This window comes from Duganella aceris, assembly GCF_011090165.1.
GTDB lineage: Bacteria > Pseudomonadota > Gammaproteobacteria > Burkholderiales > Burkholderiaceae_D > Rugamonas > Rugamonas aceris.
On sequence record NZ_JAADJT010000015.1, the window covers coordinates 57,672 to 114,379 of the forward strand.

Genomic DNA, 56,708 nt, shown 5'->3' on the forward strand with positions numbered 1-56,708 from the left:
ATGCCACGCCCGGCATCGTGGTCACCATCACCAAGTCGCCGTTCAACATCGCCTACGCCTACAAGGGCAAGCCGCTGCTCGCGGAGAAGCACGGCTACCTGCGCATGAAGGACGACGTCGCCAGCGGCAGCAAGGATATCAACAAAGGCGAGCCGCGCGAACTGGAGGCCATCGAGTTCGCGCTGGACAAGGACGAAGCCCTGTACGGCGCCGGCTCGCGCGCGGTCGGCATGAATCGGCGCGGCCACCGCTTCACCTTGTACAACAAGGCGCACTACGGCTACGGCGACCAGTCGGAGCAGATGGGCTATGCGATGCCGCTGGCGCTGTCGTCGAAGATGTACGCCATCCATTTCGACAATGCGCAAACCGGCTATCTGGACTTCGACAGCAAGAAGGACAACCGCCTGACCTACGAAACCATCGGCGGCCGCAAGACCTATCAGGTCATCGCCGGCGATACGTGGGAGGACGTGATCGGCAACTACACCAGCCTGACCGGCAAACAGCCGCTGCCGCCGCGCTGGGCCTTCGGCAATTTCGCGATGCGCTTCGGCTACCGCGACGAGAAGATGGCGCGCGCGACGGTCGACAAGTTCATCGCCGACGACATCCCGCTCGACGCCATCGTCTTCGACCTGTTCTGGTTCGGCAAGGAGGTCAAGGGCACCATGGGCAATCTGGCGTGGGACCGCGACAGCTTCCCCAACCCGGAAGGCATGATCGCCGACTTCCGCCGGAAAGGCGTGCAGACCGTCGTCATCACCGAACCGTTCGTGGTCGATACCTCGAAGCGCTGGCAGGAGGCGGTCGACAAGAAGGTGCTGGGCACCGGCGCCGACGGCAAGCCGCTGGCCTACGACTTCTTCTTCGGCCACACCGGCTTGATCGACATCTTCGGCAAGCCGGGCAAGGACTGGTTCTGGGATATCTACAAAGGCCTGCACGCGCAGGGCGTGGCCGGCGTCTGGGGCGACCTGGGCGAACCGGAAGTGCATCCGACCGAGATGCGCCACGCGAACGGCGCCAGCGCCGACCAGGTTCACAACATCTATGGCCATCAGTGGGCCGGCCTGGTGGCCGACGGCTACCAGCGCGACTTCCCGACCGAGCGGCCGTTCATCCTGATGCGTTCCGGTTTTTCGGGCACGCAGCGCTTCGGCATCATTCCGTGGTCCGGCGATGTCGATCGCAGCTGGAGCGGTTTGCAATCGCAGCCCGAGATCGCGCTGCAGATGGGCATGCAGGGCGCGGGCTATATGCACTCGGACCTGGGCGGCTTCGCCAACCCGGTGCTGGACAATGAGCTGTACACGCGCTGGCTGCAGTACGGCGTGTTCCAGCCGGTGTTCCGGCCGCACGCGCAGGAGGAAGTGCCGGCGGAACCGGTCTACCGCGAGGACGCCACTAAGGCGCTGGCGCGCGACGCCATCCGTCTGCGCTATCGCATGCTGCCGTATAACTACACGCTGGGCTTCGACAACAACCAGAAGGGTTTGCCGCTGATGCGCCCGATGCTGTACGAGGAGCCGGGCAACGCCAAGGTGCGCGCGATGTCGTCGACCTACTTGTGGGGCAAGGACTTCCTGGTCACGCCGGTGCTCAAGCAAGGCGCAGCCACGGCCGAGGTCTACTTCCCGGCGCGCAGCGCGTGGTTCGATTTCTACAGCGGCGAGAAGATGACCGGCGGCGCGACCCGCACCGTGAAGCTGGCCGCCGACCACGTGCCGGTCTACGTGCGCGCCGGCGCCTTCATCCCGATGGCGAAGGTGGTGCAGACCACGCGCGATTATTCGACCAAGCACATCGAGCTGCACTACTACCACGACGCCTCGGTGCGCGCCGGCGCCGGCAAGCTGTATGACGACGACGGCCTGACCGCGCAAGCCTACGAACAAGGCAAGTACGAGCTGCTGCACTTCGCCAGCAAGCAGCAAAAAGGCGCGCTGTCGTTGCGCATCGAGTCCGAAGTCGGCAAGCAGTACCAACGTCCCGAACGCGCCATCGCACTACACGTGCACAACGTCGCCGCCAAACCCGGCGCCGTGCGCATCGACGGCAAGGTCGCCGTCTACGCCTGGGACGCCGAAAGCAAGCTGCTGACGGTCGACCTGCCCGCCACCGACCTGGCCTCGCGGAGTGTCGACATCTCCCTGTAAGCCCCCGCCCCCGCCCGCCGCGGCGGGGGAATTGCCGCCGCTATACACAGCTACCCTTTTTAAAACGAGCTCTAAAAGCTCTAAACGCTCTAGATTGAACTATTCCGCTCTATTTGGTCTAAATCATATGCACAGAAAGAGAAAAACAGCCCATTTTTTTCTCTTTTTAGACGTTTTAGAATCCGCGCCACAAAAAAACTGGCCAAATTAGAGCGAACTAGAGCGGACTAGAGCGAAATAGAGCAAATAGACGTTTTAGAGAGGGAGAAAAAAATGGACCGCCCCATCATCGGAGGTATCTATCTGCCGAGCGACGTCTACGTCGACCTGGTCAACCGCACCGGTGAGCCGTGCTACGGCGACAAATCGGAGGCAGTCCTAAGCGCCCTCATACGTAACTGGCTCGCCGGCGCCGCGAGTGCCCCGGAGTCCCGCGCCGACGACAAAACCACCAGTACCAAAGGCTATCAATGGAAGCAGGTCTTTCTACCTGACGGCACCGAACTGCGCGCCACATTTCAGGGCCGCTCGACCTATGCCAAAGTCGAGAACGAAAAAATCATCTGCGGCGGCGAGTGCATAACGCCGTCTCGGCTGGCCAATGCCAATGGCTGCGGCACGCGCAACGCCTGGCGGGCCATCTGGTTGAAATTCCCCGGCACGTCGAAATGGCAGCTCGCCGCCAGCTGCCGAACGATCGCATGAGCAGTCGTTGCGTGTATGATTGCTGGCCATCGAACAACCGGTTCGATGGCCAACCTGGGAGATGTCAGTGACACCAAAAATTATCAGCATGCTGTTGGCGGCGACCGCCCTGACAGCCGCCGGCGCCACCGCGCAGGCAGCCCCCGCCAGCAAGCCCACCGTCGCCGAAGCCGAACGCTTTTTGGCCGACACCGAAACCACACTCAATAAGCTGAACAACGAACAGGCACGCGGCGCCTGGGTCGGTTCCAACTTCATCACCGACGACACCGAAGCCATCGCCGCCTACTTTGCCGAGCGCTACCTGACCGCGTCCGGCGAAGCGGCCATCGGCGCGCGTCGTTTCAGCGGCGTCAAGCTGACGCCCGAATCGGCGCGCAAGATGATGCTGCTGCAGCAAACGCTGGTCTTCGCCGATCCGAAGGAACGCGAACAATTCGCCCAACTGCAAGCCGCCTTGAACGGCGCCTACGGCAAGGCCAAATACTGCCCCAAGAAAGCCGACGGCAGCGCCGACGCCTGCATGGCGCTGGGCGAAATGGAAAAAGTCCTGGCCAACAGCCACGACGAAGCCAAGCTGAAAGAAATGTGGCTGGGCTGGCACACGCAAGCCCCGGCCTACAAGCAGAAATACAGCGAATACATCGCGCTGTCCAATAAGGGCGCCAAGCAGATGGGCTTCGCCGACACCGGCGCCATGTGGCGCTCGCAGTACGACATGCCGCCGGAAGCCTTCTCCGCCGAGATGGAACGCCTGTGGCAGCAAGTCAAACCGCTGTACGACGCGCTGCACACCTACACCCGCCACAAGCTGCGCGCCACCTACGGCCCGGACGTGGTGCCGGCCACCGGCCCGATCCCGTCCCACCTGTTCGGCAATATGTGGAGCCAGACCTGGACCAATCTGTATCCGATCCTGAAGCCGGCCGGCGTCAGCAACAGCTACGACCTGACCAAAGTGCTGGAACAGCGCAAGACCGACGCCAAGCAGATGACGCAGTACGCGGAACGCTTCTACACCTCGCTGGGCATGCAGAAGCTGCCGGAGTCGTTCTGGGAACGCTCGCTGCTGACCAAGCCGCGCGACCGCGACGTGGTATGCCACGCCTCCGCATGGCCGCTGAATGAAAAGGACGACGTCCGCATCAAGATGTGCATCACGCCGACGGCGGAAGACTTCACGGTCATCCACCACGAGCTGGGCCACGTCTACTACTTCCTCGCTTACGGCAAGCAGCCCTACCTGTTCCGCAACGGCGCCAACGACGGCTTCCATGAAGCCATCGGCGACACCGTCGCGCTGTCGATCACGCCGGGCTACCTGAAGAAAGTCGGCCTGATGGACCAGGAGCCGGACGTCACCGCCGACATCCCGCAGCTGCTGGAGCGCGCGCTGAGCAAGGTCGCGATCCTGCCGTTCGCCTACACCATGGATAAATGGCGCTGGGACGTCTACTCCGGCAAGACCAAGCCGGCCGACTACGACAACAGCTGGTGGCAGCTGCGCGAGCAGTACATGGGCATGAAGCGACCGGTGGCGATCGACGGCGCGAACGGCTTCGACGCCGGCGCCAAGTATCACGTCGCCGCCGACGTCTCGTACGCCCGCTACTTCCTGGCCGACATGCTGCAGTTCCAGTTCCACCGCGCGCTGTGCCGCGAAGCCGGCTACAGCGGCCCGCTGAACCGCTGCTCGGTGTTCGACAACGCCAAGGCCGGCGCCAAGCTGCAGCAGGTGCTGGAACTGGGCGCCAGCAAGCCATGGCCGGAAGCCTTGAAAGCGATCTCCGGCGAAGACAGGATAGACGGCGGCGCGCTGCTCGACTACTTCGCCCCGCTGAAGACCTGGCTGGACCAGCAAAACGCCGCCTTCGCAGCGGCCGAGAAGAAGTAACGCCACCCCGCACGGCGACACAAGGGGCAGCTCCCGCAGGGAGCTGCGGGCGTAGCCCTCTCCAGACCCTGGGTCTGACCCTAGGCGCAAGCCTCGGGGTTCGCCGCGCCGATCAAGGCAGCAGTCCCGCCGCCCGATACGCAGCCAGCGTGGTGTCGAACACCTTCACATCATCGCAGCCGCGCGCCACCAGCTGCGCCCCCTCGATCGCCGAGAACACCGCCAACGCCTGCGCCTTGACCGCCGCCGCATCCAGCTTCGGCTTGCCGATCGCCAGCACCCGCGCCAGCCACTCCACGATTTTGGTCGTGAAGCGCTCCACCTCCACCCGCACCTCCGGCGCCAGGTCGGGCCGCTCGGCCGCCAGGATCCCCGCCATGCACATGCGGTTCTCGCGCAGCAGCGTGTTGCGGAACACATCCGCATACTTGGCGATGCAGTCCTGCCACGCCACGCCATCGGCCAGCAAGCCCTCCAGATAGGTCAAAAACTCCTCGGTGTACTGGCGCGCCAGCTCCGCGCCCAGGTCGCCCTTGGTCGGAAAGTAGTAGTGGATGCTGGAACTCTTGACCCCCACCGCCTCCGCCAGATCGCGGAAACTCAGCGCGTTGTAGCCGCGCGCCTGCACCATCAGCCGCGCGGCCGCCATCACTTCCTGCTTCTTGTCGCTTGCCATACCCACCCCTGATCAAAAAAATCGCTTGACGCGACGAAACGTCCGGCCTATTATTTTATCTATCGATAGATAGACAAATCCGGAAACGTCTGTTTATGATGCCATTCTAATCTATCTACCGAAAGGTAGAGCAAACGAAAGTAAAAAATGAAAATCCACGACGCCCCAGGCTTCCCCAACCCCGCCCGCATCCGCATCGTCCTCGCCGAAAAGGGCATGGACCAGGACATCGACTTCGTCCACGTCGACCTGTTCGCGGCCGAGCACAAGCAGCCGGCCTTCCTGGCCAGGAACCCGACCGGCGTGGTGCCGGTGCTGGAACTGGACGACGGCCTGTTCATCGCCGAATCGATCGCCATCACCGAATACCTGGACAACCTGGACGGCAACCCGATCCTGACCGGCACCACGCTGCGCGAAAAAGCCGTGATCCACATGATGCAAAAGCGCGCCGACGACCAGATGATCGACGCCATCGGCAACTACTTCCACCACGCCACGCCCGGCCTGGGCGACACGCTGCAAGCGTACAAGAGCCCGGAATGGGCACACCGCAAGGAATGGGGCGAGCGCCAGCTGGCGAAATTCAAGGACGGCATGCGCTACTTCAACGAGGTGCTGAGCACGCAGCCCTACATCGCCGGCGACAAGTTCTCGGTGGCCGACATCACCGTCTACTGCGCGCTGCTGCACGCCGCCTTCCCCGGCGTCACGGTGCCGGAAGACTGCCCGGCACTGGCGGCGTGGCAGAAGAAGATCGCCGAGCGCCCAAGCGTAAAAAACCGCAGCGGCCAATAACCCCAATCCCGCCGGTGTCAGTGCCGACATTCGGACATCGGCGGAACTTTCCAGCGCCTGGAAGTTCGCAAATGTCCGAATGTCGGCACTGACACCCAAATAAAAAAAACCTCGCCTAGGCGAGGTTTCAAGTTTTGCGTGGCGCTTGTTAGAACTTGTAGTTCATGCCCGCCAGCACGGTGCGGCCGTACTTCGCGTATTCCAGCTGCTGCGAACGGTCGCCGTTGTATGTTTCATAGGCGGCGTTACGCAGGTTGTTCACTTGCAGCACCAGGCCCAGGCCCTTCAGCGAACCGGTTTCGAACGAGTAACCGATCTGGAAGTCGATCACATTCTCGCCGACCACGTAGCGCAGCGCGCGGTCGTTCGAGAAGTTGCCGATCTCGCCGACGAAGTCGGAACGACGACGTTGGCTGATGCGGGTTTCGAAGCCGTTCTTCTCGTAATAGGCGGTCAGGTTGCTGACGCGCTTCGACAAGCCCGGCAGCGGGATGTTCTGGCCAATGCTGCCGCTCGGATCTTCGATCGAGATCTTGCTGTCGGTGTAGGTGGTGCTGGCGGTGACGCCGAAACCATCCAACGCCTTGCTCAGCATGTTCAACGGCATCGACGCCGACAGTTCCACGCCCTTCAGGTTGCCGCCGTTACCGTTGTACGGCGCGGTGTAGTTACCGGTCACCGTATGCAACGGGAAGCTCGGATCGTTGCCCACCATGCCAGGCGGAATGTAGGCGGTGAAGTCATACGAACGCGTCTGCGTGAAGATGTAGGTGTCCAGCTTCTTGAAGAACGCCGCCGCCGCGAAGTAAGCCTTCTTGTCGAAATACTTCTCGTACGAGATGTCGAAGGCCTTGGCGCGCCATGGATCCAGCTGGGCGTTGCCGCCGCTGGCGCCCGGCTCGCGCTTGGTGGTGTCGATGCCGAAGTCCAGCGCCGAACGCAGCTGGTCGACGCGCGGACGCGCCAGTTGCTTGGCCAACGCCAGACGCACGGTCTGCTGGTTGGCCAGGCCGAACGCCAGGTTCATGCTTGGCAATACGTCGGTGTATTTCTTGCCGTCGTTGATAGGCTTGATGGCGCCGGTGGTGTTGTCGTACCAGCGCGAGGCCGACGACTGGTCGGTGCGCTGCACTTGCACGCCGACGTTACCGCGCAGGCTGACCGCGCCCAGGTCCGCTTCGATGTTGGCCTTGGCGAACGCGGTGGTGATCTTCTCGCTGACTTCCCAGGTCTTGGCGATCAGGTAGCCTTCGGTGTCGTTCGGGGCGAAGGTCATGTACTTGTTGACCACGGCCGGCACGTTCCAGGTCGGGATGAAGCCGGCGCCGGCGAAGCCCAGGTCGGCCGACTGGTAGAACAGGTCGGACGAGATGGTGGTCGGCGCACCCTTCAGGTTGATGTTGCCTTCAGGCTGGTGCTTGTTCTTGGTGCGGTCGGCGTAGTTGGCGCCGATGTCGAAGCTGGAGAAGGCTTTTTCCAGCGCGCCCGAGGCCTGGATGTTGGCGACCAGCTTGAAGCCCTTCAGCTCGTCTTCCACGCTCGGCGTCTTGCCGTAGCCGGAACCGTAGATGGTGTTGCGCACGTACAGGCTGTTGGGGTTGCTGTAGTCGCGGCCCGGGGTCAGCTGCGAGTAGCCGCCGTTGCCGTAGGTCAGCTTGACCGAATCCAGGAACGGATCGCCGGCGGCGTTGCTCATCTGCAGATTGTTTTCCAGGCTCAGCTCGTTACGCTTGGCTTTCGAGTAGTTCAGGTCGGCGAACAGCGACCAGCCGTCCATCTTGAAATCATTGCTCCAGCCGGCGGCGCGGATGTCGTCCTTGCGCTTGTTGTACATGCCGCGCACCAATGGATACACGTTGTTGGCGGTGCCGCTGGCGATGGTGCCGCCGTTGATCACGGCCGGATTGTAGAGCAGGCCCGGCTCGTAGCCGCCGTTCCAGCCGCTCAGGTTGATCTCGATCTGGTTGGCGGTCTCTTCGCTCTTGAAGCGCGAGGCGTACACGTCGACGATGCTGGTCCATTGCTTGTTCGGACGGTATTGCAGCACGCCCATCAGGCCGTCGCGTTCGTTGCGGCCGCTGCGCGCGACCGCCTTGATGCCGTCCGAGCCGAAGGTGCCGGCCGGCAGGCCCGGACGCGCGTCGCGCTTCCATGGCTCGTACAGCCCGGTCTCGTTCGACAGGATCGGGGTTTCCAGGTGGGCGTAGCCCAGCGCGATACCGATCGTGCGGTTGGCGAACTGGTCGATGTAGCTGGCGCTGACGCGGTTGCCGGTGTCCTTGGCGTCGCCGATCTTGCCCAGCGAATTGCGCTCGCCACGGGCGTTCAGCGCCACGGTGCGGCCGCCAAAGCTCAGCGGACGCACGGTCTGCATGTCGATCGTGCCCGACAGGCCCTGGCCGATCAGGCCGGCGTCCGGGGTTTTGTAGACGGTCACGCCGGCCATCAGTTCGGACGGGTACTGGTCGAATTCGACGCTGCGGTTGTCGCCGGTGCTGACTTGCTCGCGGCCGTTCAACAGCGTGGTCGAGAAGTCCGGCGACAGGCCGCGCACGCTGATGACCTGGGCGCGGCCGGCGACGCGCTGCGCGGCCAGACCCGGCAGGCGCGAGATCGATTCGGCGATCGACACGTCCGGCAGCTTGCCGATGTCTTCGGCGGAGATGGCTTCCACGATGGAGCTGGAATCTTTTTTGACCGAGATCGCGTCCTCGATACCGCGACGGATACCGGACACGACCACGGCGGTCATCGGCGCTTCGGCCGCTTGCGGCGCGTCGCTGGTTTGCGCGTGCAGCGGGCTGGCGAAGGCGGCCACGAACAAGGCGCAGCCGGCGGCGACAGGTTTCAGTGGGAATGCAGCGGCTTTGCTGCGCTTAGTTGCGATAGTCATTCAATGTCCCCTCACACACGACAGTTATTCCCGCCAACATCAGCCGCTCCGCGTTCGGGGCGTCTCAAACTACACGGGATCCAAGAAGTAAACGTTCTCAAAGACGTTCTAGGGCGAATTCTGTACTAAAACTAGATTTGATGTCAACCAAACTTCAAGCACGCTACGCCGTAGAAGCCAGTATCTATGCGTCTCCCCCAGCAGAAAACGGTTTCTCGTTGTATTTCGGCTACAGAGAGCATTGTCTCGATGTGTAGTAGAACTACAAATACGTGCGTCAAAGACGACAAATATGAAACCAAACCTCAAATCCAGCGCGTCGGCGCGGGTAAATGTTGCCCATTGAAAATGTCGTCACGCAAGAAAACCACCGTTTTATGTATTTCGACTAAATTTCGTGCTGTCAGCCGCGTTGATACGCCAGCACATTCAGGGTATTCTCTTGCAAAATCAAGGCGCCGGCCCCTGGAACGAAAGATTCGAGACCCTGTAGTACGACTACGTAGCGCCGCCAACATGGAGACCAGATGAAGAAAACCACCCCAGCGCTGCTGCTCGCCGCCCTGCTGCCCCTGTGTGCCTACGGCGCGGCGCAGGACTACCGCATCGACCACATGGATCCGCCGTCCTGGTGGACCGGCATGCACAACAGCAAATTGCAGCTGATGGTGCACGGCCCGCACATCGCCGACCTGGCGCCGACGCTCGACTACGCCGGCGTGCGCATCGCCGCGGTCTCGCGGGTGGCCAACCAGAACTACCTGTTCATCGACCTGGAGATCGCGCCCGACGCCGCGCCCGGCAAGCTGGGCCTGGTCTTCAAGCGCGGCGGCCAGACGCTGCGCTACGCCTACCAGCTGGCGGCGCGCGCCAGGGACTCGGCGCAGCGCACCGGCTTCACCAGCGCCGACGCCATCTACCAGGTCATGCCCGACCGCTTCGCCAACGGCAATCCGGGCAACGACAGCGCGCCCGGCATGACCGAGCAGCCCAACCGCGCCCAAGGCTACGGCCGCCACGGCGGCGACATCCAGGGCATGGCCGACCACCTCGACTACATCGCCGGCATGGGCTTTACCATGATCTGGCCGACGCCGCTGCTGGAATCGAACATGCCGGCCGTGTCCTACCACGGCTACGCCGCCACCAACCACTACCGCATCGACCCGCGCTACGGCAGCAACGAAGAGTTCCGCGACTTCGTGGCGCAAGCGCGCGCCAAGGGCGTCGGCGTGATCCAGGACGTGGTGCTGAACCACATCGGCACCAAGCACTGGTGGATGCAGGACCTGCCGACGCCGGACTGGCTCAGCTACCAGGGCACGTTCGTGCCGACCCAGCACCACCGCGTCGCGCTGCAGGATCCGTACGCGTCGCAGGAGGACAAGCGCAACTTCACCGCCGGCTGGTTCTCGAAAGCCATGCCGGACCTGAACCAGGCCAATCCATTCCTCGCCACCTATCTGATTCAAAACAACATCTGGTGGATCGAATACGCCGGTCTGGCCGGCCTGCGCGTCGACACCTACGGCTACTCCAACACCGAGTTCCTCAGCCGCTGGTCCGGCAGCGTGATGGCCGAGTATCCGAGGCTGAACCTGGTGGGCGAGGAATGGAGCACGCTGATCCCGGTGGTCGCGCACTGGCAGGAGGGCAAGCGCAACTTCGACGGCTACGTCTCGCACATGCCGAGCATGATGGACTTTCCGCTGAACGACGCCATGCGCCGCGCGCTGGCCGCGCCGGACGGCGCCGAGCAAGGCCTGAACACCCTCTACGAGGCGCTGTCGCAGGATTACCTGTATGCGGATCCGGGCAACTTGGTGCTGTTCGAAGGGAACCACGACCTGTCGCGCATCTACAGCGAACTGAATGAGGATCCGGACCTGTTCCGCATGGCGATGGCCTTCGTCGCCACCGCGCCGCGCATCCCGCAGTTCTACACCGGCAGCGAGATCCTGATGACCAGCGCCACCAGGCAGCGCGACGACGCCTCCTACCGCCGCGACTTCCCGGGCGGCTGGAGCGGCGACCAGGTCGACGCCTTCACCGGCGCCGGGCTGGAGCCGCGGCAGGCCGCCGCGCAAGCCTATGTGCGCAAGCTGTTCAACTGGCGCAAGGGTGCGTCGGTGATCCATCACGGTAAGCTGATGCACTACGGGCCGGAGCAAAACACCTACGTCTACTTCCGCTACGACGGCGCCAAAAAAGTCATGGTCGCCCTCAACAAGAACAAGAGCGACACCGTGCTCAAGACCGCGCGCTTCCACGAGATGCTGCACGGCGCGCGCGCCGGCGTGGACGTCATCAGCGGGCAGCGCGTATCGCTGGACGGTGAAGTGAAACTGCCGGCACGCTCGGCGCTGATACTGGAGATCGAACAATGAGTTTTCGTTTAACCATGCTGTGCGCGGCGATGGTTGTCGCCCTGCCGGCGCTGGCCGCGCCGACCACCGCCACCGCGCGCTACCCTACCTGGGACGGCAAGCAGGAGACCGTGCGCTACGCCACGCCCGACGCGGCGGCCGCGCTGCGCAGCTACACGCAATCGACCACGATGCAGGTGCGCGAAGGCGGCAAGCAGGAAATCGGCTACCAGGAATCGGCCGCGCTGCCGACCGTCCGCAGCGGCAACCTGGCCTTCGACGCGCTGTTCGCGCTGGCCGGCGTCGAGATGAAGCAGGACTCGGTCAGCGAAATCCGCGACGGCAGCTACAACGGCGGCAACGCCATCCCCTGCGACTGCTTCGAGACCGGCGAATTGTGGCACTACGTGTGGACGCGCGACCTGTCGTATGCGGCCTCGCTGAGCCTCGGCATGCTCGATCCGCAGCGGGTGCGCAACTCGCTGCTGTTCAAGGTGTCGGCCTACCGCGACGGCGTCAAGCCGGGCGCGCACGCCGCCGGCGGCGCCGACGGCCTGCAGATCATTCAGGACACCGGCAGCGGCGGCAGTTGGCCGGTCAGCACCGACCGCGTCAGCTGGGCCTTCGGCGCCGACGAGGCCTTGAAGGCGCTGGCGCCGCAGGAACGCAAGCTGTTCGCCGCGACCGCGTTGCAGGCCTTGAGCAACACGCTGGAGAACGACCGCATCGCCGTCTACGACCGCGCCGACGGCTTGTACAACGGCGAGGAATCCTTCCTCGACTGGCGCGAGCAAAGCTACGCGCCGTGGATCGCCGGCGACCTGGCCAGCATGGCGACCTCCAAGGCGCTGTCGACCAACGCCGGCCACTACAAGGCGCTGACGCTGGCGGCGCAACTCGCGCGCGAACAGGGCGACGCGGCCGGCACCGCGCTGGCCGCGAAGTACGCGGCGTGGGCGGCGGAGCTGAAGCGCGCCATCAACCAGCGCTTCTGGCAAGCCGACAGCGGCATGTACAGCAGCGTGACAGCCGGCCACTTCGACGGCGCGGCGACCTACAAGTACGATTGGCTGGGCCAGTCGCTGGCCATCGTCACCGGCATCGCCGACGACCAGCAGACGCGGAGCATCCTCGCGCATTATCCGCACGGCCCGCTCGGCGCGCCGGTGATCTATCCGCAGCAGGCCGATACGGCGGTGTACCACAACCGCGCCATGTGGCCGTTCGTCACCGCCTACGGCCTGAAGGCGGCGGCGATCGGCGGCAATGTCGCCGTCGCCGACGCGGCCTACGCCACATTGATGCGCGGCGCGGCCACCAACCTGTCCAACATGGAGAACCTGGAGTGGCTGTCCGGCCAGCCGATGTTCAAGGACGGCAAGCTCAGTGGGCCGGTGGTCAATTCGCGCCGGCAGCTGTGGTCCGTCGGCGCGTATCTCGGCATGGTGGTCGGCAGCGTGTTCGGCGTGCAGACCACCGACGATGGCATCGCGCTGCGCCCCTTCGTGACGGCCAAGCTGCGGCGCGAGACCTTCGCCGGCAGCGACAGCGTCACGCTGAACAACCTGCGCTTGCGCGGCAAGCGCTTGCAGGTGCGCCTGCTGCTGCCGGCCGCCGTCAAGGGCGACGGCTATTACGCGGTCGATTCGATCACCTTGAACGGCCAGCCGGCGGCCGCCGCGCTGGCCTGGTCGGCGCTGGGCGACGACAACGTTATCGAAATCCGACTCGGCAAGCTGCTGGCCGGCCAGCAGCTCAAGCGCAGCGTCGGCGCCAAGCCGCTGGCGCAGGATCCCGCCGTGACCGCGCCGGCCGAGCCGCGCATCGCCAAGCTGGAACGCGGCACCTACGGCTTCCCGACGCTGACGATCGACGGCGGCGGCAAGGGCGTGGTGTTCAACATCTACCGCAACGGCGCGCTGGCGGCGCAGCGCATCAGCGCCGGCAAGTGGGCCGACCGCCGCTCGCAGCCGGACGATAATCTTTGCTACGCGGTGGAAGCGATGTACACGCGCTCCGGCAACCGCAGCCACCACAGCGCGCCGATCTGCTTGAACAGCGGCGTGGAAATCCCGGTCGCGCGGACGGCATGGGGTGCGCCGGGCGACAGCTTCGCGCAGCAGTTCAAGGTGGACCGCGAGGGCGCGTACGCCGTGCAGATCAAATACCGCAACACCGCGCACCAGATCAACCTCGGCATCAGCGGCGGCGTGAAGTGGATGAGCGTGAAGGATGCCGACGGCAAGGTCGTCGCCGACGGCGTGGTGCAGCTGCCGCACTCCCCGGCCGACGCCGGCCCGTCTTACTCCACGCCGTTGCGCGCGACGCTGAAGCCGGGCGCCTACCGGCTGGAGCTGGAGGACTTCTACAACATGAGCTACCTGCAAAGTAACACCACCTACGCCGACGCGGGCGGCGTCAAAGGCGCGTCCAACAAGTTCGACATCCACGGCGTCCGCGTGATGCCGCTGCCGCGCGCCGGCGCGAAGGCGTCGCCGGCGGCGCAAGCCGGCACGGTGCGCATCGTCGAACAATTCGCCTCGCCGCAGCTGGGCAACAGCCGCAAGCTGCGCATCTACCTGCCGCCCGGCTACGACGCCAATCCGCGGCAGCGCTACCCGGTGCTGTACATGCACGACGGCCAGAACCTGTTCGACGCCAACACCGCCGCCTTCGGCGTCGCCTGGGACATCGGCCTCACCATGGACAAGCTGATCGCCTCCGGCGCCATCACTCCCGCCATTGTGGTCGGCATCGACAACACCAAGGACCGCATCGACGAATACACGCCCTGCTGCGACGCCAAGAACGGCGGCGGCAAGATCGACGCCTACATGGCCTTCATCGTCGACACCGTCAAACCCTGGGCCGACGCCAACCTGCGTACCCTGAAGGACCGCGAGCACACCGCCATCATGGGCTCCTCGCTGGGCGGCATCGCCTCGGTCTACATCGCGCAGAAGCACCCGGAGATCTTCTCCAGCGCCGGCGGCGTATCGAGTTCTTTCTGGTGGAATGAAGAGAGCTTCGTCAAGAACGTGCCGGCAAAGCAGCCGGTGCGCTTCTACCTGGACGCGGGCACCGAAGGCGACGGCCTGGACGACACGCGCAAAATGCGCGACGCCATGCTGGCCAAGGGCTATCGCCTGAACCAAGACCTGTATTACCACGAAGCCGAAGGCGGCAGCCACAACGAAAAATCCTGGTCCGCGCGCGCCCACCTGCCGCTGACCTGGTTCTTCAGGAAGTAAGCAACTCCACCCGGCGCCAGCGGCTGGCCAGCAGCGCCTCCACTTCATCCGGCGACACCGCCGCGCCGAGGCAGAAACCAAACGCCTCGTCGCAGCCCATCGCCGTCAGCTGCGACAGCTGGTCGCCGGTCTCCACCCCGCCGGCGATCACCTGCATGTCCAGCGTATGCGCCATCGCGATGATGGCGCGCACCATCGCCCCCTGATCCTTGCCGCCCTGCTGCCTGACCCGCCGCAGGTCGTCGATGAAGCACTTGTCGATCTTCACCACATCGACCGGGAAGCGCCGCAGATAGTTCAGCGACGCATAACCGGTGCCGAAATCGCTGATCGAAATCCGCATCCCCAGTTGCTTGAACTGGCGCAGGATGGCCTCGCAATCCTGGTTCTTATCGATCAACATGCCCTCGGTGATTTCCAGCTCGATGCAGCGCCCCGGCACCCCGGCCCGTTCCAGGATCGCGGCGAAACTGTCGGCGATATCCTTCTGATAGAACTGGCGCGGCGACAGATGCACCGCCACCGTCAGCGGATGGCCCAACTCGATCCAGCGCCGCGCTTGCGCCGCCGCCGTCGCCATCACCCACTCGCCCACCGGCAGGACCAGCGCGCTCTGCTCCAGCACCGGCAGGAAATCGAGCGGCATCACCAACCCCAGCTCCGGATGCTTCCAGCGCAGCAGCGCCTTCACGCCGGTGATCTTCCGCTGGTTCAGGTTCAGCTTGGGCTGGTAGGTCAGGATGAATTCGTTGTGATCCAGCGCATGCCGCAGCGCCGTCTCCAGGATCAGCCGCGAATACGCCTTGGCCTGCATGCTGGGCAGGAAGCGCAGGCTGGCCCCCTTGCCGCGCTGCTTGGCGGCGTACATCGCCAGGTCGGCCTTCTCCACCAGCGCCTCGATATCCTGGTCGTCGTCCGGATACACCGCCACGCCGATGCTGGCCGCCACCGCCAGCGGCGCGCCGTTGACCGTGAACGGCGCCACGATCGCCGTCATGATCTTGTCGGCCACCTGCTGCGCGGCCTGGCCGTCGTGCAGCTCCGTCAGCAGCACGATGAATTCGTCGCCGCCCTGGCGCGCCACGGTGTCGACCTCGCGCACGCACAGCCGCAGGCGCTGCGCGAACTGCGCCAGCACCTGGTCGCCGGCGTCGTGCCCCAGGCTGTCGTTGATGTCCTTGAAGTGATCGATGTCGACGAACAGCACCGCCAGCAAACTGCCGTGGCGGCGCGCGTAGGCCACGCCGTGCTCCAGTTGCCGCTGGAATTGCAGACGGTTGGGCAGGCCGGTCAGGCTGTCGTGATGGGCGATGAATTCCAGCCGCGCCTCGGTGTCGCGCTGCGCCTCCAGCGCGGTTTGCAGCCGCGCGCAGCGCCGGCGCAAGGCGCGCGACCGCCAGTGGCCGTACCACAGCGCCAGCAGGCAAGGCGCGATGCCGGCCAGCGCCGGCAATAAGCTGTTCATGCTGTCCCTCCCCGGTGCACGCGGAAGAGGGAATCATAGGAGCGCGGATCGCGCCCCCGGTTGAGGCGCGTCAAACCGCCCGCGTTTAGCCGGACGCTAGGCCGCCAGCAGCGCGCGGCGGCGCGACGCAGACGCCCCGGACCGGCCGTGCGCCGCCGGCGCATGCGCCTCCGCCCGCTCATGCAGCTTGAACACGCTGACCGCCTCGGCCAGGCTGGCCGCCTGCTGCTCCAGCGCATCGGCCGCCGCAGCGGCCTCCTCGACCAGCGCCGCGTTCTGCTGCGTCACGCTGTCCATCTGGCTGATGGCGATGCTGATCTGCTCGATGCCGTCGCGCTGCTCGCCGCTGGCGACCGAAATTTCACCGATGATGGCCGTGACCCGGCGCACGCTGTCCACCACCTCGCCCATGGTCTCGCCGGCCTGGCCCACCAGCCGGCTGCCCTGCTCGACGCGGCCGACCGAAGCGCCGATCAATTCCTTGATCTCCTTGGCCGCCGCCGCCGACCGCTGCGCCAGGTTGCGCACCTCGGACGCCACCACCGCGAAGCCCCGGCCCTGCTCGCCCGCGCGCGCCGCTTCAACGGCGGCGTTGAGCGCCAGGATGTTGGTCTGGAACGCGATGCCGTCGATCACGCCGATAATGTCGACGATCTTGCGCGAACTGTCGTTGATCTCGCCCATGGTCTGCACCATCTGCTCGACCGCCGCGCCGCCCCTGGCCGCGACGGTCGACGCGGTGTCGGCCAGCTTGCACGCCTCGGCCGCGTTGGCGTTGTTCTGCTGCACGGTGGTGGTCAGCTCGACCATCGCCGCCGCCGTCTGCTCCAGCGAGCTGGCCTGCTCCTCGGTGCGGCCCGACAGGTCGAGATTGCCGGCGGCGATCTCCACCGTCGCGCCGTGGATGGTGTCGGTCCCGGCGCGCACCTTGCCGACGATGTTGCTGAGGTTATGCTGCATCAGCTTGAGCGCGCCCAGCAGCTCGCCGATCTCGTCCTTGCTGTCGACCCGCACCTCGCTGCGCAGGTCGCCGGCGGCCACGGTCTGCGCCATGCCGACCGCCCTCTGCAGCGGCACGGTGATGCTCTTGATCAGCCACACCACGGTGACCACGCCGACCACCAGCGTGATCGCCAGCGTGACGCCCATCATCAGCATCGCCTGGGCGTGCGCGGCGCGGTTGGCCTGCTCCATCTCCAGCATCAGGCGATGCGATTCCTTGCCGATGAAGGCGACGATGTCGTCGATCTTCTTGGTCGGCTCGCGGTCCATGCCCTTGACCAGCGCATCGACGATGTGCGCGCTGTCGGGGTTGGCGGAATCGTATTTTTTCAGCGCATCCAGGTAGCGCGCCACCAGCTCGTTCTGGGTGGCGATGGCATCGTTGACCAGCGGCGTGCGCAATTGCAGCCCGTCGAGCAGCTGGTTGAGTTTTTGCAGTTCGGCGCGGGTGGTTTCACCGCCCTTGACGAAGGCCAGGCTGTACTTCTCCAGCTGGGCCGGATCGTTGCCGCGCACCAGGATGTTTTTCCACTCCTGCACCTGGATCTTGAACTCGACCTGGGCGCTGCGCGCCGTGTCGATGGCCTGACTCAGCGCCACCGAGCGCGCCATGGCGTCGGCGCTGCGGACGTTGCTGCTGTCCAGCGCGCGCCACCCTCCGGTGGCGACGATCGCCAATGCGACAAAGAAGAAGCCGCCCAGCAAGCCCAAGCGCACACCTATTTTCAGATTCGCGAGCTTCATCGTTTCCTCCTTGGCAAAGATCTTGATTCATCATGCCTTGATCGCGCATGAATGCCAATATCGGAAACAGAAAATCCTCACGAATTCTCACCGCTACAACACCGGCGCGAACTCCAGACAGTAAATATTGGTAGGACGACCATCGGGCGGCAGCACCTTGTGCTCGACGAAGCCCAGGCCCAGCTTGGCCAGCAGATTGATCGAATTGGTGTTGCCCGGCGACGTGATGCCCAGCAGGCGCTTCAGGCGCAATTGCGTGCGCGCATACGCCACCACGGCCGCCGCCGCCTCGAAGGTGTAGCCCTGGCCGAAATACGCCGGCCGGATCGCGTAGCCGATGTCGACGTCGGGCAGGCTGTCGCGCTTGATCAAGCCGCACAAGCCGAGCGGCATGCCGTCGCTCTTGCGCTCCATCACATACAGCGAATGGCCGAGCTTTTGCTGCATCGCGCACGGCCCGTCGACGATGGCCGCGCGCGCGCCGTCGACGCTGCGGATGCCCTTGTCGCCGATGTGTTCCAGCCAGGTCGGGTCGTTGACCAGTTCGTAGTAAAACGCGGCATCGTCGGGAACGATGGTGCGCAGGTTGAGGCGTTCGGTTTCGAGTATCTTCATGCGTCGGGCCAATGCGAGGGATCTTCCAGCAACTGGTACATCACATAGACGTCCACGTAGCCGAGATATTGATGATGGTAAGCGCGCGGCAAGGTGCCGACGATGGAGAAGCCCAGCTTCTTCCACAGCAGCACCGCCGGCATATTGGAGCTGACCACGTAGTTGAACTGCATCGCCAGATAGCCCTGGACGCGGGCGCGGTCCAGGCAATCGGCGCCCAGCAGCTTGCCGACGCCGACGCCCTGCGCCGCCGGACTGACCATGAAGGACGCGTTGGCCACGTGCGCGCCGCGGTCGCGCTGGTTGGCGATCAGGCGATACATGCCGACCAGGCGGTCCTCATTCAGCAGCGCGACGAAGGATTGCACGCCGGGGCCGAACCAGTAGGCATGGCAATCCTCGCGGCTGGTGTCGGCCGCGAAATAAAAGGTATCGCCGCTGGCGATCAGTTCCTGGAATATGCTCCACATGGCGCCGAAGTCGGCTTCCGTGGCGGGGCGGATGGCGATTTCTTTCAAGGCGGCTCCAGGCGGATTTAACAGTGTCCAATTGTCATGTATTTCTTCCGCTTGCACAAGCCATGTACTTTAGCGGCCGAGACGGAAGTTCACCCCGTCCGGCCGCCCCGGCAAGCTCAGCCGCGCATGCGCGCGCGGCGACTCGGCGATCACCACGCCGCGCCGCATCACCATGCGCCGCGCCGCGCGCAGGCGGATCGCCTCGACCGGATCGGCCGCGTCCAGCAGCACCAGGTCGGCGTGGCAACCGACCGCCACGCCATAGCCCTGCAGGCCGAGGATGGCGGCCGGGGTGCTGGTGACGGCGGCGAAGCAGGCGCGCATCGCGTCCTGGCCGGTCATCTGCGCCACGTGCAGGCCCATGTGCGCCACCTCCAGCATATCGCCCGAGCCCAGGCTGTACCACGGATCCATCACGCAATCGTGGCCGAAGGCGACCGGGATGCCGGCCGCCAGCATTTCCGGCACGCGGGTCATGCCGCGCCGTTTCGGGTAGGTGTCGTGCCGGCCTTGCAAGGTGATATTGATCAGCGGATTGGCGATCGCCGCCACCCCCGCCTCGCGGATCAGCGGCAGCAGCTTGCTGACGTAATAATTGTCCATCGAATGCATCGACGTCAGGTGCGAGCCGGTGACGCGGCCGTGCAGGCCGAGGCGGTTGCTTTCATAGGCCAGCGTCTCGATGTGGCGCGACATCGGATCGTCCGACTCGTCGCAATGCATGTCCACCATCAAGCCTTGTTCGGCGGCGAACTCGCACAGGATGCGCACCGACGCGGCGCCGTCGGCCATGGTGCGCTCGAAGTGCGGAATGCCGCCGACCACGTCGACGCCGAGCGCGATGGCGCGCTTCAGGTTGGCCAGCGCGGTCGGGCTGCGCAGCACGCCGTCCTGCGGAAACGCCACCAGTTGCAGATCGAGATACGGCGCCACCAGCCGCTTGACCTCCAGCAGCGCCTCCACCGCCAGCAGGCGGTCGTCGCAGACGTCGACATGGGTGCGGATCGCCAGCAGGCCGCGCGCCACCGCCCAGTCGCAATACTGCAAGGCGCGCTCGACCAGCGCCTGCTGGGTCAGGTCGGGCTTGAGCTCGCCCCACAACGCGATCCCCTCCAGCAGCGTGCCGGACGCGTTGACGCGCGGCAAGCCGTAGCTCAGCGTGGCGTCCATATGGAAATGGGCGTCGACGAAGGGCGCGCTGACCAGGTCGCCGCCGGCATCGATCTCGCGCCCGGCGCTCAGCGCCAGGCTAGGGCCGATGGCAGCGATGCGGCCGTGTTCGATGGCGATATCGACGCCGCGTTGTCCATCGACCAGATTGGCGTTGCGTATGACCACATCCATTGGAGCTCCCAGCGTCGATTCAAGTTGATCCGATTGTAGACAGTTTCCTCGAAATACACCAATTTCCGCAACGCACCAAATGGCGGAAAAAATAACTTTCCAAGCGGGATATTGGCCGCTAAAATGATCTTATTGCGTTGCATCATATCCAGGAGAAACCATGTCTTCGATTACAGAACAGTTTTCCGCAGCCACCAAATCGCAACTGGAAGCCCAGATTCAGATCTTCAACAGCCTCGCCAACGCCGCCGTCGCCAGCGTGGAAAAGGTCATCGCGCTGAACCTCAGCGCCACCAAGGCCACGGTGGAGAAATCGTCGGCCGCCGTCAACAAACTGTTGACCACCCCGCAGGAATTCTTCAGCCTGAGCGGCGCCGAAGCGCCGGGATTCGACAAGCTGCTGGCCTATGGCCGCGAACTGGCCAGCATCGCCAGCGCCGCGCAGAGCGAGCTGATCAAAAGTACCCAAAGCAGCATCCAGCAAGTGACCGAACTGGCCGCGACCCCGGCCACGGTGACGCCGAAGACCGCGCCGGTCCTGGCCGCCGCCGTCAGCGCCGCGTTGAATCCGCCGCAGCCGGTGAGCGCCCCGGCCCCGGCGATCGTCGCCAAGAGCGAGACGCAGCCGGCCAACGAACCGGTCGCCGCCCCGGTGCCGGTGCCGAAGGCCGCCAAGGCCCCGGCCAAGCCGAAGCCCGCCGCCGCCCCGATCACGTCCGCCGAAAAGCCGATTGAAGTCAAAGTCGCCGTCAAGCCCACCTTCCCCGCCCCACCGCCGAAGCCGACAACGAAACTGAAGTCGGTCGCCGCCAAACCGAAAAAATGACCTAAATCCGGGGTCAGAGCTAAAAACTGGACACGGGCTCTACCGTAGCGGCCGCTACGGTAGAGCCCGTGTCCAGTTTTTAGCTCTGACCCCGGAGTTTTTAGGACATCAGCTCAGGTTCGGCGCCAGCCAGCGTTCCATGTCGGCGCGGTCGACCTGGCGGCGGGCGACCATGTCGGCCAGCTGGTCTTCGCCGATCTTGCCGACCACGAAGTACTTCGATTCCGGATGCGCGAAGTAGAAGCCGCACACCGCCGCGCCTGGATACATGGCGAACGATTCGGTCAGCCGCATGCCAACCTCTTCGGCCTGCAAGGTCTTGAACATGTCGCGCTTGACCGTGTGCTCCGGGCACGCCGGGTAACCCGGCGCCGGGCGGATGCCGACGTACTTCTCGGCGATCATGTCCTCGTTGCTGAGCGTCTCGCCGTTGCTGTAGCCCCACAGGTCGGTCCGCACGCGCTCGTGCAGATACTCGGCGAAGGCCTCGGCCAGACGATCGGCCAGCGACTTCAGCATGATCGACGAGTAATCGTCGTGCGCGTCCTCGAAGCGCTTCTCGTATTTCTCGATGCCCAGCCCGGCGGTGACGGCGAACATGCCGATGTAATCCTTGACGCCGGAATCCTTCGAGGCGATGAAGTCCGCCAGGCATTGATTCGGCCGCTGCACGCCGTCCACCACCGGCTTGACGCCTTGCTGGCGCAGGCCGTAATAGGTGAAGTCGACCGTGCTGCGGCTGTCGTCGGTATAGATTTCGATATCGTCGTCGTTGACCGTGTTGGCCGGCAGCAGCGCGACCACGCCGTTGGCGGTCAGCCAGCGGCCGTCGATGATGCGCTTCAGCAGCGCCTGGCCTTCCTCGTACACCTTGGTCGCCGCCTCGCCGACCACTTCATCGGTCAGGATCGCCGGGAACGGACCGGCCAGATCCCAGGTCTGGAAGAACGGGCCCCAATCGATATAGCGCGCCACGGCCGCCAGGTCGACGTTCTTGAACTCGCGGCGGCCGATGAACTTCGGCTTCACCGGCGCGCCGGCGCCGGTGAACGGCACCACCATCTTGTTGGCGCGCGCGTCTTTCAGCGACAGGATCGGCAGCGCCTTCTTGTTGGCGTGCTGCTCGCGGATGCGCACGTAATCCTGCGCGATCTCCTCGATGTACTGCTCGCGGCTCTCCGGCGTCAGCAGCGACTGCGCCACCGACACCGAACGCGACGCGTCCGGCACATACACCACCGGGCCGTCGTAGTTATGCGCGATCTTGACGGCGGTGTGAGCGCGGCTGGTGGTGGCGCCGCCGATCAGCAGCGGAATCTTCAGCATGCGGAAGTGCTCGTCGCGCTGCATCTCTTTCGCGACGTGCGCCATTTCCTCCAGCGACGGCGTGATCAGGCCGGACAGGCCGATGATGTCGGCGTTCTCCACCTTGGCGCGCGCCAGGATCTCGGAGGCCGGCACCATCACGCCCATGTTGACCACTTCGAAGTTATTACATTGCAGCACCACCGAGACGATGTTCTTGCCGATGTCGTGCACGTCGCCCTTGACGGTGGCGATGATGATCTTGCCCTTCGGCTTGGCGACGATGCCGGTGCGCTGTTCCTCCAGCAGCTTTTCTTCCTCGATGAACGGGATCAGGTGGGCCACCGCCTGCTTCATCACGCGCGCCGACTTGACCACCTGCGGCAGGAACATCTTGCCCTGGCCGAACAGGTCGCCGACGATGTTCATGCCGTCCATCAGCGGGCCTTCGATCACGTGGATCGGGCGTCCGCCGCTGGCGGCCAGCAGTTGCTGGCGCATCTCTTCGGTGTCGTCGGTGATGAACTGGGTGATGCCGTGCACCAGCGCGTGCGCCAGGCGCTTCTCGACCGGGCCGTTGCGCCATTCCAGGTTTTGCACGTCCTGCTTGCCGGCGCCGGCCTTCAAGGTGCCGGCGATGTCGATCATGCGTTCGGTGGCGTCGTCGCGGCGGTTCAGCACCACGTCCTCGACCCGCTCGCGCAGCTCGGCCGGCAGGTCGTCGTAGACGCCGACCATGCCGGCGTTGACGATGCCCATGGTCATGCCGGCCTTGATGGCGTGGTACAGGAACACGGTGTGGATCGCTTCGCGCGCCGGGTCGTTGCCGCGGAACGAGAACGAGACGTTGGAGACGCCGCCGGAAATCTTGGCGTGCGGCAGGTTCTGCTTGATCCAGCGGGTGGCGTTGATGAAGTCCACCGCGTAGTTGTTGTGCTCGTCGATGCCGGTGGCGATGGCGAAGATGTTCGGGTCGAAGATGATGTCTTCTGGAGGGAAGCCGACCACGTTGACCAGCAGCTTGTAGGCGCGTTCGCAGATTTCGGTCTTGCGCTCGAAGGTGTCGGCCTGGCCTTTTTCATCGAAGGCCATGACGATCACGGCGGCGCCGTAGCTCAGGCACAGCCTGGCCTGGCGGATGAATTCCTCTTCGCCTTCCTTCATCGAGATCGAGTTGACGATGGACTTGCCCTGCACGCACTTCAGGCCGGCTTCGATGACCGACCATTTCGACGAGTCGATCATGATCGGCACGCGCGAGATGTCCGGCTCGGACGCGATCAGGTTGAGGAAGCGGGTCATCGCGGCCTGCGAGTCCAGCATCGCCTCGTCCATGTTGATGTCGATCACCTGGGCGCCGTTTTCCACCTGCTGGCGCGCCACGCTCAGCGCCTCGTCGTACTGCTCGTTGAGGATCATGCGTGCGAACGCTTTCGAGCCGGTGACGTTGGTGCGCTCGCCGACGTTGACGAACAGCGAACTGTCGTCGATGGTGAACGGCTCCAGGCCCGACAGGCGCTGCGCCACCGGCACTTCCGGCACCTCGCGCGGCTTGGTGGTCGCCAGCATTTCGCCGATCGCCTGGATGTGGTCAGGCGTGGTGCCGCAGCAGCCGCCGGCGATGTTGACGAAGCCGGCGTCGGCGAATTCGCGCAGCAGCGCCGAGGTGTCGGCCGGCAGCTCGTCGAAGCCGGTGTCGCTCATCGGGTTGGGCAGGCCGGCGTTGGGGTAGATGCAGACGTAGGTGTCGGCCACTTGCGACAGCTCTTCGGCGTACGGACGCATCAGCGCCGCGCCGAGCGCGCAGTTGAGGCCGATGGTCAGCGGCTTGGCGTGGCGCACCGAGTTCCAGAACGCCGGCACGGTCTGGCCGGACAGGATGCGGCCGGAGGCGTCGGTGACGGTGCCGGAGATCATCAGCGGCAGGCGCGGCATGCCGGGATTTTCGGCGTAGAACTGGTCGATGGCGAACAGCGCGGCCTTGCAGTTCAGCGTGTCGAAGATGGTTTCGACCAGCAGCACGTCGGCGCCGCCTTCGACCAGGCCACGGGTTTGTTCGAGATAGGAGTCGACCAGCTGGTCGAAGGTGATGTTGCGCGCGGCCGGGTCGTTGACGTCGGGCGAGATCGAGGCGGTCTTCGGGGTCGGGCCGAGCGCGCCGGCGACGAAGCGCGGCTTGTCGGCGCTGCTGTACTTGTCGCAGGCGGCGCGCGCCAGCTTGGCGGCGGCCACGTTCATCTCGTAGGCCAGGTGGCCCATGTGATAGTCGTCCTGCGCGATCTTGGTGGCGCCGAAGGTGTTGGTCTCGATCAGGTCGGCGCCGGCGGCCAGGTAGCGTTCGTGGATTTCCTGGATCACCTGCGGCTGGGTCAGCGTCAGCAGTTCGTTGTTGCCCTTGACGAACAGTTCGCGCGCGCCGGAATCGACCGGCGCGGCGAAGTCGATGAAGCGGCCGGTGGGGCCGCCGCGGTATGCGGTTTCATCGAGTTTGTACTGCTGAATGATCGTGCCCATCGCGCCGTCGAGGATCATGATGCGGCGCGCGAGAATCTCGCGCAGCTGGGCATCGGTCTTGGACATGACGGGGAGGGACACGTTGTTATTCATTTGTTACTTTCTGAGATTTCGTGGACGGCGCGCAAAACTGGCTGGCGGTCTAAAATTATACGGCATTGCCGAATATGCTTCAGCCGACCGCTGCGTCCTAGCAACAATCTGTTTTTTCGCCACCCGCGTTCTCTCTGACGCAGCTCAACTGATCTTCCTTCCGCCACGCGCACGATTCATTGGTGCGCGCGCCGGCGCGCTCTATACTGCAATGGAGTGAGCATGATTTTTGAATGGGACGAGCGCAAAAATCAGAGCAATATCAGGAAACACGGCGTTAGCTTTGAAGATGCCCAGAAAATTTTTGACCTGCCCGCCTTAAATTATTTTGATGCCAACAATTCGTTGCACGAAGACCGTTATGTCGAAATTGGATTTTGCGGTGGACGGCTACTTACCGTTGTTTTTGTTGAGTTAGGCTGCGACAGGATTCGAATTATCTCTGCGCGGACGGCGTCTTTATCGGAGGAGACGAGATATGAACGAGGCTATTGATTTCAGCGACATTCCTGAGTTGGGGGATGAGTTTTTCGCGAACGCTACAAGACGGGAGGCTCGGGTTCAGAAACAAACAGTCGTTGTAGATCGTGATGTCTACGAGTGGTTTAACGAGCATGTACCTGAATCGTCGAAACTGATTAGCCAAGTCCTCCGCAATTATATGGATGAGCAAAAAAAGCGTTCTGCGGATTGATGTTTTACGATGGAAAGATCATATACTTCCTTATTTGCATAGTTAAGGAAGTAGCGATGAGTGTCCATTTGTTGTTGCGTCAGGCGGTCGTGGTTAGCTTGCTGAGTTTTGCTGTCGGCGCGCAGGCGGAGAGTTTCGCTTCGTCGGCGTCCAGCGCCGGGTCGGCTTCGAGCGGTAGCGTGTCGGATTCGCTGGCCGGGTCCAGCAATAGTTCGCATGACAACAAGCGCAAGGTGGCCGATGGCGAGTATCGCATCATCCAGATCGCCGCCACGCCGGACCGCGCCGGCCGCACCCGCGTCACCATGCAGGCCGACGATCCGCAACAGCGCGTCGTGCTCGATTTGCCGCAAGCTACTTTCGACAAGCAGGGCCTGGTCGCCGGCGATGTGATGTATGCGCACAACCGCGTGTATGGCATCGAGTTCGGCCGCCAGGATACGCGCCAGCCGTTCTACCTGGTGCTCGCCGACGAGTGGTACGGCGAACTGGCTTCGCGTCCGGTCGGGATTTGAAGATAGTCCGCGCGCTGGCGGCGCTGCTGCTGGTTTGCGCGGCCGGGGCGACCGGCGCGGCGTCAGCGTCGTCGGGAGCTTCGTCGGGCGCGTCGCGCTTTTGCGACCGCGACCAGCCGCTGACCGCCGCCGAGCAGGATCGCCTGCTGCGCTTCGCCGCCGTGCTGCGTGAAGAACTCGCCGTCACCGAAGACGGCGTGGCGCTGGTCAGCCGCTCCGGGCTGGATCTGTCGCGCTTCGGCATCCGGTATTCGCATGCGGCGCTGGCTTGGCGCTCCGAGGCCGGCCTGTGGTCGGCGCGCCAACTGTACTATGCTTGCGATGAAGGCCGGCCGCGCATCTATGATCAAGGCCTGGCTGGCTTCGCGATGGGCACCGACGATCCCAAGCTGGGTTACGTCAGCATCGTCCGCCTGCCGGCGCAGGCGGTGCTGGCGCTGCGGCCGGCCTTGCTCGACACGCCGCGCGTGCTGCACCTGCTGGGCGCGCAGTACAGCGCGAATGCCTATGTCTACGGGCTGCGCTATCAAAATTGCAATCAATGGATCATGGAGATGATCGCCGCCGGCTGGGGCAACCTGGCCGACGGCGGCGACCTGCGCGAACGCGCGCAGCAGTGGCTGCGCGATGCGGGCTACGCGCCGGAACCGATCGCTGTCGATTCGCGGCTGTTGATGCTGGCCTCGTATTTCGTCCCGCTGCTGCACCTGGACGACCATCCGGACGAGGACCGCTGGTCAATGAAGCTGAAGGTCAGCGTGCCGGCCGCCGTCGAGGCGTTTGTGCGCAGGAGCTTCCCCGCCAGCGAGCGCGTCGAGATCTGCCACGATGAACGCCAGGTCGTCATCCATCGCGGCTGGACCGCCATCGCCGACGGCTGCACGCCGGGCGAGGGCGATGTCGTGGTGCCGCTGTAGGATTCAGGCGATCTCGCTCACCAGTTGCTGGCGCGGCCGGCGCACCTTCTTCAGGTCGACCAGCCAGTCGCCGTCGGCCTCGCGGTAGCCGATCGGCAGGATCACCACGCTGCGCAGATTGCGTTCCTTCAGCGACAGGATCTGGTCGACGGCAGCCGGATCGAAGCCCTCCATCGGCGTGGTGTCGACGCCTTCAAACGCGGCCGCCACCAGCGCCACGCCCAGCGCGATGTAAGCCTGGCGCGCCGCCGCGTCGAAGTTGGCCTGTTCGCCGCGCTCGGCGACGATGCCCAGCAACACCTTGCGATAGTTTTCCCAGCCCTCGTTGATCTCGCCGCGCTGTTCGTTGGCCATGTCGAACATCATGTTGACGCGCGCTTCGGTGATGTTGTCCCACGCCGCGAACACCAGCAGATGGGAGCTGTCGGTGATCTGCGCCTGATTCCAGCCGACTTCGCGGATCTTGGCGCGCAGTTCGGGATTGCTGACGATGAGCACCTCGAACGGTTGCAGGCCGCTGGAGGTCGGGGCGAGGCGGATCGCTTCCAGGATGCGCTCCAGTTTTGCATCGTCCACCTTCTTCGTGGCGTCGAATTTTTTGGTGGCGTAGCGCCAGTTAAGCTTGTCGATTACATCAGTCATTGTTGAACTCCGGGTTGATTCGAAAAGGCGCCCCACGCCAGCAGGCTGGGGCGGACCAACCTATAATAAAGTTTCAAGTCAACTTGAGAGTCAAGGATAAAAAAATGAAAATCGGCGAACTTTCGCGGCAATCAGGTCTTGCCGCATCGGCTATTCGCTTTTATGAAGAGCAGGGCCTGCTGGCACCGATCTCGCGCACGGCCGCCGGTTATCGCGAGTACGCCAGCAATGCCGTCGAGCGCCTGCGGCTGATCCAGGCCTCAAAGCAGATGGGCTTCTCGCTCGAGATCATTCGTGGGCTGCTGTCTGATAACGGCAAGTGCTCGATCAGCAAAACCATGGAGCAGACCGGCATCCTGCTGCGCGAGGTCGAAGCGCAGCAGGAGGCGCTGGCGCGTCAGCATCAAGCGCTGACGGAGTTGCGGGCGATGCTGAACGGCGAAGGTGTCAGCGAGCGATGCCGCCGGCACTTTGCGACGAGCTAGCGGCGAGAGCGTCTTCGAGGCGGTCATTGCCCCAGAACATAGCGTCGCCAAGCAGGAAGGTCGGGGCGCCGAAGATGCGGTGCGCCTTGGCCTGCTCGGTGCGGGCGCGTAGCCTGGCTTTGTTGTCGTCGCCGGTTGCGGCGCGCAGGATGGCAGCGGCGTCCTGGCCCAGTTCGGACAGGATTCGTGTCATGCAGGCGAGGTCGATGTCGCGGTCCTCGGCGAAGTTGGCCAACATGACGCGCTCGCAGAAGTCCAGCATCCACGGCTGGTCTTCGCACAACAGGCCGACGCGCGCGGCCAGCAGCGAATTGCGCGGGAAGATGGACGGCTGCCGCCACGGCAGGCCGTACTTGGCGCATTGGCGTGGCATGTCTTGCCGCAGCGCGTAGTCGCCTTTGTCCTTTTGCAGCACGAACGGTGAGTTGTCCCAGCCGGCATCCTTGAAGATCGGGCCAAGCAGGAACGGTCGCCACACCACGCCGTCCGGCGCCAGGCTGCGGATGCGCATCACGCTCAGGTAGCTGTAGTTGCTGGCGAAGTCGAACCAGAATTCAAGTTTCATTTTGCATTGTCCTCGTAAATAAGCAGGCAGCGGATTTCTATGCTTTCCCGCAGCGGCGTGCCGGCCGACGTGGCGGGGTGTTCGAACGCCGCGTGCGGCACGTGGCTCGCCGGCCGCGCGGAGTCGTACTGCTTGAAGATCAGCACCTCGTCGCGCGTCATCGCGGGAAAGTACGACCAGCGATGTGCGGAACTGTACATCGCCTGGTAAATCTCGCCCTGGCGATCGGAATAAAAAATATCGCTCGCCACCAGGTCGGCGGGATCGACGCTGCGCGCATCGCATAGCGCCAGTGGGGCGTCCAGCACCGGGTGACGGATCGAACGCCACAGGTTGACGATGCTGTAGCGCGCCACCTCCGCCGCGCCGCCGCCCAGCTCCAGCTCCAGCCTTCGCCGCGCCGATGTCAGCGTGAAATCGCAATGCACACGGCCCGCCGCGCCCGGCCTATGGCCTTCGGTCCGGCCGAATGCCTGCGGCGCGCCCGGCTGGCGCTTGCGCACCAGGTGATCGAACACGATAGCCTTGCTGGCGCCCGACACCGCCAGCGCCAGTTCGGCCATCTCTGGATAATACCGCTGCATCACTTGTTCCTTGTCGAGGAAGTCCCGCACCGCGCTGGGTGCATGGCGCAGCGTATAGCCTTCGCGGTGGATCGCCGTGTCGGCGCCGCGTGCGTCGTGGATCGGCACGGGCAGGCGCTCATAGTCGGCGTTTTGCCATGCCTGTCCATGCGGCGGCAGGTACATGTAGTTGTAAGGACGGTCCGACGTCGGGCGCAAGAACTCCAGCGCGGCGGTGATCGAGGTTGTCATGATGGCTCTCCCTGAAATCCTCATTGAATCCGATCGCGAGACGCGGCTCAAACGGTATCTCGGGCGGTTTCGCATTCCATGCAGGCATGCGTGCTACATTGACGTCATGAGCCATCGACTACTGGATCTGCCACCGCTGGACCTGCTGCGCAGCTTTGTCGCAGTCGGACGGCGCATGAGCATCACACTGGCGGCGCAGGACATGTGCCTGACGCAATCGGCGCTCAGCCGCCAGGTGCAGGCGTTGGAAGCGTCGCTCGGCTATCTGCTGCTGCTGCGCGGCCATCGATCGATCGAGTTCACCGCAGAGGGGCGGCGGCTGTTTCGCAGCGCCGACGCGATGCTGGAACAGTTGGGCGAGGTCGTCGCCAGCCTGCGTCCGGGCGACGCGCGGCGGCCGGTCACGATCAGCGCCAGCATCGGCGTCACCGCGCTGTGGCTGCTGCCGCGCCTGACCGCTTTCCAGCAGGCCGCGCCGCAGATCGATGTGCGGCTGGCGGCCAGCAACCGCTTCGTCGACATGGCGCGGGAACAGGTCGATCTGTCGCTGCGCTATTGCCGGCCGCAGGATGCGCCAGAAGGCGCGCGGCGGCTGTTCGATGAGGCGCTGGTGCCGGTGGCGCATCCGGCGCTGGCGGTCGCGGCGATCGAGGATGCGGAGCAGTTGCGCCGGCATGTGCTGCTGGAATTCGACGATGTGTCGCGGCCTTGGCTGCAATGGCGTGACTGGCTGCGCGACGCCGGCGCCGGACGAGTCAAGCCGAAGGGCATGTTGCGCTTTAACCAGTACGATCAGGTGGTGCAGGCGGCGTTGGCGGGGCAGGGCGTGGCGCTGGGGAGGCTGGAGCTGGTGCGGCAGTTGCTGGAGCAGGGCAGGTTGATGCTGGCCAGCGCATTGCCACCGGTCGCCAGCGATTACGGCTATTGGCTGATCCGGCGCGGCGATGGGGCCGGCGTGGATGCCGCCGCGGCCGACTCCGCCGGCGATGTGGCGACGGTGGCCGCGTGGATCACGGCCGAGGCGTCGCGCTGCGGCGGGCCGCTGAAGCTCAGGCGAAAACCTGGCCTTCGAGCGGGAAGCCTTTGATGAACTCTGCGGCCGGCAGGCGCTTGCCGCCCGGCTTTTGCAGTTCGGTCAGGCGCAGCGAGCCGCGACCGCATGCGACCACGATGCCATGCTGCGCGTCGGCCGTCAGCACTTTGCCGGCGGGCGATGCGCTGTCGGTCTCGGCCACTTCGGCGCCCCACAGCTTGACCACGACGCCGTTGACCGACGCGTGCGCGCCGGGGAAGGGATTGAAGGCGCGGATCTTGCGGCCGATCTCGACGGCGGACTGGCTGAAATCCAGCGCCGCTTCTTCCTTGCTGATCTTGGCCGCGTAATTGACGCCTTCTTCCGGCTGCGTCACCGCTTCCAGTTGACCGTGCTTCATCTTGTTGAGCGCGTCGACGATCATCTTGCCGCCCAGCGCGGCCAGCTTGTCGTGCACCATGCCGGTGGTGTCGTGTTCACCGATGGCGATGCGTTCGATCAGCAGCATCGGGCCGGTGTCGAGCCCTTCCTCCATCTCCATGATGGTGATGCCGGTTTCGCTGTCGCCGGCTTCGATGGCACGGTGGATCGGCGCGGCGCCGCGCCAGCGCGGCAGCAGCGAGCCGTGAATGTTGAGGCAGGGTTTGATGTCGAGCGTGCTGCGCGGCAGGATCAGGCCGTAGGCCGCGACCACCATCACGTCGTACGGCGTCGACAGCAGGCGCGCATGGGTCGCCAGCGCCTGTTCGGCGCGGACCGGGTCCTTGCTGTCGGTGCGCAGCGACAGCGGCTGCAGCACTTCGATGCCGTGCGCGACCGCATATTGCTTGACGGCCGACGGCTGCAAATGCATGCCGCGTCCGGCGGGACGGTCGGGCTGGGTCAGCACCAGCGGGATTTCAAAGCCGGCCTCGTGCAGCGACTGCAAGGCCACCGCGGCAAATTCCGGCGTGCCGGCGAAGATCACTTTCATGCGTTTTCCTTGGTGGGTGTCAGTGCCGACATTCGGACACGGGCTGCGCCGTAGCGGTTGCTACGGCGCAGCCCGTGTCCGAATGTCGGCACTGACACCTAAGGTTTTAGAAGCTGCGGCGCTGCGCGCGCAACTGGGCTTCGCGTTCCAGGCCGCGCTCTTCCTTGACCAGCTTGGTCTTGATGCGGTTGCGCTTCAGCGGCGACAGGTATTCGACGAACACCTTGCCCTTCAGGTGATCCATCTCGTGCTGGATGCAGACCGCCAACAGGCCTTCCGCTTCCAGCTCGAACGGCTGGCCCTTGACGTCATAGGCGCGCACCTTGACCTTGGACGGGCGCTCGACGCCGTCGTACACGCCCGGCACCGACAGGCAACCTTCGTCGTACACCTGCTTGTCGTCGCTGGCCCAGAGGATTTCCGGGTTGATGTACGCCACCAGCGCGTTCTTCTCTTCGGAGATGTCGATCACCACCACCTGCTCGTGCACGTCGACCTGCGACGCGGCCAGGCCAATGCCCGGCGCTTCGTACATGGTCTCGGCCATGTCGGCGACCAGTTGTTCCAGGCGCTCGTTGAACTCGGTGACCGGCTTGGCCACTTTGTGCAGGCGCGGATCGGGGTAACGCAGAATATTTAAGATAGCCATGTGCTGTAGTACTTCGTAACTGTGTTGATAACTAAGTGATTGCCTTGATAACGCGACGTTTTTTGCCATCAAAAACGCAACAGCCACGCCGGAGTCCAGAGCGCGGTTTCTCTTGCTAGTTCAAGGATTTATGGGCAGAATTTGATTCAATTTGGCAAGCCTTTGTCTACTTGCTGTCGTGTGCCTGAGGCGCATCTACTGGATCTTCCAATGAAAAATTTTAGCACAGTCGGCACCCGCTTAGTATTAGCGGCGCTTTTTTCGGGTGCGGCGGCTGTCTCCGCCGCTCCCCTCAAGTGCGAGTTCCGCGCCGACGCGCCAGACCAGCATCTGGTGGTCAAAGGCGATACCTTGTGGGATATTTCCGGAAAGTTCCTCGATCTGCCATGGTGCTGGCCCACCGTCTGGGGCATGAACCGCGACGAAATCGCCAATCCGCACTGGATTTATCCGGGCCAGATCATCTGGTTCGACCGCGCCGCCGGCCGCTTGCGGCTGGGGAACCGGATCGACGCCAACAGCGGCGTCAACGATCCTTCCCGGCTGCGCCTGCAACCGCAGCTGCGCACCGAGGGCCTGGGCAAGGACGCCGTGACGTCGATCCCGGCCGGTGCCATCGAGCCGTTCCTGACCCAGCCTTTGATCATCGAGGACGACGAATTGAAAGGCGCGCCGCGCGTCATCGCCACGCAGGAGGGCCGCGTGTTCCTCGGCAAGGACGACAAGGCCTACGTGCGCGGCGAACTGAACGGCCACACCTCGTTCCAGGTGTTCCGCCCCGGCAAGCCGCTGAAGGATCCTGTCACCAAGCAGGTCATCGGCCATGAAGCCTTTTATTTAGGCACCCTTAAATTGCAGACCGAGGCCAAACCGGGTTCGGGCAGCGACGTGCATACCTTCACCGTCGCCAGCGCCAAGGAGGAGATGGGCAAGGGCGACCAGCTGCGCGCCGTGCCGCCGATGCCGATGCAGAACTACGTGCCGCATCCGCCCGAGCAAAAGGTCGCGTCGCGGGTGGTGGCGATCTATGGCGGCGTCACGCACGCCGGGCAAAACCAGGTCGTCAGCATTAATCGCGGAAAGCTTGATGGACTCGATGTCGGCTCCGTGCTGCAGCTGTACCATGCGGGAAGAACTGTGAGCGATTCCACCGCCGACAAGGGTTGGCTGGGGATGCGCGAGCAGCAGGTCAAGCTGCCGGACGAGGAAGTGGGCAGCTTGTTTATCTTCCGCGTGTTCAAGCATATTTCCTATGGCTTGATCATGCAGGTGTCGGCGCCGGTGGAAGTGGGCGACGTCGCCAAGTCGCCGGAGTAACCCGCGCCGTGCAAGCCACGGATACCCACCCCTCGCCGACCGCCGCCACCCTGGCCGGCTGGTTGCGCCTGCAACTGACCGACGGTATCGGCCTGCTGACCGCGCACAAGCTGCTGGCGCACTTCGGCACGCCGGACGCGGTGTTCGGCGCCTCGCACGCCGAGTTGCTGGCGCTGGTCAAGCGGCGCCAGGCCGACGCGCTGCTGGGTGCGCCGCCGGCGCGGCTGGCGGCGCTGGCCGAGGCCACGCTGGCGTGGGCGCAACAGCCGGGCAACCGCCTGCTGACGCTGGACCATCCCGATTATCCCGATTCGCTGCGCAACATCATCACGCCGCCGCTGCTGCTGTATCTGCAGGGCCGGCCGGAACTGCTGGCGCGCCGCGCGCTGGCGGTGGTGGGTTCGCGCAACGCCAGCGCGCAGGGCGTGCTCAACGCCGGACGGATGGCGCAGGCGCTGTCGGAGGCCGGCCTGACCATCATCTCCGGCCTGGCGCTGGGCATCGACGCGGCGGCCCATGCGGGCGGCCTGGGCGGCGAAGGCGGCACGGTGGCGGTGATCGGCACCGGCCCGGACCGCATCTATCCGCGCCGCAACGAGGCGCTGGCGCGCCGCATCGCCGTCGAAGGCTGCATCGTCAGCGAGTACGCGCTGGGCACGCCGCCGCTGTCGGACAATTTTCCACGCCGCAACCGCGTCATCAGCGGGCTGGCCAGCGGCGTGCTGGTGGTGGAGGCGGCGGCCCAGTCCGGCTCGCTGATCACGGCGCGGCTGGCGGCGGCGCAGGGACGCGATGTGTACGCGATGCCGGGCTCGGTCCACGCGGCGTTGTCCAAGGGCTGCCATCAGCTGATCCGCGAGGGCGCGCGGCTGGTGGAAACCGCCGCCGACGTGCTGGGCGACCTGCGGATGCTGGCCGACGCCGAGGCCGGCCCCCGCCCTGCGCCGGACGACAGCTTCGTCGATGTGGTGCTGGAGGCGATCGGCGACGATATCGCCCAGGCCGAGCTGCTGGCGTCGCGGCTGGGGCAGTCCGCCGCCGAGTTGCAGCGGCAGTTGCTGGCGCTGGAATTGGCCGGGCTGATCGAGCGTTTGCCGGGCGGAATGTTTCAACGGCTGCGCAGGTAGCGCGCATGAGCGTGGCACTTGTACGCAATCTGTTTTAACTGATAGAGTAGAGCCATGTTCGACATCCTTGTTTATCTCTACGAGACTTATTACCGTCCCGATGCTTGCCCGGAACCGGCCGCATTGGCCAAGAAGCTGTCGGCCGTCGGTTTCGACGATGTCGAGATCTCCGAGGCGCTGGTGTGGCTGACCGACCTGACGGCCATGGCGGGCGTCGAACATTCGCTGACGGCGTCGTCCACCGGCACCCGTTTCTATGTGGACGAGGAGCAGGACGTGCTCGGCTCGGCCGCGATCGGCTTCATCCAGTTCCTGGAATCGGCCAAGGTATTGTCGCCATTGCAACGCGAAATCGTCGTCGAGCGCGCGCTGGCGCTGGACGAGGCTCCGGTGTCGTTGGGCAAGCTCAAGGTCATCGTGTTGATGTTGCTCTGGAGCCAAGGCAAGGAACCGGACGCGCTGATGTTCGACGACCTGTTCGGCTCCGACGAAGACCAGGCGCCCCGCCTGCTCCACTGAATTCACGCCCGGCTGCTTCGGTACGCTTGCAGTCCGGCCGGCAACCCGCTTATCATTGGCGCTTTGACAAGTCCTGAAGGCCGGCGACCTTGTCATCCGCAGCGCAAAAGTGCAGACTGCGTGGCGATCCATGTATGATGCGCATGCTGTCACCCTCCCAAGTGTTAAAAAACGAGATACAAAATATGACCAAAACCCTCATCATCGCCGAGAAGCCATCTGTCGCGAACGACATCGCGAAGACGCTTGGCGGCTTCACCAAGCACGATGAGTACTTTGAATCCGACGAGTACGTGCTGTCCTCCGCCGTCGGTCACCTGCTGGAAATCGCCGTACCGGAAGAGCACGACGTCAAGCGCGGCAAATGGAGCTTCGCGCACCTGCCGATGATCCCGCCGTACTTCGCGCTGAACCCGATCGCCAAGACCGAATCGCGGCTCAAGGTACTGAACAAGCTGATCAAGCGTAAAGACGTCACCACCCTGATCAACGCATGTGACGCGGGCCGCGAAGGGGAACTGATCTTCCGTTTGATCGCGCAGAACGCGAAAGCCAAGCAGCCGGTCAAGCGGCTGTGGCTGCAATCGATGACGCCCGGCGCGATCCGCGAAGGCTTCACCCATCTGCGCAGCGACGAGGACATGATGCCGCTGGCCGACGCCGCGCGTTGCCGCTCGGAAGCAGACTGGCTGATCGGCATCAACGGCACCCGCGCCATGACCGCGTTCAACTCGAAAGAGGGCGGCTTCTACCTGACCACCGTGGGCCGGGTGCAGACGCCGACCTTGTCGATCGTGGTCGAGCGCGAAGAGAAGATCAAGAAATTCGTTTCGCGCGACTTCTGGGAAGTACGCGCCGAGTTCGTCTGCGCGGCCGGCATCTACGAAGGCCGCTGGCTCGACACCAAGTTCAAGAAGGACGAGAACGATCCGGAGAAGCGCGCCGAGCGCCTGTGGAGCAAGGCCGCCGCCGACACCATCGCCATGGCTTGCCGCGGCAAGCAGGGCGTGGTCACCGAGGAAGCCAAGCCGACCACGTCGATGGCGCCGGCGCTGTTCGACCTGACCAGCCTGCAGCGCGAGGCCAACTCGCGCTTCGGCTTCTCGGCCAAGAACACGCTGGGCCTGGCGCAGGCGCTGTACGAAAAGCACAAGGTGCTGACCTACCCGCGTACCGATTCGCGCCACCTGCCGGAGGATTACATCCCGACCGTGCTGCAGGCGCTGGAGACGGTCAAGGAAAACCCGAACTACCACCAGTTCGCCAAGACCATCCTGGACAAGAAGTGGGTCAAGCCGAACAAGCGCATCTTCGACAACACCAAGATCTCGGATCACTTCGCGATCATCCCGACCACGATCGCGCCGAAGAACCTGTCCGAGCCGGAACAGAAGCTGTACGACCTGGTGACGCGCCGCTTCATGGCGGTGTTCTTCCCGCCGGCCGAGTTCCAGGTCACCACCCGCTACACCGAAGTGTCCGGCCATCAGTTCAAGACTGAAGGCAAGGTCATGACCAATCCGGGCTGGCTGGCGATCTACGGCAAGGAAGCCTCGACCGACGACGACAAGGACGGCAACGCCAACGGCAACCTGGTGCCGGTCGCCAAGGGCGAGAAGGTGCTGGCCGATACCATCAACGCCAACGGCCTGGTCACCAAGCCGCCTGCGCGCTACACCGAGGCGACGTTGCTGTCGGCCATGGAAGGCGCCGGCAAGCTGGTCGAGGACGACGAACTGCGCGATGCGATGGCCGGCAAGGGCCTGGGCACGCCGGCGACGCGCGCCGCCACCATCGAGGGTCTGCTGACCGAGCGCTACCTGCTGCGCGAAGGCCGCGAACTGATGCCGACCGCGAAAGCGTTCCAGCTGATGACGCTGCTGCGCGGCCTGGGTGTCAACGAGCTGACCGCGCCGGAGTTGACCGGCGAGTGGGAATACAAGCTGTCGCAGATGGAGAAGGGCAAGATCTCGCGCGATGAATTCATGCGCGAAATCGCCCAGATGACCCAGGTCATCGTCAAGCGCGCCAAGGAATACAACAACGATACGATCCCGGGCGACTACCACACGCTGCAGACCCCGTGCCCGAACTGCGGCAGCGTGGTCAAGGAAAACTATCGCCGCTTCGCCTGCACCAAGTGCGAATTCTCGATGAGCAAGACGCCGGGCAGCCGGCAGTTCGAGATCGAGGAAGTCGAGCAACTGTTGAAGGACCGGACCATCGGCCCGCTGCAGGGTTTCCGCTCGAAGATGGGACGTCCGTTCGCGGCCATCCTGCGCATCGTGCGCGACGAAGAAATCAAGAACTTCAAGCTGGAGTTCGACTTCGGCCAGAACGACGATTCGGAAGATGCGGAACCGGTCGATTTCACCGGCCAGACGGCGCTGGGGCCTTGCCCCAAGTGCGCCGGCGGCGTGTACGAAATGGGCCTGGCCTATGTTTGCGAAAACAGCGTCGCCAAGCCGAAGACGTGCGATTTCCGCAGCGGCCGCATCATCCTGCAGCAGGAGATCCTGCCTGAGCAGATGGCCAAGCTGCTCAACGACGGCAAGACCGATCTGCTGCCGGGCTTTGTTTCGCAGCGCACCCGTCGTCCGTTCAAGGCCTTCCTGACCAAGGGCAAGGACGGCAAGATCAGCTTCGAGTTCGAGGAACGCAAGGCCAAAGCACCCGCCAAGGGCAAGGCCGGCGCGGTAGCGGACGAAGGCGCCGACGGCGCGGCGGAAGCGGGCGCGGCGGAAAAGCCGGGCGCGAAGAAAGCCCCGGTCAAGAAAGCCGCCGCAGCGAAAGCCGCGCCGGTGAAGAAAGCCGCGGTCAAGAAGGCGGCGGTGAAGAAAGCGGCGCCTAAAAAGGCCGCCGCCACAGCGGAGTAAATTTCTCCGCCGCAGACAACGGGACACGCGAGTGTCCCGTTTTTTTATGTGCTAAATTATCAGCCATGGATGCGATTCAGGCTGATATCACCAAGCTCGCGGTGGACGCCATCGTCAACGCCGCGAATTCGTCGTTGCTCGGCGGCGGCGGCGTCGACGGTGCGATTCATCGCGCCGCCGGGCCGGAGCTGTTGCAGGCGTGCCGTCTGCTCGGCGGCTGCAAGACCGGCGACGCCAAGATCACCAAGGGATATCGTCTGCCGGCGCGGCATGTGATCCATACCGTCGGTCCGGTCTGGAATGGCGGCGAGGCCGGCGAGCCGGCGTTGCTGGCCTCCTGCTACCGCCGCTCGCTGGAGTTGGCCGCCGCCAACGGCCTGCGCAGCATCGCCTTCCCCAGCATCAGCACCGGCATCTATGGCTATCCGATCGCACTGGCGGCGGCGATCGCGGTCGCCACCGTGCGCGACACGGCGCTCATCGCCGAGGTGACCTTCTGTTGTTTCTCGCCGGCGGACTTGCAGGTCTACCAAGCCGCACTCAAGCATGCCTAGCCGCTGACGCGCCAGAATTTTCCGGGCGCCATCGGCAATTCGAATGTTTCGCCGGAGCGCAATGGCAGGTCCAACGTGACAATGCAGCCTTCCTTTGCGCCGATGCTGGAGGCGATCGCGGTCCATTGCTGGTCGCGGCGGTAGACGGTGAATTCATTGCCGCAAGCCCAGGCCATCCATTGATCGCTGATGAGCAGGAAGGCAACAGCGTCGCCGTCCGCTTGCTGCAGCCGCACGCCGTCCATGGCGCCACTCGGTTCGCGATACCAGTCTTCCTCGTAGCTGTGGTCGAGGCCGGTTTCGTGCAGGTGGTCGGCGTCGTCGAAGCGCATCCAGCCGGCGTCGAGCTCGTCGCCGAGGGCGGGGTAGGCGATGGCGGGGCGCCATTCGCAACGGTCGCCGTCGACCACGGTCTCGCCGGCGAAGGCGGTGATGCCGACGCGGCCGAGCGGGATGCGCAGGTCGATGTGGTAACGCGACGATTGCAACCACCACACTTGCGTGGTCAGGTCGCTGCTGCCGTTGCTGCGCCGGATGGCGCTGCGGCGCCACAGGCCTTCGTATGCTTTCGGGACCATGTCACTTCAAATCGTCGGTGTAAAAGTAGACCGTACCACGGATGGCGTCCGGCCGCGCCCGCAGGGCCTGCGCCAGCTCCGCCGCGCCCGGCTGGCGCAGGCCCTGCGCGCCGATGCTGATCGGGTCCGTCGCCGCACCCGGCGCGGCGCGGTAGGCGACGATGTGGTCGTAGTCCGGCCGGCTGTCGATCCGCTTGACCAGATAGCGCTGGGCGCCGCCGCCGATCTGCACATAGCTGGCGCTGGTGCCCGCGCGCAGCTCCGGCGACAGCTTGTGGAACATCAGCACCTTGTCGACTACGATGGTGGACGAGGCGTACTGCGTCTTGCCGCCTTGCTCGAAATGACCCAGCACCAGGTCGGCCTGGAAACGCTTCAACGGCGTAGCCGATCGCGGCGCCAGCCGCGACAGTTCGAATTTCTCAGGCGCGATGGTCCACAACATGGTGTTGCCCTCGAGCCGCCGGCGCAGCGCCGCGTCGGTGGCCGGATCGGCGACGTGCACCTGCAACACCACCTGGTAATCATGCGGCGCATGGAACATCGGCAAATGCGATGCATACAGGCCGTCCTTGCCGCCGAACAGCGCCATGCCGTGTTCGCCCCAGGTGACGTCGGCCGCGCCCGCGTGCGACGCGGCGGCGGCGGCCAGCGCGCAGATCAGCGCCCTCATGCCTTCACCAGCAGCTTGCCGCGATGCTCGCCGGTGAACAGCGAGTTCAACGCCGACGGCAGTTGCGCGAAGCCGTCGATCACGGTTTCCTCGAACACGATCTCGCCCGCCCGCACCCACGGCGCGACGATGCGGACCAATTCGTCCATGCGATGCAGGTAGTCGCGCGCCAGCATGCCCTGGATGGTGGCGCGCTGGTACAGCAGGTGATGCAACAGGCGCGGGCCCAGCTCCGGCGTCTCCAGCCCACCGCTGTACTGGCTGATCTGGCCGCAGATGACGATGCGCGCGCGGCGGTTAATCAGCGGAATCACCGCATCGGTGACCATGCCGCCGACATTGTCGAAGTAGACGTCGACGCCGCCGGTCAGGCGCTTGATCTCGGCGCCGAGCGCATCGGCGTCGGCAAAGGCCTTGTAGTCGATGGCCCAGTCGGCGCCCAGCGTGTCGCGCAGCCAGTCGCACTTGGCCGGGCCGCCGGCGATGCCGAGCACGCGCGCGCCGTGGCGCTTGGCGAACTGCACCACCAGCGATCCGACCGCGCCGGCCGCGCCGGACACCACCACCACTTCGCCGGCGTGCGGCTTGCCGGATTCGGTCAGGCCGAACCAGGCGGTGCGGCCCGGCATGCCAAGCACGCCCAGCGCGGTGGTGACCGGCGCCAGCGTTGGATCGATGCGCTTCAGGCCGCTTGTATGGACGCGGGCGTGGGTTTGCCAGCCGGTGTAGCTCTGCACCCAGTCGCCGATGGCGAAGCCGGCCGCGTTGGAGGCCAGCACCTGCGCCACCACCGCGCCCTGCTGCACCGTGTTGAGCGGATGGGCTTCGGCGTCGTAGGTCGGCTTGCTCGACTGGCCGATGCGCATGTACGGATCGACGCTGAACCAGCGGGAAGCGATCAGCACCTCGGCGTCACCCAGCGTGGTGTCAAGTTGTTGTGCGAGCAGCTCGTAGTGCCCGGCGGTGATCTGGCCCGACGGCTGGCGGCGGTAGATCCATTGTTGTTGGGTGATGGTCGTCATAAGGTCGATGGTAAGATGTTCGGCGTATCCGGTAAAGCAACTTAAATTCACTTTTCGTATCCCATCAGGACATCATGAATCTCAGCGACCTGCGTATCTTCATCAGCGCCGCGCGCCGGCCCTCGCTGGGCGCGGCCGCGCTGGAAATGCATCTGACGCCGTCGGCGGTGTCGAAGGCGGTGCGGCGGCTGGAGGACAGCCTGGGCAAGCCGCTGTTCGACCGCAGCGGCAAGCAACTGGTGCTGAACGACAGCGGCCGCCTGCTGCTGTCGCGCGCGCGGGATTTGCTGGCGCTGGCCGACCAGGCCAGGGTCGACCTGATGGGCGAGCACGCCGCCATCGACAGCCGCATCGGCGGTCCGGCGATCCTGTTGTGGCGGCATGGCCAAATGCTGTCGCAGGCGCTGAGCGGCTACCCGGACGGCAGCCTGCGGATGCAGGCGATGTTCGAGGACGAGGCGCTGGCGGCGCTGGCGCGCGGCGACATCAACGCCGCCATCGTCACCAACGACGTCATCGAGGGACGCGGCGAGCACTGGTCCGACGAATGGACCGCGACGCCGCTGGGCAGCGTCACCCTGCACCTGATGGCGGGCGCGCGTCACCCCCTGGTCGCGTCGCTGGCGCCGGCGCCGCTGCTTCGCGCCAGCACCAGCGAGGTGCTGGCGCACGACTTCGCCTGCCCGTCGCGCTCGATGTTCTGCGGCGTGCAGCGCGGTCCGCGTTCCGACGGCTGGCGCGACGACCAGCTGCCGCGCAAGATCCGCTACTGGACCGACGATCTGCAATTGCTGCTGACCCTGGTCAAGTCCGGCGCCGCGCTGGCCTACCTGCCGGACTTCGCGCTGGCCGACGCCGGGCTGCGCCGTATCCACGTCAGCGATTGCGCCTTCGAATGCGTGGAGCGGGTGACGCTGGTGTGGAACCACGTGCGCGCCGGCGCCTGGCAGCGCGAACTGGCGGCCGCGCTGGAGCGCGATACGCGCTTGCTTATGTCAGCGTAAGCAACTATATTGAAGACATCATGACCGTCACCCTCAACACCGTCTCCTCCAGCCCGGCTTACCAGCCGTACGTGCCCAAGGTCTCCTCGGCGGCGGCGGGATCGCTGTCGTCCGAGGCGGTGAACCTGTCGGCGCAGTCGGCGGTCGTGGCGTCGCTGGGCGGCTCGGGCGGGACTTCGGTCTACACGCCGTCGGGTTTGCTTGACGCCCTGACCCAGGCCGGCACGTCGGCGGAGCCGGTCGCTGTGCCCGAAGAAGGCAGCAATGTCGACACCTCCGGCACCGCCCGGCTGGCGGCGGACCAGGCCATCGTCTCGACGCTGGCGGGCAGCGCCGTCGAGTCCGGTATCTACACGGGCGCCGGCACCGCGCAGGGCGCGTTGTCCGAGCAGGCCGCCGCCAATTGGGCGGACCTGCTCAAAACGAATCCCAACCTGGCGAGCACGGTCATCGAAAATTCGTTCAACGCCGGGCTGGTCGGATCGTTGCAAGTCACGGCCTAGTCACACGTCAGCAGTAAATTACTTGCTGTGATAAACTGATGATTCTTTAGGGTAACTTTATTTCTCCTACCCGAATCGCTGTTTCAATATCGGCAACACTTCTTTACTTCCAATATTGCCCTCACCGGCAATCTCGATCATGAAAAATATGAAAATCGGCACGCGCCTTGCGGCGGGCTTTGGCTTGGTGTTGGCGTTGATGACGCTGATGACGGCGATCGGCATCGGCCACCTGCAGACCGTGGCGGAGGCCACCCGCGACATGATGCAGCAACCGCTGGCCAAGGAACGCATGATCAGCGACTGGTATCGCCTGATCCACACCAGTGTGCGGCGCACGTCGGCGATCTCGAAGAGCACGGACCCATCGCTGGGACCGTTCTTCGCCGAAGACACCGCCGCCTCCACCGCCGAAGTGAACGGTTTGCAGAAGAAGGTCGAGCCCTTGCTGGAGACGGAACAGGAAAAGACGCTGTTCAAGGAAATGATGGCGAACCGCAAACGTTATATCGCCTCGCGCGACGGTATCGTGGCGCTGAAAAAAGAGGGCAAGCTGGAGGAAGCGGAAGCGCTGCTGAACAAGGCCTTCACGCCGGACGGCAAGGCGTATCTGGGTTCGTTGAGCAGCCTGCTGGAATTGCAGCGCAAGAGCATCGACGCCAACGCCGCCGAGATTGAAGCGGTGTACGAGCGCAGCCGCCAGTTCATGATCGTGTTCGGGCTGGCGGTGCTGGCGCTGGGCATCGTCTGCGCCTGGCGCCTGACGCGCGGCATCACGGTGCCGCTGGGCCAGGCGGTCGACATCGCCATTGCGGTCGCCAACAAGGATTTGACCACCCACATCGAAGCGACCACGACGGATGAAACCGGCCGCCTGCTGCAAGCGCTGCAAAAGATGAACGACGGCCTGATCGGCATCGTCACCGAAGTCCGCAACGGCACCGAAGGCATCTCCACCGCGTCGAGCCAGATCGCCGCCGGCAACCTGGACCTGTCGGCGCGCACCGAAGAGCAGGCGTCGAGCCTGGAGGAGACCGCCTCGTCGATGGAAGAGCTGACCTCGACCGTGAAGCAGAACGCCGACAACGCGCGCCAGGCCAACCAGCTGGCGGTGACCGCGTCGGAAGTGGCCAAGCGCGGCGGCGGCGTGGTGTCGGAAGTGGTGGACACGATGGACGCGATCAACGCCTCGGCGCGCAAGATCGTCGACATCATCAGCGTGATCGACGGCATCGCGTTCCAGACCAACATCCTGGCGTTGAACGCGGCGGTGGAAGCGGCGCGCGCGGGCGAGCAGGGCCGAGGCTTCGCGGTGGTGGCCAGCGAAGTGCGCAACCTGGCGCAGCGCAGCGCCACGGCGGCCAAGGAGATCAAGACCTTGATCGACGACTCGCTGCAGAAAGTCGATGCCGGCAGCGCGCTGGTGACGCAGGCGGGCATGACGATGAGCGACGTGGTGGACAGCATCCAGCGCGTGACCGACATCATGGGCGAGATCACCTCGGCCAGCCTGGAGCAGAGTTCCGGCATCGAGCAGGTCAACCAGGCGATCGGCCAGATGGACCAGGTGACGCAGCAGAACGCCGCGCTGGTGGAGGAAGCCGCCGCCGCCGCCGCCTCGCTGCACGACCAGGCCGACGCGCTGACGCAGGTGGTGGCGGTGTTCAAGCTGGCGGCCGCGCCGCGCCTGCGGCTGGGCTAAAACCGGGGTCAGTTCCGGCATCGTGCCACGAGCTCTGCCGTAGCGTGCGCTACGGCAGAGCTCGTGGCACGATGCCGGAACTGACCCCGGTTTATTGCGCCTGCAGCTCGATGTTGACCATGTTGTCGTCGGGCTTGCGATCGATCAGCTTGTTGTCGGGGTCGATGCCGGCGCGCGCCGGGCGGGCGTTGACGATCACCGTGTAGCGGTTCTCCTTGCGGTCGATCAGCTTGCGCTCGCGCAGCAGGCTGTTGCCGTCCTTGTCGTCGACCCCGATGTCGATCCAGTCCTTCAGCGCCGCATCCTTCTCTTCTCCCTGGTCGTTGGCCCGCACCTTGGCCGCGCTGACCACGAACGATACTTCGTACTTGCCGTCGCTGAGCTTGCGCGTCGTCGCCGATACCGCGTGGTTCTCATACAGTACGATCTGGTTGAACAGGTCGTCGATCAGGTAGGCCTGGTCGGCCGGCGTGATCTTGCGCAGCGCGTCGACCAGTACGCTGACGCTCGGATACGGTCCGCTGCTGCGGCCATGCCGCGCCAGCATCTCCTTCAGCGCGGCGTTGACTTTCGCTTCGCCCAGGATGTCCTGCAACTGGTACATCGCCAGGCTGCCCTTGCGGTACTGGATGTAGTTCTGGTTTTCATTTTCCGCCAGCGGCAACTCCTTCTTGCGCTCCAGCGCGCGGCCCATCAGGTACTGGTCCAGGTCGTAGTGCAGGAAGCGCCGCATCTTGTTGGCGCCGAAACTCTGCTTCATCACCATCAACGCCGAATACTCGGCCAGCGTTTCGCTCAGCACGCTGCCGCCGCGCGTGTTGCCGGCCACCAGTTGATGCCCCCACCACTGGTGCGCCACTTCGTGCGCGGTGATGTAGAACGGATAGTCGAGATCCTTCGGACTCTTGTCGTTGACCTTGGCGATGAAGCCCACCGATTCCGAATACGGTATCGTGTTCGGATACGATTGCGCGAACGCGGCGTAGCGCGGGAATTCGACGATGCGCACCAGTTTGTGCTGGTACGGTCCGAAGTTGCGGGTGTAGTAGTCCAGCGAGTCCTTGATGCCCTTGTCCATGCGGTCGAGGTTGTACTCGTGGCCGGGATGGTAGTACAGCTCGATGCCGACGTCCTGCCACCAGTCGCGCTTGACCAGATAGTGCGCCGACTGGAAGCCGTAGAAGTTCAGGATCGGTTGTTCCGCCTTGTAGTGGAAGTAGCGCCGTCCCTTGCCGACCCAGTCCTTGACCAGCGTGCCCGGCGCGATCGCGGTCTGGTCGGCGCTGGTGCTGACGGTGGCGTCGAAGCTGATCCAGTCGGCGTCGTTGCCGGCGATGTTGTTGGCGAGGCCGCCCGGGTCGTCGCGCGGCAGCATCCGTTCGCGCGGCGGCAGCGCGTGCTTCTTGCGGTCGCGCGCGTCGCTGAGTTCGACCTGCTGCTGGTAGCCGATGTGCGGCAGGTAGCTGTTGTTGAAGAAGGTGCCGTTGGCGATCACCGGCGTCTCCTGGCCCATGCCGAGTATGCCTTTCGGCACATAGCCGACCTCGAACTCCATCGCCAGCCGCTCGCCCGGCGCCAGCGGCTTGACCAGCTTGTAGCTGTAGAAGCCCAGCTCGCTATCCTTGAGGCCGGCACGCACTTCCTGGCTGAAGCGGGCGCCGTAGCGGGTCGCCGTGTTGTCCTGGTAGACCACGACGTCGCTGATCGGCTGCGCGGTTTTGTTTTGCAGCACGTAGCGGCCCTTGACCAGCAGGCTGCGCGTTTCCGGCATGATCGCCACGTCCAGCTTGACGTCGGTGATGCGCGCTTGCGGGATGGCGGCGTATTGCTTGTACTTGCGCTCGTAGTCGGCTTTTTCGCTGTCCTTGGCGTAGGCCGATTTGTACGGCGTGGCGATGTGGGTGTTGTAGAACAGCACGCCGCCGGCGCCGCCGAAGATCAGCAGCGCGAGCGCGATCGTGCCCAGCACCGGCAAGGTCAGCGCGTGACGCGCCAGTTGCAGGCGCTGGCGCCAGCCGTCGTTGGTGCCGCGCGACCAGAACAGCAGCGAGGCCACCACCAGCAACAGCGCGATGCCGCCCCAGTACGCTTCGAACCAGCGTTCTCGGGCGATGTAGTGGCCGTAGCCGTTCATCGCCGAGTAGATGAAGCTCGGCATGTTGCCGTAGATGAGCATCGGGTTGTCCAGCCCGACCGTGCCGGCGGTGACGCTGATGATGTAGTAGACGATCATCGCGAAGTAGGCGATGTAGCGCTGGTTGATCAGCACCTGCAGCGCGATCGCCAGCACCGCGAGCAGCGCGTAGCCGGGCAGTTGCAGCAGGAACAGGTGGTAGGCGTACAGCCCCGGCTCCAGCAGGAAATAGCCTTTGAAGACCTGGATCGCCATGCCGCACAACATCACCACCGCCATCAGCAGCGCCTGCAGCCCGATCAGCGCGAACAGCTTGGCCAGCAGCGGCAGCCAGCTCGGGATCGGCAGCGCGTCCAGCATCTGCGCCATGCGCGCTTCGCGCTCGCGCCACACCAGCTCGCCCGCGTAGAAGGTGGTGATCACCATCATGAACAGCGCGAAGGTTTCGGACACCGATTCCAGCACCAGGTAGGTGACCGGGTAGGTGGTGGTGCCGAACATCGAGCCCATGTCCAGCGCGCTGGCCAACATCATCAGCACGCCGGCCAGCACGATCACGAGGAAATAAATATTTTTAGTGGTTTCGCGCAGGTTCAGCCAGCTCATCTTCAGCAGCAGCCAGCCCAGGCTGCGCGCCTGGAAGTCCGGCGCTTCCTGCGTGCTGGTCGAGGCGCTCGACAGGTGCAAGGGGATCTCGCCTTCGCCGCGGCTGGTGCTGCCGGCGCCGCTGTCGATGGTGGCAATGAAGTGGAAGCGCCAGTAGCCCAGCAGCAGCCCGGCCAGCGCGAACGACGACCACAGCACGCGGTTCAGCAGGTACACGTCCTCCAGCCACACCATGCGGCTGTTGCGCTCGATGATGGGCCAGTATTCGGTCAGGCGGATGACGGCGGTGGTGCCGAACGGGTCGATCAGCGCCGCCAGCGTCTTGTAGTCCAGGTCGCGCGCCAGGCCGGGGGCGACGATGTAGCCGATCAGCATCACCACGCTGGAAATGTAGACCGGCAGCATGCGCCGCGTCAGCGCGGCGAGGATGAAGAACACCGCGCCGAAGATGAAGATGTTGGGCAGGATCACCGTCAGGTAGGGCATCAGGTAGGCCAGCGCGTCCGGCCGGCCCAGCCGCTCCGGTTCGATGCCGGGAATGAAGCTGCCCAGCCAGGCGCCCAGCAGGATGCTGGTGAAGATCACCGCCAACGTCAGGTAGGCGCCGAGGAAGCGGCCGAACATGTACTGGTGCTTCCTGATCGGCGCGCTGAAGAAGAAGTGCTGCATGTCGTACTCGAAGTCCTGCTGGATCGAGCGCCCCATCATGGCGGCCATGACGATCACGCCCAGCGAACCGAGGAAGCTGGTGGTGAACATCAGCGAGCGCGGCGAGTCGATCAGCTGGCTGCCGAAGCTGACGCTGGCTTGCTTGAAGAAGCCGCCGGCCGCCATCATCCACAGCACCGACAGCGCCAGGAAGCCGGCGAAGTAGACCCAGGTCGACAGCAGCTTGAGGCGCTGGCGCGCTTCGAAGAGGGCGATGGCTAACATGGGGCCGCCTTAATCGCAGCTGGCCGCAGCGCTGTGGCGGCCGGCGATGGTGGCGAAGTAGACATCCTCCAGGTCACCGATGGCTTCCTCGAAGCCGTCGCCGGGATCGGTGTCGCTGTAGACGTGGATCAGCGTGCGGCCCGACAGCAGGCGCGACGAGATCACCGGATGGCGCAGCTGGAACGATTGCAGGTCGCGCTTGTCGATGAAGCGGGCCCAGATCTTGTCGCTGACCTCGTGGATTAGTTCCTGGGTCGGGCCGCACAGCAGCAGGTGGCCCTTGTTGATGATCGCCATGTTGGCGCACAGGTCGGCAACGTCGCTGACGATGTGGGTCGACAGGATCACGGTCTTGTCTTCGCCGATGTCGGACAGCAGGTTGTGGAAGCGCACCCGTTCCTGCGGGTCGAGGCCGGCGGTCGGCTCGTCGACGATGATCAGTTTCGGGTCGCCGAGCAAGGCCTGGGCGATGCCGAAGCGCTGCCGCATACCGCCCGAGAAACCGCCGAGGCGCTGGTGGCGCACGTCGAACAGATTGGTTTGCTGCAGCAGGCCGTCGACCACCTCGCGCCGGCGGTTGCGGTTGCTCAGTCCCTTGAGCACGGCGAAATGATCGAGTAGTTCGTAGGCGGTGACTTTGGGGTAGACGCCGAAGTCCTGCGGCAGGTAACCCAGCAGGCGACGCAGCTCGTCCTTTTCATCCAGCACGTCGAGGTCGCCGAAGAACACCGAGCCGGAATCGCATTCCTGCAAGGTGGCCAGGGTGCGCATCAGCGTCGATTTGCCGGCGCCGTTGGGGCCGAGCAAGCCGAACATCCCGGTCGGGATGGTGAGCGAAATATTGTCCAGCGCCACGACGCCATTGCCGTACGTTTTAGACAAGTTGCTGATGCTTAATTCCATGCTGACTCCTGAAGTTCTGCCGGTGCATGGGCGGCGTTTCCGCAAGGCCATACACTTTTCACATGATGGCATTGTATTGAATTTGCGCTATGGCTGGGGCGCCATTGCGATAGTCGGCGGAAACAGCGCGCCAGACTGCGGAATCGGCGGAACAGGCCGTGGTGGAATGGTGGTGGTTGAATAGACAACTTGATCAATTCCTGAACAAAACCTGTTCGCGGTTGAACCACCAGCGGCACAGGGCCAGCAGCGCGCCGGCGGTCAGCGTGGTGGACAATAAAATCACCGAGAACATGCGGTAGTCCATGGTGCCCTTGACCAGCTCCTTCATCGCCAGCGACACATTGGTCAGCGGCACCATCGCCCAGCGCCAGTTCAGCTCGACGCCGGGCAGCATCGCGGCCAGGGTCGGCAGCACGGTGACGATGATCAGCGGCGAGATCAGTCCGGCCGCTTCCTTGTAGCTCTTGGCGTAGACCGAGATCGACAGCAGAATGGCGGCGAAGATGGCGGCGGTCGGCACCAGCATCAGCGCCACCATCGCCAGGTCGAGCAGGCCGATGGCGCGCAGCATCTGCACCATGTCGCCGCCCAGCAGCGGACCGAAGAAGAACAGCAGCCCGCCCATGCTCAGGATCATCAGCAGCGACGAGGTCAGGCCGACCGTGAACAGCACCAGGAACTTGGCGAGCACGATGGCGCCGCGCGGGACCGGCGCCAGCAGCAGCGTTTCCAGCGTGCCGCGCTCCTTCTCGCCGGCGCCGGTGTCGATCGCCGGATACATCGCCGACATCAGGCATACCATCAGCAGGATGTAGGGCAGCATGCCGCCGACCACCGTGCCCATCTGCTCGCGCTTGTCGGCGGTGGAGTGGTCCTCCAGCGTGATCGGATCGAGCGCGAAGCTGAGCTGGGTCTTGCTCAGCTTGAGCGCCGACAGCGCCTGTTCGCGCAGCTCGCGGTTCTGGCCGCCGATCACCGACAGCACGCGGCGGCGGGTCAGGTCGACCGTGGACGCGCTGTTGTAATGCAGCTGGATCACGCCTTGCCGGTGCGCCGCCAGGTTGCCGTCCAGTCCGGCCGGAATCACCAGCGCGAACTTGATGCGGTCGGCGCCGATCGCCGACTTGATGTCGCCGGGGCCGGCCAAGGCGACTTCACGGAAGCCCTTTTCGCGGGTGAAGCGTGCGGCCAGTTGCGGCGCGTGTTCCTTGCCGAAGATCGAATAGGTCATCTCGGCCTGGCTGGCGTTCTTGAACATGTTCGACGACAGGTAGCCGAAGCCGGCGAAGATCAGCGGCATCGCGAACACCGGCACGAACACGGTGAAGAAAAAGGTCTTGCGGTCGCGCGCCAGTTCCAGCAATTCCTTCAGGTAGATGGTCCACATCGCTCAGCCTTCCTGGTTGATGACGCCGACGAAGGCGTCGTACAGATCGGCGCTGCCGCCGAGCTGGCGCAGCTGGTCGACCGTGCCGTGGAAGGCGGTCTTGCCGTGGTTGATGATGCACACCCGGTCGCACAGTTTTTCCACCTCGTGCAGGTGGTGGGTGGAGAAGATCAGCGGCACCCGCAGCGCCTTGTAGCTGGCGATGAAGTCGAGCAGGATCTTGGCCGCCATCACATCCAGGCCGGTGGTCGGCTCGTCGAGGATGACGATGCGCGGCTGATGCACGACGGTGCGGGCGATCGCGCATTTCTGCCGCATGCCGGTCGACAGCTGGTCGGCGCGCTTGTTACCGAACTCGTGCATCTGCAACAGCTCGAACAGTTCGTCGCAGCGGCGTTTCAGCTCGGGCGGCCGCATGCCGTGCAGGCGGCCGAAGTATTCGATGTTTTCGCGCGCGGTGAGGCGGCCGTAGAGGCCGGTGCTGCCGGACAGGAAGCCGATCTGCTGGCGCGCCAGCAGCGGATCGGCCAGCAGGTCGACGCCGTTGGCGGTGATGCTGCCGGCGTCCGGCTTGAGCGCGGTCGACAGCAGGCGCAGCGTGGTGGTCTTGCCGGCGCCGTTGGGGCCGAGCAGGCCCAGCACCTCGCCGGGCGCGCAGCTGAAACCGACGTCGCGCACCGCGTGGAACCAACCGTCGTGATCGCGCGGATCGCGCGCCTTGGCGGCCTTGGCGCCACGGGAGGGCAGGCGAAAGCGTTTAGCCAGGCCCTGGACTTCGATCATCGCGCCGCCTTTCATTGAAAGATTTCTAGAATAGCATGCAAAAATTCTGACACGCAAGCAGTGAAACCACGGATGGTTCTTGTTATAGTGATATAAGACACACTGTGTCTTATGAAGGAAAAAATGAATCCTCATCTACAGCAAAAAATCCTGGCGGTCACCCATTGCGGCGTGGACCGCGGCGAGTCCACCGGTTTCTTCCGCGTGGCGCTGGGGCTGTATTACCTGTCCGGCCTGATGACCAAGGAAACGCTGGACTTCAAGTTGCTGGACCGCGAATTCAACCGTTTCATTTATCACACCATCGGCAAGGGCCACAGCATCACCAGCATCCTGCAATACATGAGCGGCGAGAAAGTGGTGGCGGTGGTGGAGTCGAAGCGTTTCCTGAAAGCCTTCGCCGAGCACTGCGCCGAAGTGCCGGTCGAGAACATTCCCTTCCTGCTGGGGCTGAACCTCGGGGTGGCGAAGGAGATTTCCGGCATCGACGTGCGCGGTCCGGTGGCCGACTACATCGAGCGCCAGCGCCAGTTGCGCGAAGCGGCCGACGCCGGCTGAGGGGCGTCCCTTATAATGGGACTTTCCATCGACTTCGGATTTGCTCATGGCCGCATATCATCACACTCCCTTGGATCGTTTCATCACCAGCGCCGACAAGGCCTTGCGGGTGATCGCAGGCGTGGCGTCGGCATCGCGACCGACGCCGGCGCTGCACGCGGCCGACGGCGAGATGAGCGAGGCCGAGCAGCGCCATAGCGCCGGCCTGATGCGGGTCAACCACGTCGGCGAAGTATGTGCGCAAGCCTTGTACAACGCACAGGCGCGCTTCGCCCGCACCGACGCGATCCGGGTGCAGTTCGAGCAGTCGAGCCGGGAGGAGGAGGATCACCTGGCCTGGACCGCGCAGCGGCTGGCCGAACTGAATTCGCACACCAGCGTGCTGAATCCGCTGTTTTACGCCGGCGCCTATGCGCTGGGCACAGCGGCGGCGGTGCTGGGCGACGCGCGCAGCCTGGGCTTCGTGGTGGAGACCGAACGCCAGGTCGAGGCGCACCTGGAAAGCCACCTGGACAAATTGCCGCCGCAGGACGCCAAGTCGCGCGCCATCGTCGACCAGATGCGGATCGACGAGATCGCGCACGGCGCCGCCGCGCAGGCGCTGGGCGCTTCGCAAACGCCGGCGCCGGTGCAGGCGGTGATGTCGGTGATGGGCAAGGTCATGACCGGCACCGCTTATTACATTTAAAACGGCCGGTGTCAGTGCCGACATTCGGACAATGTCCGAATGTCGGCACTGACACCGGGAACTTTATGCGACTTCGACGATCTCGAACGAGTGCGTGATCTCGGCGGTCTTGGCCAGCATGATCGAGGCCGAGCAGTATTTGTCGTGCGACAGCGAGATCGCGCGCTCGACCGCGTCCGGCTTCAGGCCCTTGCCGGTGACGGTGAAGTGGAAGTTGATCTTGGTGAAGACTTTCGGGTCGGTGTCGGCGCGGTCGGCCTTCAGCGTGCATTCGCAGCCGCGGATGTCGGCGCGGCCCTTCTTCAGGATCAGCACCACGTCATAGGCGGTGCAGCCGCCGGTGCCGAGCAACACCATCTCCATCGGCCGTGGCGCCAGGTTGTGGCCGCCGCCTTCGGGCGCGCCGTCCATGCTGACCAGGTGACCGGAACCGGTCTGCGCCAAAAAACTCATGCCCGACGGGCCGTTCCAGCTGACTTTGCATTCCATCGTACTCTCCGTGTTTGTTCGTTGGACATATTGTAAAGTTTTATGCGGGCCCGCGCCGAATCCGCCGACAGCCCGCATCCGCGCTTGACTCGGACCGACATTCCCGCTTATACTTGTCGGCTTTCCGTTCGCTCAGGAAAGTAAATAAGAAGGCCGAGTCCGCTGAAGCAATGGCGGAACCACCATTTGAGCGTGTTTTATTATTTAGGAAGTCAACATGAAAACTTTTTCCGCTAAGGGCCATGAAGTCCAGCGCGATTGGTTCGTGATTGACGCGACGGACAAAGTCCTCGGACGTGTTGCCAGCGAAGTGGCACTCCGACTGCGCGGCAAACACAAGCCAGAATTTACTCCTCACGTCGATACCGGCGATTTCATCGTCATCATCAACGCAGGCAAACTGCGCGTGACCGGCACCAAAGCAACCGAGAAGACCTACTACCGTCACTCGGGCTACCCAGGTGGCATCTATGAGACCAACTTCCTGAAAATGCAACAGCGTTTCCCAGGTCGCGCTCTGGAAAAAGCCGTCAAGGGCATGCTGCCAAAAGGCCCACTGGGCTACGCAATGATCAAGAAGCTGAAAGTGTACGCTGAAGGTTCGCACCCGCACGCTGCCCAGCAACCTAAAGCACTCGAAATCTAAGGAACTGACATGATCGGTAACTACAATTACGGCACCGGCCGTCGCAAGAGTGCAGTAGCTCGTGTGTTTATCAAAGTTGGCACTGGCCAAATCATCGTTAACGGCAAGCCAGCGGCTGAGTACTTCTCCCGCGAAACCGGCCTGATGGTTATTCGTCAACCACTGGAACTGACCGGCAACGTTGAGCGTTTTGACATCAAAGTCAACGTTCACGGCGGCGGCGAATCCGGCCAGGCAGGTGCTGTGCGTCACGGCATCACCCGCGCCCTGATCGACTACGATGCAGCGCTGAAGGGCGATCTGGCACGCGCCGGCTTCGTTACCCGCGATGCACGTGAAGTTGAACGTAAAAAAGTTGGTCTGCGCAAAGCACGTCGCGCAAAGCAATTCTCGAAGCGTTAATTTTTACGCTGTGGCGCGCTGCTTGCGGCGCGTCCTCAAAAAAGCCGCCGGCCTTGTGTCGGGCGGCTTTTTTGCCATTTGGCTACTGTCATGCGGCGGTAGCGCATGCCTGCTAAAATTGGCGCTCATTTATTCAGCACTACTCACTAAGGAAAGCACATGATCAAAGTTGGCATCGTCGGCGGCACCGGATATACCGGCGTGGAATTGCTGCGACTGTTGGCGGTTCACCCGGATGTGGAACTGACGGCAATCACCTCCCGCAAGGAGGACGGCCTGCCAGTGGCGGACATGTTCCCATCGCTGCGCGGCCGCGTGAATATCGCCTTCTCGTCGCCGGACAAGGCCGACCTGAGCCAGTGCGACGTGGTGTTCTTCGCCACCCCGCACGGCGTCGCCATGGCGCAGGCGCCGGAACTGCTGAAGGCCGGCGTCAAGGTGATCGACCTGGCGGCGGATTTCCGCATCAAGGACAAGGCCGTCTTTGAAAAATGGTACAAGATCGACCACACCTGCCCGGAACTGCTGGAAGAGGCCGCCTACGGCCTGGCCGAACTGAACCGCGACGCCATCAAGGGCGCGCGCCTGGTCGCCAATCCGGGCTGCTATCCAACCACCATGCAGTTGGGCTACTACCCGCTGCTGAAGGCGGGCCTGATCGACGCCGGCGCGCTGATCGCCGACTGCAAATCGGGCGTGTCTGGCGCCGGCCGCAAGGCCGAGATCGGCACGCTGTTCTCGGAATCAAGCGACAATTTCAAGGCTTACGGCGTGGCCGGCCACCGCCACACGCCGGAGACCTCGGCGCAGCTGCAGAAGTTCAGCGCCGACAAGGTGAGCCTGGTGTTCACGCCGCACCTGGTGCCGATGATCCGCGGCATGCACTCGACGCTGTACGGCCGTCTGACCAAGGCGGTCAGCAACGAGGAACTGCAGGCGCTGTTCGAAGCGCAGTACCAGGACTCGCCGTTCGTCGATGTGATGCCGTTCGGCTCGCATCCGGAAACCCGCTCGACGCGCGGCTCCAACATGCTGCGCCTGGCGCTGCACCGTCCGGACAACGGCAACACCGTGATCGTACTGGTGGTGCAGGACAACCTGGTCAAGGGCGCGTCCGGCCAGGCGGTGCAATGCATGAACCTGATGTTCGGCCTGGAGGAAACCACCGGCCTGACCCAGATCGCGCTGCTGCCGTAAATCAAAGTGTGGCGGGGCGCGGCGCGGCTTGAAATCCAGCCAAAGGCCCGCATCTTTGGGGATGTCAGTTACAAAATTCTGGAAATGCACGGCGGCGCACAGGTGTTGGGGAGGCTAAGCCACAACGATAGCTCCGGCGCGGAACCGCTTTTGGCGGTCTCCGGAGCATAAATTACGCCAAGGGTCTATAATGGACCAAATGTTTTCAAGTAGGAGTCTGAAATGAATGCTGTCATCGAATCGCTGGATGTAATCCCATCGCCTATCATCTTCACCGATAGCGCGGCTGAAAAAGTCGCGCAATTGATCGAGGAAGAAGGCAACCCAGATCTGAAACTGCGTGTTTTCGTGCAGGGTGGCGGTTGCTCCGGCTTCCAGTACGGCTTCACCTTCGACGAAATCGTCAATGAAGACGACACCACCATGGTCAAGAACGGCGTTCAGCTGTTGATCGACTCGATGAGCTACCAGTACCTGGTCGGCGCCGAGATCGATTACAAGGACGACCTGGAAGGCGCGCAATTCGTCATCAAGAATCCGACCGCGACGTCGACCTGCGGCTGCGGCTCTTCGTTCTCGGTATAAGTTTCGCCCCGCTCGCGCGGGATTGGACGGCGGACAGCCCAGCTTGTCCGCCGTTTGACGTTAACGCGGGTAGAGCGCGCCCAGCACGCGCCCGCCCGCCGCGCCCGTCACCAGCGGCAGGTTGCCCGCCAGCCGCTCGGTGAAGCGGTGGCCCAGCCAGGCGAAGGCCAGCGCCTCGACCCGGTTCGGCGCCACCCCCAGCGCCTGCGTCGACGCCAGCAGCACCTGATTGCCCAGCTCGGCGCCCAGCGCCTCCATCAGCACGCCGTTGTAGGCACCGCCGCCGCAGATGTACACCGCGTCCGCCGCCGCGCCATAGGCCTTGACCGCGTTGGCCAGCGTCACCGCCGTGAACTGCGCCAGCGTGCGCTGCACGTCTTCCGGCGCGGCCTCGGCATGCACCGCCAGCCGCGCGTCCAGCCATTCCAGATGGAACAGGTCGCGCCCGGTGCTCTTGGGCGCCGGCTGCGCCAGATAGGGCTCCTTCAGCAGTTCGGTCAGCAGCGCCGGCAGCACCTTGCCGCTGGCGGCCCAGGCGCCGTCCACATCGTATTCCTTGCCCTGGTGGCGGTCGATCCAGCCGTCCATCAACACGTTGCCGGGGCCGGTGTCGAAGCCGGTCACGCGGCCGTCCCCGCCCAGCACGCTGATGTTGGCGATGCCGCCGATATTCGCCACCACGCGCGCCTGTCCGGCCTTGCCGAACATGGCCTGGTGGAACGCCGGCACCAGCGGCGCGCCCTGGCCGCCGGCGGCGACGTCGCGGCTGCGGAAGTCGGCGATCACGTCGATGCCGCACAGTTCGGCCAACAGCGATGGATTATTGGTCTGGCGCGTGAAGCCCAGCTCGGGGCGATGGCGGATGGTCTGGCCGTGCGATGCGACCGCGCGCACGTCCTGCGCTTGCAGCCCGGCGTCGGCCAGCAGCGTCGCCACGCATTGCGCCGAATGTTGCGCCATCTGGTTGGCGGCCAGCGCCTCGCGCTCGATCTCGTCGAGGCCGCTGCCCTGCAGGGCCATCAGGTCGGCGCGCAGCGCGGGAGGGAAGGGCACGTAGGCCGCG

The 56,708-nt window shown here is 64.3% G+C and carries 50 protein-coding genes (2 of these 50 cut by a window edge); 28 read left to right on the forward strand and 22 right to left on the reverse strand.

Annotation, left to right across the window (positions count from 1 at the left end; genetic code table 11):
• The 3 genes from GW587_RS26965 to GW587_RS26975 form a co-directional block, all read left to right on the forward strand.
• Positions 1-2,159, forward strand: partial view of a TIM-barrel domain-containing protein gene (locus tag GW587_RS26965; RefSeq protein ID WP_166107999.1) — the 3' portion only. 292 nt of this gene lie to the left of the window's left edge; the window shows 2,159 of its 2,451 coding nt (coding positions 293-2,451); its start codon lies off the left edge, out of view; it ends in the stop codon at positions 2,157-2,159.
• A gap of 273 nt (positions 2,160-2,432) precedes the next feature.
• Positions 2,433-2,864 carry a hypothetical protein gene (locus GW587_RS26970; protein ID WP_229259678.1) on the forward strand — a complete coding sequence of 144 codons (432 nt, stop codon included), beginning with the start codon at positions 2,433-2,435 and terminating at the stop codon, positions 2,862-2,864.
• 61 nt (positions 2,865-2,925) lie between these two features.
• The gene (locus GW587_RS26975; protein ID WP_166108000.1) at positions 2,926-4,758 is read left to right on the forward strand and encodes a M2 family metallopeptidase; all 1,833 of its coding nucleotides are present in this window, start codon (positions 2,926-2,928) and stop codon (positions 4,756-4,758) included.
• A gap of 112 nt (positions 4,759-4,870) precedes the next feature.
• On the opposite strand, the gene GW587_RS26980 is transcribed toward GW587_RS26975, so the two are convergent.
• On the reverse strand, positions 4,871-5,434 hold the full coding sequence (locus GW587_RS26980; protein WP_166108001.1) for a TetR/AcrR family transcriptional regulator: 564 nt from the start codon (positions 5,432-5,434) through the stop codon (positions 4,871-4,873).
• 147 nt (positions 5,435-5,581) lie between these two features.
• Between GW587_RS26980 and GW587_RS26985 the strand changes: the two genes are divergently transcribed.
• On the forward strand, positions 5,582-6,232 hold the full coding sequence (locus tag GW587_RS26985; RefSeq protein ID WP_166108002.1) for a glutathione S-transferase family protein: 651 nt from the start codon (positions 5,582-5,584) through the stop codon (positions 6,230-6,232).
• A 148-nt stretch (positions 6,233-6,380) separates the two neighbouring features.
• On the opposite strand, the gene GW587_RS26990 is transcribed toward GW587_RS26985, so the two are convergent.
• Positions 6,381-9,125 carry a TonB-dependent receptor gene (locus GW587_RS26990; RefSeq protein ID WP_166108003.1) on the reverse strand — a complete coding sequence of 915 codons (2,745 nt, stop codon included), beginning with the start codon at positions 9,123-9,125 and terminating at the stop codon, positions 6,381-6,383.
• Between the two features lie 527 nt (positions 9,126-9,652).
• Between GW587_RS26990 and GW587_RS26995 the strand changes: the two genes are divergently transcribed.
• Together GW587_RS26995 and GW587_RS27000 are read left to right on the forward strand one after the other, a co-directional pair.
• The gene (locus GW587_RS26995) at positions 9,653-11,512 is read left to right on the forward strand and encodes a glycoside hydrolase family 13 protein (RefSeq protein WP_166108004.1); all 1,860 of its coding nucleotides are present in this window, start codon (positions 9,653-9,655) and stop codon (positions 11,510-11,512) included.
• Entirely contained in the window at positions 11,509-14,742 is a 3,234-nt protein-coding gene (locus GW587_RS27000) for an alpha/beta hydrolase-fold protein (RefSeq protein WP_229259679.1), read from the forward strand. The genes GW587_RS26995 and GW587_RS27000 overlap by 4 nt, the downstream gene beginning before the upstream one ends.
• On the opposite strand, the gene GW587_RS27005 is transcribed toward GW587_RS27000, so the two are convergent.
• The 5 genes from GW587_RS27005 to GW587_RS27025 all read right to left on the reverse strand — a co-directional run bounded on the left by GW587_RS27005 (position 14,732) and on the right by GW587_RS27025 (position 20,430).
• Positions 14,732-16,207: a putative bifunctional diguanylate cyclase/phosphodiesterase gene (locus tag GW587_RS27005; protein WP_166108005.1), complete on the reverse strand. Its 1,476-nt coding sequence runs from the start codon at positions 16,205-16,207 to the stop codon at positions 14,732-14,734. The genes GW587_RS27000 and GW587_RS27005 overlap by 11 nt on opposite strands.
• Before the next feature lie 96 nt (positions 16,208-16,303).
• Complete coding sequence (locus GW587_RS27010; RefSeq protein WP_166108006.1) at positions 16,304-17,953, reverse strand: methyl-accepting chemotaxis protein; 1,650 nt, start codon at positions 17,951-17,953, stop codon at positions 16,304-16,306.
• A gap of 93 nt (positions 17,954-18,046) precedes the next feature.
• Positions 18,047-18,568, reverse strand: coding sequence for a GNAT family N-acetyltransferase (locus tag GW587_RS27015; protein ID WP_166108007.1), 522 nt, complete (start codon positions 18,566-18,568; stop codon positions 18,047-18,049).
• Positions 18,565-19,086: a GNAT family N-acetyltransferase gene (locus GW587_RS27020; protein WP_166108008.1), complete on the reverse strand. Its 522-nt coding sequence runs from the start codon at positions 19,084-19,086 to the stop codon at positions 18,565-18,567. The genes GW587_RS27015 and GW587_RS27020 overlap by 4 nt, the downstream gene beginning before the upstream one ends.
• Before the next feature lie 69 nt (positions 19,087-19,155).
• Positions 19,156-20,430, reverse strand: coding sequence for an amidohydrolase family protein (locus tag GW587_RS27025; RefSeq protein WP_166108009.1), 1,275 nt, complete (start codon positions 20,428-20,430; stop codon positions 19,156-19,158).
• 160 nt (positions 20,431-20,590) lie between these two features.
• On the opposite strand from GW587_RS27025, the gene GW587_RS27030 reads away from it, so the two are divergent.
• The gene (locus GW587_RS27030; RefSeq protein ID WP_166108010.1) at positions 20,591-21,256 is read left to right on the forward strand and encodes a phasin family protein; all 666 of its coding nucleotides are present in this window, start codon (positions 20,591-20,593) and stop codon (positions 21,254-21,256) included.
• Positions 21,257-21,364: 108 nt separating this feature from the next.
• On the opposite strand, the gene metH is transcribed toward GW587_RS27030, so the two are convergent.
• Positions 21,365-25,141 carry a methionine synthase gene (gene metH, locus GW587_RS27035; RefSeq protein ID WP_166108078.1) on the reverse strand — a complete coding sequence of 1,259 codons (3,777 nt, stop codon included), beginning with the start codon at positions 25,139-25,141 and terminating at the stop codon, positions 21,365-21,367.
• Between the two features lie 249 nt (positions 25,142-25,390).
• Between metH and GW587_RS27040 the strand changes: the two genes are divergently transcribed.
• The 4 genes from GW587_RS27040 to GW587_RS27055 are packed head-to-tail and all read left to right on the forward strand — an operon-like array spanning position 25,391 to position 27,294.
• Positions 25,391-25,663 (forward strand): BrnT family toxin, encoded by a 273-nt coding sequence (locus GW587_RS27040; RefSeq protein ID WP_166108011.1) that lies wholly within the window; start codon positions 25,391-25,393, stop codon positions 25,661-25,663.
• Positions 25,647-25,862, forward strand: a complete 216-nt coding sequence (locus tag GW587_RS27045; protein ID WP_166108012.1) for a BrnA antitoxin family protein — start codon at positions 25,647-25,649, stop codon at positions 25,860-25,862. Before GW587_RS27040 ends, GW587_RS27045 begins: the two co-directional genes overlap by 17 nt.
• Before the next feature lie 56 nt (positions 25,863-25,918).
• Positions 25,919-26,377 (forward strand): hypothetical protein, encoded by a 459-nt coding sequence (locus tag GW587_RS27050; RefSeq protein WP_166108013.1) that lies wholly within the window; start codon positions 25,919-25,921, stop codon positions 26,375-26,377.
• A complete protein-coding gene (locus tag GW587_RS27055; protein ID WP_166108014.1) occupies positions 26,374-27,294 on the forward strand; it encodes a DUF2145 domain-containing protein in 921 nt (306 codons plus the stop codon). The genes GW587_RS27050 and GW587_RS27055 overlap by 4 nt, the downstream gene beginning before the upstream one ends.
• Before the next feature lie 3 nt (positions 27,295-27,297).
• Here GW587_RS27055 and GW587_RS27060 read toward each other — a convergent pair whose 3' ends face one another.
• Entirely contained in the window at positions 27,298-27,936 is a 639-nt protein-coding gene (locus tag GW587_RS27060) for an NAD(P)H-dependent oxidoreductase (RefSeq protein ID WP_166108015.1), read from the reverse strand.
• A 104-nt stretch (positions 27,937-28,040) separates the two neighbouring features.
• On the opposite strand from GW587_RS27060, the gene GW587_RS27065 reads away from it, so the two are divergent.
• Positions 28,041-28,421: a MerR family transcriptional regulator gene (locus GW587_RS27065; RefSeq protein ID WP_166108016.1), complete on the forward strand. Its 381-nt coding sequence runs from the start codon at positions 28,041-28,043 to the stop codon at positions 28,419-28,421.
• Here the strand turns inward: GW587_RS27065 and GW587_RS27070 are convergent.
• Both GW587_RS27070 and GW587_RS27075 read right to left on the reverse strand, forming a co-directional pair.
• Positions 28,384-28,986 (reverse strand): 2-hydroxychromene-2-carboxylate isomerase, encoded by a 603-nt coding sequence (locus tag GW587_RS27070; RefSeq protein WP_166108017.1) that lies wholly within the window; start codon positions 28,984-28,986, stop codon positions 28,384-28,386. The genes GW587_RS27065 and GW587_RS27070 overlap by 38 nt on opposite strands.
• Positions 28,983-29,801, reverse strand: coding sequence for a CmcJ/NvfI family oxidoreductase (locus GW587_RS27075; protein WP_166108018.1), 819 nt, complete (start codon positions 29,799-29,801; stop codon positions 28,983-28,985). The genes GW587_RS27070 and GW587_RS27075 overlap by 4 nt, the downstream gene beginning before the upstream one ends.
• A gap of 106 nt (positions 29,802-29,907) precedes the next feature.
• On the opposite strand from GW587_RS27075, the gene GW587_RS27080 reads away from it, so the two are divergent.
• Positions 29,908-30,888, forward strand: coding sequence for a LysR substrate-binding domain-containing protein (locus GW587_RS27080; RefSeq protein WP_166108019.1), 981 nt, complete (start codon positions 29,908-29,910; stop codon positions 30,886-30,888).
• On the opposite strand, the gene fmt is transcribed toward GW587_RS27080, so the two are convergent.
• Entirely contained in the window at positions 30,851-31,807 is a 957-nt protein-coding gene (gene fmt, locus GW587_RS27085; protein ID WP_166108020.1) for a methionyl-tRNA formyltransferase, read from the reverse strand. The two genes, GW587_RS27080 and fmt, sit on opposite strands and share 38 nt — an antisense overlap.
• Before the next feature lie 106 nt (positions 31,808-31,913).
• The gene (gene def / locus GW587_RS27090) at positions 31,914-32,456 is read right to left on the reverse strand and encodes a peptide deformylase (protein ID WP_166108021.1); all 543 of its coding nucleotides are present in this window, start codon (positions 32,454-32,456) and stop codon (positions 31,914-31,916) included.
• Between the two features lie 210 nt (positions 32,457-32,666).
• Here def and GW587_RS27095 point away from each other — a divergent pair, with 210 nt between their 5' ends.
• From GW587_RS27095 to GW587_RS27115, 5 genes are all read left to right on the forward strand, one after another.
• Complete coding sequence (locus GW587_RS27095; protein WP_166108022.1) at positions 32,667-33,773, forward strand: LysM peptidoglycan-binding domain-containing protein; 1,107 nt, start codon at positions 32,667-32,669, stop codon at positions 33,771-33,773.
• Between the two features lie 8 nt (positions 33,774-33,781).
• Positions 33,782-34,900, forward strand: coding sequence for a DNA-processing protein DprA (gene dprA, locus GW587_RS27100; RefSeq protein ID WP_166108023.1), 1,119 nt, complete (start codon positions 33,782-33,784; stop codon positions 34,898-34,900).
• Between the two features lie 54 nt (positions 34,901-34,954).
• Positions 34,955-35,419 carry a Smg family protein gene (locus tag GW587_RS27105; RefSeq protein WP_166108024.1) on the forward strand — a complete coding sequence of 155 codons (465 nt, stop codon included), beginning with the start codon at positions 34,955-34,957 and terminating at the stop codon, positions 35,417-35,419.
• A 185-nt stretch (positions 35,420-35,604) separates the two neighbouring features.
• Entirely contained in the window at positions 35,605-38,295 is a 2,691-nt protein-coding gene (locus GW587_RS27110) for a DNA topoisomerase III (protein ID WP_166108025.1), read from the forward strand.
• Between the two features lie 65 nt (positions 38,296-38,360).
• Positions 38,361-38,849: an O-acetyl-ADP-ribose deacetylase gene (locus GW587_RS27115; RefSeq protein ID WP_166108026.1), complete on the forward strand. Its 489-nt coding sequence runs from the start codon at positions 38,361-38,363 to the stop codon at positions 38,847-38,849.
• Here GW587_RS27115 and GW587_RS27120 read toward each other — a convergent pair.
• From GW587_RS27120 to GW587_RS27130, 3 genes are read right to left on the reverse strand one after another with little or no spacing between them, the layout of a single operon-like run.
• Entirely contained in the window at positions 38,846-39,427 is a 582-nt protein-coding gene (locus tag GW587_RS27120) for a hypothetical protein (protein WP_166108027.1), read from the reverse strand. The genes GW587_RS27115 and GW587_RS27120 overlap by 4 nt on opposite strands.
• A gap of 1 nt (position 39,428) precedes the next feature.
• On the reverse strand, positions 39,429-40,100 hold the full coding sequence (locus GW587_RS27125; RefSeq protein ID WP_166108028.1) for a hypothetical protein: 672 nt from the start codon (positions 40,098-40,100) through the stop codon (positions 39,429-39,431).
• Entirely contained in the window at positions 40,097-41,122 is a 1,026-nt protein-coding gene (locus tag GW587_RS27130) for an NADP-dependent oxidoreductase (RefSeq protein ID WP_166108029.1), read from the reverse strand. The genes GW587_RS27125 and GW587_RS27130 overlap by 4 nt, the downstream gene beginning before the upstream one ends.
• A 74-nt stretch (positions 41,123-41,196) precedes the next feature.
• On the opposite strand from GW587_RS27130, the gene GW587_RS27135 reads away from it, so the two are divergent.
• From GW587_RS27135 to GW587_RS27145, 3 genes are all read left to right on the forward strand, one after another.
• Positions 41,197-42,126 carry a LysR family transcriptional regulator gene (locus tag GW587_RS27135; RefSeq protein ID WP_166108030.1) on the forward strand — a complete coding sequence of 310 codons (930 nt, stop codon included), beginning with the start codon at positions 41,197-41,199 and terminating at the stop codon, positions 42,124-42,126.
• Between the two features lie 20 nt (positions 42,127-42,146).
• The gene (locus GW587_RS27140; protein ID WP_166108031.1) at positions 42,147-42,629 is read left to right on the forward strand and encodes a hypothetical protein; all 483 of its coding nucleotides are present in this window, start codon (positions 42,147-42,149) and stop codon (positions 42,627-42,629) included.
• Positions 42,630-42,768: 139 nt separating this feature from the next.
• On the forward strand, positions 42,769-44,331 hold the full coding sequence (locus tag GW587_RS27145; protein ID WP_166108032.1) for a methyl-accepting chemotaxis protein: 1,563 nt from the start codon (positions 42,769-42,771) through the stop codon (positions 44,329-44,331).
• Between the two features lie 91 nt (positions 44,332-44,422).
• On the opposite strand, the gene GW587_RS27150 is transcribed toward GW587_RS27145, so the two are convergent.
• Both GW587_RS27150 and GW587_RS27155 read right to left on the reverse strand, forming a co-directional pair.
• Positions 44,423-48,004: a M1 family aminopeptidase gene (locus tag GW587_RS27150; RefSeq protein ID WP_166108033.1), complete on the reverse strand. Its 3,582-nt coding sequence runs from the start codon at positions 48,002-48,004 to the stop codon at positions 44,423-44,425.
• 9 nt (positions 48,005-48,013) lie between these two features.
• Complete coding sequence (locus GW587_RS27155) at positions 48,014-48,907, reverse strand: ABC transporter ATP-binding protein (protein ID WP_166108034.1); 894 nt, start codon at positions 48,905-48,907, stop codon at positions 48,014-48,016.
• Here GW587_RS27155 and GW587_RS27160 point away from each other — a divergent pair.
• On the forward strand, positions 48,894-49,091 hold the full coding sequence (locus GW587_RS27160) for a hypothetical protein (RefSeq protein ID WP_166108035.1): 198 nt from the start codon (positions 48,894-48,896) through the stop codon (positions 49,089-49,091). The genes GW587_RS27155 and GW587_RS27160 overlap by 14 nt on opposite strands.
• Positions 49,092-49,100: 9 nt before the next feature.
• On the opposite strand, the gene GW587_RS27165 is transcribed toward GW587_RS27160, so the two are convergent.
• The gene (locus tag GW587_RS27165) at positions 49,101-50,297 is read right to left on the reverse strand and encodes an ABC transporter permease (protein ID WP_166108036.1); all 1,197 of its coding nucleotides are present in this window, start codon (positions 50,295-50,297) and stop codon (positions 49,101-49,103) included.
• 3 nt (positions 50,298-50,300) lie between these two features.
• Positions 50,301-51,080: an ABC transporter ATP-binding protein gene (locus GW587_RS27170; RefSeq protein WP_166108037.1), complete on the reverse strand. Its 780-nt coding sequence runs from the start codon at positions 51,078-51,080 to the stop codon at positions 50,301-50,303.
• Positions 51,081-51,203: 123 nt separating this feature from the next.
• Between GW587_RS27170 and GW587_RS27175 the strand changes: the two genes are divergently transcribed.
• Complete coding sequence (locus GW587_RS27175; RefSeq protein ID WP_166108038.1) at positions 51,204-51,638, forward strand: hypothetical protein; 435 nt, start codon at positions 51,204-51,206, stop codon at positions 51,636-51,638.
• Between the two features lie 46 nt (positions 51,639-51,684).
• Complete coding sequence (gene coq7 / locus GW587_RS27180) at positions 51,685-52,326, forward strand: 2-polyprenyl-3-methyl-6-methoxy-1,4-benzoquinone monooxygenase (RefSeq protein WP_166108039.1); 642 nt, start codon at positions 51,685-51,687, stop codon at positions 52,324-52,326.
• Between the two features lie 63 nt (positions 52,327-52,389).
• Here coq7 and GW587_RS27185 read toward each other — a convergent pair whose 3' ends face one another.
• Positions 52,390-52,815, reverse strand: coding sequence for an OsmC family protein (locus GW587_RS27185; RefSeq protein WP_166108040.1), 426 nt, complete (start codon positions 52,813-52,815; stop codon positions 52,390-52,392).
• Between the two features lie 217 nt (positions 52,816-53,032).
• Between GW587_RS27185 and rplM the strand changes: the two genes are divergently transcribed.
• The 4 genes from rplM (at position 53,033) to erpA (ending at position 55,645) form a co-directional block, all read left to right on the forward strand.
• On the forward strand, positions 53,033-53,461 hold the full coding sequence (gene rplM, locus GW587_RS27190) for a 50S ribosomal protein L13 (RefSeq protein ID WP_056157909.1): 429 nt from the start codon (positions 53,033-53,035) through the stop codon (positions 53,459-53,461).
• A 9-nt stretch (positions 53,462-53,470) separates the two neighbouring features.
• The gene (gene rpsI / locus GW587_RS27195; protein WP_008445137.1) at positions 53,471-53,863 is read left to right on the forward strand and encodes a 30S ribosomal protein S9; all 393 of its coding nucleotides are present in this window, start codon (positions 53,471-53,473) and stop codon (positions 53,861-53,863) included.
• Positions 53,864-54,022: 159 nt separating this feature from the next.
• Positions 54,023-55,060, forward strand: a complete 1,038-nt coding sequence (gene argC / locus GW587_RS27200) for an N-acetyl-gamma-glutamyl-phosphate reductase (protein WP_166108041.1) — start codon at positions 54,023-54,025, stop codon at positions 55,058-55,060.
• Positions 55,061-55,282: 222 nt separating this feature from the next.
• Positions 55,283-55,645, forward strand: a complete 363-nt coding sequence (erpA, locus tag GW587_RS27210; protein WP_166108042.1) for an iron-sulfur cluster insertion protein ErpA — start codon at positions 55,283-55,285, stop codon at positions 55,643-55,645.
• Positions 55,646-55,705: 60 nt separating this feature from the next.
• On the opposite strand, the gene GW587_RS27215 is transcribed toward erpA, so the two are convergent.
• Positions 55,706-56,708, reverse strand: partial view of an anhydro-N-acetylmuramic acid kinase gene (locus tag GW587_RS27215; RefSeq protein ID WP_166108043.1) — the 3' portion only. Its footprint extends 92 nt past the window's final position; the window shows 1,003 of its 1,095 coding nt (coding positions 93-1,095); its start codon lies off the right edge, out of view; it ends in the stop codon at positions 55,706-55,708.

What these genes read in the sequence shown, in the direction of transcription:
- GW587_RS26970 (WP_229259678.1), top strand. Translation starts at nt 2,433, where the DNA reads ATGGACCGCCCCATCATCGGAGGTATCTATCTGCCGAGCGACGTCTAC.
- GW587_RS26975 (WP_166108000.1), top strand. Translation starts at nt 2,926, where the DNA reads ATGTCAGTGACACCAAAAATTATCAGCATGCTGTTGGCGGCGACCGCC.
- GW587_RS26980 (WP_166108001.1), bottom strand. Translation starts at nt 5,434, where the DNA reads ATGGCAAGCGACAAGAAGCAGGAAGTGATGGCGGCCGCGCGGCTGATG.
- GW587_RS26985 (WP_166108002.1), top strand. Translation starts at nt 5,582, where the DNA reads ATGAAAATCCACGACGCCCCAGGCTTCCCCAACCCCGCCCGCATCCGC.
- GW587_RS26990 (WP_166108003.1), bottom strand. Translation starts at nt 9,125, where the DNA reads ATGACTATCGCAACTAAGCGCAGCAAAGCCGCTGCATTCCCACTGAAA.
- GW587_RS26995 (WP_166108004.1), top strand. Translation starts at nt 9,653, where the DNA reads ATGAAGAAAACCACCCCAGCGCTGCTGCTCGCCGCCCTGCTGCCCCTG.
- GW587_RS27000 (WP_229259679.1), top strand. Translation starts at nt 11,509, where the DNA reads ATGAGTTTTCGTTTAACCATGCTGTGCGCGGCGATGGTTGTCGCCCTG.
- GW587_RS27005 (WP_166108005.1), bottom strand. Translation starts at nt 16,207, where the DNA reads ATGAACAGCTTATTGCCGGCGCTGGCCGGCATCGCGCCTTGCCTGCTG.
- GW587_RS27010 (WP_166108006.1), bottom strand. Translation starts at nt 17,953, where the DNA reads ATGAAGCTCGCGAATCTGAAAATAGGTGTGCGCTTGGGCTTGCTGGGC.
- GW587_RS27015 (WP_166108007.1), bottom strand. Translation starts at nt 18,568, where the DNA reads ATGAAGATACTCGAAACCGAACGCCTCAACCTGCGCACCATCGTTCCC.
- GW587_RS27025 (WP_166108009.1), bottom strand. Translation starts at nt 20,430, where the DNA reads ATGGATGTGGTCATACGCAACGCCAATCTGGTCGATGGACAACGCGGC.
- GW587_RS27030 (WP_166108010.1), top strand. Translation starts at nt 20,591, where the DNA reads ATGTCTTCGATTACAGAACAGTTTTCCGCAGCCACCAAATCGCAACTG.
- metH (WP_166108078.1), bottom strand. Translation starts at nt 25,141, where the DNA reads ATGTCCAAGACCGATGCCCAGCTGCGCGAGATTCTCGCGCGCCGCATC.
- GW587_RS27040 (WP_166108011.1), top strand. Translation starts at nt 25,391, where the DNA reads ATGATTTTTGAATGGGACGAGCGCAAAAATCAGAGCAATATCAGGAAA.
- GW587_RS27045 (WP_166108012.1), top strand. Translation starts at nt 25,647, where the DNA reads ATGAACGAGGCTATTGATTTCAGCGACATTCCTGAGTTGGGGGATGAG.
- GW587_RS27050 (WP_166108013.1), top strand. Translation starts at nt 25,919, where the DNA reads ATGAGTGTCCATTTGTTGTTGCGTCAGGCGGTCGTGGTTAGCTTGCTG.
- GW587_RS27060 (WP_166108015.1), bottom strand. Translation starts at nt 27,936, where the DNA reads ATGACTGATGTAATCGACAAGCTTAACTGGCGCTACGCCACCAAAAAA.
- GW587_RS27065 (WP_166108016.1), top strand. Translation starts at nt 28,041, where the DNA reads ATGAAAATCGGCGAACTTTCGCGGCAATCAGGTCTTGCCGCATCGGCT.
- GW587_RS27070 (WP_166108017.1), bottom strand. Translation starts at nt 28,986, where the DNA reads ATGAAACTTGAATTCTGGTTCGACTTCGCCAGCAACTACAGCTACCTG.
- GW587_RS27075 (WP_166108018.1), bottom strand. Translation starts at nt 29,801, where the DNA reads ATGACAACCTCGATCACCGCCGCGCTGGAGTTCTTGCGCCCGACGTCG.
- GW587_RS27080 (WP_166108019.1), top strand. Translation starts at nt 29,908, where the DNA reads ATGAGCCATCGACTACTGGATCTGCCACCGCTGGACCTGCTGCGCAGC.
- fmt (WP_166108020.1), bottom strand. Translation starts at nt 31,807, where the DNA reads ATGAAAGTGATCTTCGCCGGCACGCCGGAATTTGCCGCGGTGGCCTTG.
- def (WP_166108021.1), bottom strand. Translation starts at nt 32,456, where the DNA reads ATGGCTATCTTAAATATTCTGCGTTACCCCGATCCGCGCCTGCACAAA.
- GW587_RS27095 (WP_166108022.1), top strand. Translation starts at nt 32,667, where the DNA reads ATGAAAAATTTTAGCACAGTCGGCACCCGCTTAGTATTAGCGGCGCTT.
- GW587_RS27105 (WP_166108024.1), top strand. Translation starts at nt 34,955, where the DNA reads ATGTTCGACATCCTTGTTTATCTCTACGAGACTTATTACCGTCCCGAT.
- GW587_RS27110 (WP_166108025.1), top strand. Translation starts at nt 35,605, where the DNA reads ATGACCAAAACCCTCATCATCGCCGAGAAGCCATCTGTCGCGAACGAC.
- GW587_RS27115 (WP_166108026.1), top strand. Translation starts at nt 38,361, where the DNA reads ATGGATGCGATTCAGGCTGATATCACCAAGCTCGCGGTGGACGCCATC.
- GW587_RS27120 (WP_166108027.1), bottom strand. Translation starts at nt 39,427, where the DNA reads ATGGTCCCGAAAGCATACGAAGGCCTGTGGCGCCGCAGCGCCATCCGG.
- GW587_RS27125 (WP_166108028.1), bottom strand. Translation starts at nt 40,100, where the DNA reads ATGAGGGCGCTGATCTGCGCGCTGGCCGCCGCCGCCGCGTCGCACGCG.
- GW587_RS27130 (WP_166108029.1), bottom strand. Translation starts at nt 41,122, where the DNA reads ATGACGACCATCACCCAACAACAATGGATCTACCGCCGCCAGCCGTCG.
- GW587_RS27135 (WP_166108030.1), top strand. Translation starts at nt 41,197, where the DNA reads ATGAATCTCAGCGACCTGCGTATCTTCATCAGCGCCGCGCGCCGGCCC.
- GW587_RS27140 (WP_166108031.1), top strand. Translation starts at nt 42,147, where the DNA reads ATGACCGTCACCCTCAACACCGTCTCCTCCAGCCCGGCTTACCAGCCG.
- GW587_RS27145 (WP_166108032.1), top strand. Translation starts at nt 42,769, where the DNA reads ATGAAAAATATGAAAATCGGCACGCGCCTTGCGGCGGGCTTTGGCTTG.
- GW587_RS27150 (WP_166108033.1), bottom strand. Translation starts at nt 48,004, where the DNA reads ATGTTAGCCATCGCCCTCTTCGAAGCGCGCCAGCGCCTCAAGCTGCTG.
- GW587_RS27160 (WP_166108035.1), top strand. Translation starts at nt 48,894, where the DNA reads ATGCTTAATTCCATGCTGACTCCTGAAGTTCTGCCGGTGCATGGGCGG.
- GW587_RS27155 (WP_166108034.1), bottom strand. Translation starts at nt 48,907, where the DNA reads ATGGAATTAAGCATCAGCAACTTGTCTAAAACGTACGGCAATGGCGTC.
- GW587_RS27165 (WP_166108036.1), bottom strand. Translation starts at nt 50,297, where the DNA reads ATGTGGACCATCTACCTGAAGGAATTGCTGGAACTGGCGCGCGACCGC.
- GW587_RS27170 (WP_166108037.1), bottom strand. Translation starts at nt 51,080, where the DNA reads ATGATCGAAGTCCAGGGCCTGGCTAAACGCTTTCGCCTGCCCTCCCGT.
- GW587_RS27175 (WP_166108038.1), top strand. Translation starts at nt 51,204, where the DNA reads ATGAATCCTCATCTACAGCAAAAAATCCTGGCGGTCACCCATTGCGGC.
- coq7 (WP_166108039.1), top strand. Translation starts at nt 51,685, where the DNA reads ATGGCCGCATATCATCACACTCCCTTGGATCGTTTCATCACCAGCGCC.
- GW587_RS27185 (WP_166108040.1), bottom strand. Translation starts at nt 52,815, where the DNA reads ATGGAATGCAAAGTCAGCTGGAACGGCCCGTCGGGCATGAGTTTTTTG.
- rplM (WP_056157909.1), top strand. Translation starts at nt 53,033, where the DNA reads ATGAAAACTTTTTCCGCTAAGGGCCATGAAGTCCAGCGCGATTGGTTC.
- rpsI (WP_008445137.1), top strand. Translation starts at nt 53,471, where the DNA reads ATGATCGGTAACTACAATTACGGCACCGGCCGTCGCAAGAGTGCAGTA.
- argC (WP_166108041.1), top strand. Translation starts at nt 54,023, where the DNA reads ATGATCAAAGTTGGCATCGTCGGCGGCACCGGATATACCGGCGTGGAA.
- erpA (WP_166108042.1), top strand. Translation starts at nt 55,283, where the DNA reads ATGAATGCTGTCATCGAATCGCTGGATGTAATCCCATCGCCTATCATC.